The 44,049-nt window shown below is 71.6% G+C and carries 31 protein-coding genes and 2 rRNA genes (1 of these 33 only partly in view); 22 read left to right on the top strand and 11 right to left on the bottom strand.

Annotation, left to right across the window (positions count from 1 at the left end; all coding sequences use genetic code 11):
* Both ABD371_RS35835 and rrf read left to right on the top strand, forming a co-directional pair.
* Positions 1 to 105, top strand: a 23S ribosomal RNA gene (locus ABD371_RS35835); the annotation flags it as partial.
* An 87-nt stretch (positions 106 to 192) separates the two neighbouring features.
* Positions 193 to 309 (top strand): 5S ribosomal RNA (rrf, locus tag ABD371_RS07595).
* Between the two features lie 349 nt (positions 310 to 658).
* On the opposite strand, the gene ABD371_RS07590 is transcribed toward rrf, so the two are convergent.
* Positions 659 to 1,885, bottom strand: coding sequence for a DUF7544 domain-containing protein (locus ABD371_RS07590; RefSeq protein WP_344474067.1), 1,227 nt, complete (start codon positions 1,883 to 1,885; stop codon positions 659 to 661).
* Between the two features lie 182 nt (positions 1,886 to 2,067).
* Here ABD371_RS07590 and mtnA point away from each other — a divergent pair, with 182 nt between their 5' ends.
* The 7 genes from mtnA to ABD371_RS07555 all read left to right on the top strand — a co-directional run bounded on the left by mtnA (position 2,068) and on the right by ABD371_RS07555 (position 10,631).
* On the top strand, positions 2,068 to 3,186 hold the full coding sequence (gene mtnA / locus ABD371_RS07585) for an S-methyl-5-thioribose-1-phosphate isomerase (protein ID WP_344474065.1): 1,119 nt from the start codon (positions 2,068 to 2,070) through the stop codon (positions 3,184 to 3,186).
* Positions 3,187 to 3,190: 4 nt separating this feature from the next.
* Positions 3,191 to 3,880, top strand: coding sequence for a two-component system response regulator MtrA (gene mtrA / locus ABD371_RS07580; RefSeq protein WP_187438793.1), 690 nt, complete (start codon positions 3,191 to 3,193; stop codon positions 3,878 to 3,880).
* A 1-nt stretch (position 3,881) separates the two neighbouring features.
* Positions 3,882 to 5,885 carry an MtrAB system histidine kinase MtrB gene (gene mtrB, locus ABD371_RS07575; protein WP_344474059.1) on the top strand — a complete coding sequence of 668 codons (2,004 nt, stop codon included), beginning with the start codon at positions 3,882 to 3,884 and terminating at the stop codon, positions 5,883 to 5,885.
* Entirely contained in the window at positions 5,875 to 7,725 is a 1,851-nt protein-coding gene (locus tag ABD371_RS07570; RefSeq protein WP_381733357.1) for an LpqB family beta-propeller domain-containing protein, read from the top strand. Before mtrB ends, ABD371_RS07570 begins: the two co-directional genes overlap by 11 nt.
* Positions 7,726 to 7,838: 113 nt before the next feature.
* The gene (locus ABD371_RS07565) at positions 7,839 to 8,624 is read left to right on the top strand and encodes a ComF family protein (RefSeq protein WP_344474057.1); all 786 of its coding nucleotides are present in this window, start codon (positions 7,839 to 7,841) and stop codon (positions 8,622 to 8,624) included.
* Positions 8,625 to 8,974: 350 nt separating this feature from the next.
* On the top strand, positions 8,975 to 9,667 hold the full coding sequence (gene hpf, locus ABD371_RS07560) for a ribosome hibernation-promoting factor, HPF/YfiA family (RefSeq protein ID WP_344474056.1): 693 nt from the start codon (positions 8,975 to 8,977) through the stop codon (positions 9,665 to 9,667).
* Between the two features lie 214 nt (positions 9,668 to 9,881).
* Positions 9,882 to 10,631 (top strand): response regulator, encoded by a 750-nt coding sequence (locus ABD371_RS07555; protein WP_344474055.1) that lies wholly within the window; start codon positions 9,882 to 9,884, stop codon positions 10,629 to 10,631.
* 67 nt (positions 10,632 to 10,698) lie between these two features.
* Here ABD371_RS07555 and ABD371_RS07550 read toward each other — a convergent pair whose 3' ends face one another.
* Both ABD371_RS07550 and ABD371_RS07545 read right to left on the bottom strand, forming a co-directional pair.
* The gene (locus ABD371_RS07550; protein WP_344474054.1) at positions 10,699 to 11,862 is read right to left on the bottom strand and encodes a winged helix-turn-helix domain-containing protein; all 1,164 of its coding nucleotides are present in this window, start codon (positions 11,860 to 11,862) and stop codon (positions 10,699 to 10,701) included.
* A 67-nt stretch (positions 11,863 to 11,929) separates the two neighbouring features.
* Positions 11,930 to 12,538, bottom strand: a complete 609-nt coding sequence (locus tag ABD371_RS07545) for a GNAT family N-acetyltransferase (RefSeq protein ID WP_344474053.1) — start codon at positions 12,536 to 12,538, stop codon at positions 11,930 to 11,932.
* A gap of 237 nt (positions 12,539 to 12,775) precedes the next feature.
* On the opposite strand from ABD371_RS07545, the gene secA reads away from it, so the two are divergent.
* Complete coding sequence (secA, locus tag ABD371_RS07540; protein ID WP_344474052.1) at positions 12,776 to 15,589, top strand: preprotein translocase subunit SecA; 2,814 nt, start codon at positions 12,776 to 12,778, stop codon at positions 15,587 to 15,589.
* A 120-nt stretch (positions 15,590 to 15,709) separates the two neighbouring features.
* On the opposite strand, the gene ABD371_RS07535 is transcribed toward secA, so the two are convergent.
* The gene (locus ABD371_RS07535) at positions 15,710 to 16,129 is read right to left on the bottom strand and encodes an Rv3235 family protein (RefSeq protein WP_344474049.1); all 420 of its coding nucleotides are present in this window, start codon (positions 16,127 to 16,129) and stop codon (positions 15,710 to 15,712) included.
* A 291-nt stretch (positions 16,130 to 16,420) separates the two neighbouring features.
* Between ABD371_RS07535 and ABD371_RS07530 the strand changes: the two genes are divergently transcribed.
* Together ABD371_RS07530 and ABD371_RS07525 are read left to right on the top strand one after the other, a co-directional pair.
* A complete protein-coding gene (locus tag ABD371_RS07530; protein WP_344474047.1) occupies positions 16,421 to 16,933 on the top strand; it encodes a DUF6912 family protein in 513 nt (170 codons plus the stop codon).
* Between the two features lie 114 nt (positions 16,934 to 17,047).
* Complete coding sequence (locus tag ABD371_RS07525) at positions 17,048 to 17,734, top strand: HAD family hydrolase (protein ID WP_344474045.1); 687 nt, start codon at positions 17,048 to 17,050, stop codon at positions 17,732 to 17,734.
* A gap of 134 nt (positions 17,735 to 17,868) precedes the next feature.
* On the opposite strand, the gene ABD371_RS07520 is transcribed toward ABD371_RS07525, so the two are convergent.
* Positions 17,869 to 18,426 carry a DJ-1/PfpI family protein gene (locus tag ABD371_RS07520; protein ID WP_190125677.1) on the bottom strand — a complete coding sequence of 186 codons (558 nt, stop codon included), beginning with the start codon at positions 18,424 to 18,426 and terminating at the stop codon, positions 17,869 to 17,871.
* A 543-nt stretch (positions 18,427 to 18,969) separates the two neighbouring features.
* On the opposite strand from ABD371_RS07520, the gene ABD371_RS07515 reads away from it, so the two are divergent.
* The 3 genes from ABD371_RS07515 (at position 18,970) to ABD371_RS07505 (ending at position 25,959) form a co-directional block, all read left to right on the top strand.
* Positions 18,970 to 23,976, top strand: a complete 5,007-nt coding sequence (locus ABD371_RS07515) for an NAD-glutamate dehydrogenase (RefSeq protein WP_344474042.1) — start codon at positions 18,970 to 18,972, stop codon at positions 23,974 to 23,976.
* Positions 23,977 to 24,148: 172 nt separating this feature from the next.
* Complete coding sequence (locus tag ABD371_RS07510; RefSeq protein WP_344474040.1) at positions 24,149 to 24,724, top strand: RNA polymerase sigma factor; 576 nt, start codon at positions 24,149 to 24,151, stop codon at positions 24,722 to 24,724.
* 2 nt (positions 24,725 to 24,726) lie between these two features.
* Positions 24,727 to 25,959: a CU044_5270 family protein gene (locus tag ABD371_RS07505; RefSeq protein ID WP_344474038.1), complete on the top strand. Its 1,233-nt coding sequence runs from the start codon at positions 24,727 to 24,729 to the stop codon at positions 25,957 to 25,959.
* Positions 25,960 to 25,963: 4 nt separating this feature from the next.
* Here the strand turns inward: ABD371_RS07505 and ABD371_RS07500 are convergent, their stop codons facing one another.
* The 5 genes from ABD371_RS07500 to ABD371_RS07480 all read right to left on the bottom strand — a co-directional run bounded on the left by ABD371_RS07500 (position 25,964) and on the right by ABD371_RS07480 (position 34,446).
* Positions 25,964 to 27,220, bottom strand: a complete 1,257-nt coding sequence (locus tag ABD371_RS07500; protein ID WP_344474036.1) for a glycosyltransferase 87 family protein — start codon at positions 27,218 to 27,220, stop codon at positions 25,964 to 25,966.
* Between the two features lie 62 nt (positions 27,221 to 27,282).
* Complete coding sequence (locus ABD371_RS07495) at positions 27,283 to 28,188, bottom strand: carbohydrate ABC transporter permease (protein WP_381733384.1); 906 nt, start codon at positions 28,186 to 28,188, stop codon at positions 27,283 to 27,285.
* A gap of 5 nt (positions 28,189 to 28,193) precedes the next feature.
* Positions 28,194 to 29,594, bottom strand: a complete 1,401-nt coding sequence (locus ABD371_RS07490; RefSeq protein WP_381733348.1) for a carbohydrate ABC transporter permease — start codon at positions 29,592 to 29,594, stop codon at positions 28,194 to 28,196.
* 3 nt (positions 29,595 to 29,597) lie between these two features.
* Complete coding sequence (locus ABD371_RS07485; protein ID WP_344474030.1) at positions 29,598 to 30,959, bottom strand: ABC transporter substrate-binding protein; 1,362 nt, start codon at positions 30,957 to 30,959, stop codon at positions 29,598 to 29,600.
* A gap of 196 nt (positions 30,960 to 31,155) precedes the next feature.
* Positions 31,156 to 34,446: an FHA domain-containing protein gene (locus tag ABD371_RS07480; protein ID WP_344474130.1), complete on the bottom strand. Its 3,291-nt coding sequence runs from the start codon at positions 34,444 to 34,446 to the stop codon at positions 31,156 to 31,158.
* A gap of 494 nt (positions 34,447 to 34,940) precedes the next feature.
* On the opposite strand from ABD371_RS07480, the gene ABD371_RS07475 reads away from it, so the two are divergent.
* The 4 genes from ABD371_RS07475 (at position 34,941) to ABD371_RS07460 (ending at position 40,894) form a co-directional block, all read left to right on the top strand.
* A complete protein-coding gene (locus tag ABD371_RS07475; protein ID WP_344474028.1) occupies positions 34,941 to 36,773 on the top strand; it encodes a serine/threonine-protein kinase in 1,833 nt (610 codons plus the stop codon).
* A gap of 166 nt (positions 36,774 to 36,939) precedes the next feature.
* Entirely contained in the window at positions 36,940 to 38,226 is a 1,287-nt protein-coding gene (locus tag ABD371_RS07470) for a serine/threonine-protein kinase (RefSeq protein WP_344474026.1), read from the top strand.
* A 121-nt stretch (positions 38,227 to 38,347) separates the two neighbouring features.
* Complete coding sequence (gene prfB / locus ABD371_RS07465) at positions 38,348 to 39,454, top strand: peptide chain release factor 2 (protein ID WP_190125687.1); 1,107 nt, start codon at positions 38,348 to 38,350, stop codon at positions 39,452 to 39,454.
* A gap of 381 nt (positions 39,455 to 39,835) precedes the next feature.
* Positions 39,836 to 40,894 carry a hypothetical protein gene (locus ABD371_RS07460; protein WP_344474024.1) on the top strand — a complete coding sequence of 353 codons (1,059 nt, stop codon included), beginning with the start codon at positions 39,836 to 39,838 and terminating at the stop codon, positions 40,892 to 40,894.
* Positions 40,895 to 41,036: 142 nt separating this feature from the next.
* Here ABD371_RS07460 and ABD371_RS07455 read toward each other — a convergent pair whose 3' ends face one another.
* The gene (locus ABD371_RS07455) at positions 41,037 to 41,231 is read right to left on the bottom strand and encodes a hypothetical protein (protein WP_190125689.1); all 195 of its coding nucleotides are present in this window, start codon (positions 41,229 to 41,231) and stop codon (positions 41,037 to 41,039) included.
* 248 nt (positions 41,232 to 41,479) lie between these two features.
* On the opposite strand from ABD371_RS07455, the gene ftsE reads away from it, so the two are divergent.
* The 3 genes from ftsE to ABD371_RS07440 all read left to right on the top strand — a co-directional run.
* Positions 41,480 to 42,169, top strand: a complete 690-nt coding sequence (gene ftsE / locus ABD371_RS07450) for a cell division ATP-binding protein FtsE (RefSeq protein ID WP_190125690.1) — start codon at positions 41,480 to 41,482, stop codon at positions 42,167 to 42,169.
* Positions 42,170 to 42,204: 35 nt separating this feature from the next.
* Positions 42,205 to 43,125: a permease-like cell division protein FtsX gene (gene ftsX / locus ABD371_RS07445; protein WP_190125691.1), complete on the top strand. Its 921-nt coding sequence runs from the start codon at positions 42,205 to 42,207 to the stop codon at positions 43,123 to 43,125.
* Positions 43,126 to 43,192: 67 nt separating this feature from the next.
* Positions 43,193 to 44,049 carry the 5' portion of a S41 family peptidase gene (locus ABD371_RS07440; protein WP_344474022.1) on the top strand. 301 nt of this gene lie beyond the right edge of the window, so 857 of the gene's 1,158 nt are visible here — the first part of the coding sequence; the start codon lies at positions 43,193 to 43,195; the stop codon falls past the right edge of the window.

Here is a 44,049-nt window from a genome sequence, read left to right as displayed (position 1 = left end):
TTGAGGGGTTAAGGCTCCCAGTAGACGACTGGGTTGATAGGCCGGATCTGGAAGCACCGTGAGGTGTGGAGGTGACCGGTACTAATAGGCCGAGGGCTTGTCCTCAGTTGCTCGCGTCCACTGTGTTGGTTCTGAAACCACGAACAACCCTGTCTTTGGCCGGTTGGGTTGTGTTTGTTTGTTTCATAGTGTTTCGGTGGTCATAGCGTTAGGGAAACGCCCGGTTACATTTCGAACCCGGAAGCTAAGCCTTTCAGCGCCGATGGTACTGCAGGGGGGACCCTGTGGGAGAGTAGGACGCCGCCGAACAATTTTTAGCCTCAGTCCCCGGACACATTGTGTCCGGGGACTGAGGCATTTTTGCGTTCAAGACCTTTTCTCCTTTCTGGGTAACGGACTCTCGATACGGACCCACGGACCCACGGACCCTGGGTACGGACCGCCGGAGCCGGGACACGGCCCCGGCGTGGTTCTCCTCTCCCTCGTACAGGCCTACAGGTGCACGGACAGCGTCTGTTGTACGGCGGGACACCGCACTGCTCTCTCCCGTCTTCTCTCCCGCTGGGAGGGACCTGAGGGGGTAACGCGAAGGCCCGGTCACCGGGCCCGCTGTCGCGGGTTGGTGACCGGGCCTTGGTAACCCTGGTGGTGAGGCCGGTCAGTTGGCCGGGGCACCGGAGGGGGGCTCGGTGCCGTAGCCGGGGAGGCCGGCGGCGCGGGCGAGTTCGAGGTCGAGCGCTTCGCGCCGGATGCGCTGATCGATGTAGAGGAGAACGGTCACGCCCGCGGAGACGGGGGAGGTGATGGCGGCGGCGATGACCCCGCCGATGCCGGTGATGGTCAGGAACTGCCAGCCGAAATCGGGGGTGCGGCCGGCCATGAGGTCGCCGATGCCGCTGCCGTCCGCGATGAAACCGATCACCGTGAACGGTACGGCGATGACCAGCGTGACGAGGAGCGTGATGACCAGGGTCAGCAGGATGATGCCGAAGATCCGCCACCAGGCGCCCTGAACGAGCTTGGCCGAGCGGCGCAGTGAGGCGATGACGCCCTGACGCTCCAGCATCAGAGCGGGCGATGCGAGGACGAACCGGATGTACAGCCAGATGACGACGGCTATGGCCGCGATCGTTCCGAAAGCGAGGAGAGTCCGGCCGGCCGTGCCGCCCACCAGCATGCCGGGGAGCAGACCGACCACGGTCACGGCCAGGGCGATGGCCGGCATCAGCGCGATGAACCCCAGCAGTTGGGGCAGCCTCGGCCGGGCCTCGCGCCAGGCCTCCGCGAGGGTGACCGGACGGCCCAGTACCGAGCGGCTCATGACGATGGTCAGCAGCGCCGTGGTGAACAGCGTCACGATCATGGTGATGATCATCGTCGGCACCAGCTCCAGAAGGCTGGCCTGGAGGTATTCGACGCTCTGGCGCAGTGCTTCGGCGGAACCCGGCTTGGCGTCGACCCGTACCGGATCGGGCGTCAGGTAAAGGCTCGTCAGGGTGTTGGCGATCTGGGCGATCACGGAGATGGTGACCGTGATGGTGAGCACGGTGCGCCAGTGGCGGCGCAGTGTGGAGACCGCGCCGTCGAAGATCTCGCCCATGCCGAGGGGGCGCAGCGGGATGACGCCCGGCTTGGCGGCCGGGGGGTGCTGCCAGCTGTTGTAGGGCCGACCGCCGCCGCCCCAGCCCGGGTTGGGCTGGGGTGGGGGAGGCCCGTACTGGCCCTGGCCGGACGGCGGGGACCACTGGCTCGGCGGCGGTTGGTTGCTGGACCACTTCGTGGAGGGGCCGGTCGCGTCGGAGGGCTCGGCGGGCCGTGGCACGTCCGCGTTCTGGCCTTCGGAGTGAGCGGATCCGGGCGAAGCCCAGCCCGGAGTGTCGTTCACAGTCGTCCACCTCATGGATTGGTTGGGGATTCGGTTCGGCGAACCGACGAGTGCGCGGGGCCGTCCGTGTGTCAGTTCGGCAGGCCGGCAGCCCATCGTGCCACGCGGGGCCTGCCGGTGGGCGGGCCCCCGTATCTCGTTCGTGCCTTCATTGTGGGTGGCTCAGCGGGCAGACTGAGCGGATGGCTGATCAGTACGCGCACGACGAGGCACGTGACGAGCCGTTCAGGACGCCGGTGATCCGCTGGGAGGAGTCTCCCGGCGGGCCGGTGCTGACCTTGCTCGACCAGACGCGACTGCCCGCCGAGGAGGTCCGGCTGGTCTGTGCGGATGTGCCCGCGCTGGTGCGGGCGATTCAGACGCTGGCCGTGCGGGGTGCGCCGTTGCTGGGCATCGCGGGGGCCTATGGGGTCGCTCTCGCGGCGGCGCGGGGGAGGGACGTGGAGGAGGCGGCGGTGCTGTTGGAGCGCTCGCGCCCCACGGCGGTGAATTTGGCGTACGGGGTGCGGCTGGCGGCCGATGCCTGGCGGGCGGCGGCGGGGAAGGGGGCCGAGCGGGCCGCCGGTGCGGCGCTGACGGCCGCGCGGGAGCTGCACCGGAGGGATGCCGAGGCCAGCTCGGCGATGGCCGGGCACGGACTCGCTCTGCTGGATGAGCTGCTTCCGGGCGGCGGCGGTCACCGGATCCTCACGCACTGCAATACCGGGGCCCTGGTGTCGGGCGGCGAGGGGACGGCGTTCGCGGTGGCGCTCGCCGCGCACCGTGCGGGCAGGCTGCGCGGGCTGTGGGTGGACGAGACGAGGCCGCTGTTGCAGGGGGCCCGGCTGACCGCCTACGAGGCGGCTCGCAACGGTCTGCCGTACACCCTGCTCACCGACAACGCGGCGGGGTCGCTCTTCACGGCGGGGGAGGTGGACGCGGTGCTGATCGGGGCCGACCGGATCGCCGCCGACGGTTCCGTGGCGAACAAGGTGGGCAGCTACCCGCTGGCGGTGCTGGCCAAGTATCACCGGGTGCCGTTCGTCGTGGTCGCGCCCACGACGACGATCGACCCGGGCACCGCGGACGGGGCGTCGATCGTGGTGGAGCAGCGGCCCGGACGCGAGGTGACGGAGCCGCCGGGGGTCGGCGGGGGGCTCGTGGTCGCGCCGCCGGGGACTCGGGCGTACAACCCCGCCTTCGATGTCACACCACCGGAACTGGTGACCGCGATCGTGACCGAGGAGGGGGTCTTGTCCCCGGTCACCGGGGGCGGAATAGCGGCTCTGTGTGCCAGGTCACGCCAGGTCACGATTAGCTAATGGGATGATGTCGATTATGAAGGGACGAGTCCTTGTCGTCGACGACGACACCGCACTGGCCGAGATGCTCGGGATTGTGCTGCGTGGTGAAGGTTTCGAGCCGTCGTTCGTAGCGGACGGTGACAAGGCACTTGCTGCTTTCCGTGAGGCCAAGCCGGATCTGGTGCTGCTGGATCTCATGCTGCCCGGACGGGACGGCATCGAGGTGTGCAGGCTGATCCGCGCCGAGTCCGGGGTGCCGATCGTGATGCTCACGGCCAAGAGCGACACCGTCGATGTGGTGGTCGGGCTGGAGTCCGGCGCCGACGACTACATCGTCAAGCCGTTCAAACCGAAGGAACTGGTCGCCCGTATCAGGGCGCGATTGAGGAGGTCCGAGGAGCCGGCGCCGGAGCAGCTGGCGATCGGGGACCTGGTCATTGACGTGGCTGGGCATTCGGTCAAGCGCGAGGGTCAGTCCATCGCGCTGACCCCGCTGGAGTTCGATCTGCTGGTGGCCCTGGCGCGCAAGCCGTGGCAGGTGTTCACCCGCGAGGTGCTTCTGGAGCAGGTCTGGGGGTACCGCCATGCCGCCGACACCCGGCTGGTGAATGTTCATGTGCAGCGGCTGCGGTCCAAGGTGGAGAAGGATCCGGAGCGTCCGGAGATCGTGGTGACCGTCCGTGGTGTCGGTTACAAGGCCGGGCCGAGCTGATATGCGTCAGGGCAGCGTTGCTCCGGAGCCCGGGGACCCGGGAGTCCGTGGGGGGCGGGCTGCCGGTCCGGGTCGTGGGCCGTCGCGTTTCGGTCGTCCGCCGCGTGGCGGACGACCGGGCGGGTCCGGCGAGGCCGGACGTCTGATGGTCAGGTTCGCCATGCGCTGGATTCGGCGTCCGCTGCTGCCGGCGATCCGGCTGTGGCGGCGGAACATCCAGCTCAGGATTGTGGTGACCACGCTGCTGATGTCACTCGGCGTGGTGGTTCTGCTCGGTTTCGTCGTCATCGGGCAGGTGCGCAACGGTCTGCTCGAGGCGAAGGCGAAAGCCGCGCAGAGTCAGGCGGCCGGCGGGTTCTCGGTGGCCCGGGAGCGGGCCAATGAGCCGGTCGACCCCGGTGGGCAGGACGGCCGGGGCACGGACGACGGACGGACCGCGTCCAGTTCCTGGCGCTCCGATCTGGTGGAACAGCTCGCCAGCGGTGGGCAGGGCGCGTTCAACGTGGTGGCGCTGAGCGCCGAGTCCGAGGGCGCGGGCGCCAGCCGGGGTCCGCGGACCTCCGGCGGTGTCGACATCGCGTCCATTCCCGAGGCGCTGCGGACCTCCGTGGGCCAGGGGACCGGGACGTACGAGACGTACATCCAGATCATGTACAAGAACGACGAGCACGAGCCGGAGCCGGGCCTGGTGGTCGGCACCCGGCTCAATGACGCCGACGGTGAGCCGTACGAGCTGTACTACCTCTTCCCGCTGGCGCAGGAGGAGGAGTCGCTCAACCTGGTCAGGACAACGCTCGCCACGGCGGGGCTGTTCGTGGTCGTGCTGCTGGGCGCGATCGCCTGGCTGGTGGTGCGGCAGATCGTGACGCCGGTGCGGATGGCGGCCGGGATCGCGGAGCGGCTCTCGGCGGGGCGTCTCCAGGAGCGGATGAAGGTCACCGGCGAGGACGACATCGCCCGCCTGGGTGAGGCCTTCAACAAGATGGCCCAGAACCTTCAGCTGAAGATTCAGCAGCTGGAGGAGTTGTCGCGGATGCAGCGGCGGTTCGTCTCGGACGTCTCGCACGAGCTGCGCACCCCGCTGACGACGGTCCGGATGGCGGCCGATGTCATCCATGAGGCCCGTAAGGACTTCGATCCGATCACCGCGCGCTCCGCCGAGCTGCTCGGGGATCAGCTCGACCGTTTTGAGTCGCTGCTCTCCGATCTGCTGGAGATCAGCCGCTTCGACGCGGGAGCCGCCGCGCTGGAGGCCGAGCCGATAGATCTGCGCGAGGTCGTACGCCGGGTGATCGGCGGTGCGGAGCCGCTGGCCGAGCGGAAGGGCAGCCGGGTGCGGGTGGTCGGCGACGAGCAGCCCGTGGTCGCGGAGGCCGATGCCCGCCGGGTCGAGCGCGTTCTGCGGAATCTGGTCGTCAACGCCGTCGAGCACGGTGAGGGACGGGACGTGGTGGTCCGGATGGCGGTCGCGGGCGGTGCTGTCGCGGTGGCCGTGCGGGACTACGGCGTGGGTCTGAAGCCGGGCGAGGCGACGCGGGTGTTCAATCGCTTCTGGCGGGCCGACCCGGCTCGGGCGCGTACCACCGGTGGTACCGGGCTCGGGCTCTCGATCGCCGTCGAGGACGCCAGGCTGCACGGCGGCTGGCTCCAGGCGTGGGGTGAGCCCGGTGGCGGCTCGCAGTTCCGGCTGACGCTGCCGCGTACGGCGGACGAGCCGCTGCGGGGCTCGCCGATACCGCTGGAGCCCGAGGACTCGCGGCAGAACCGGGAGCGCGCCGCGGTCGGCGAGCCGAAGAGCAGTGGGCAGCTGCTGACCTCCGTACCCGCTCAGCAGGTGTCGGCCAGGTCGACGCTGCCCGCGCCGCCGGCGGCGTGCCCGTCGGGTGTGGACCCGGCGGCGCTGCCGGGCAGTGGCGCCCGGGTGGTGGCGCGGGGGGCCGAGCGGGCGGACGGGCCTGCCGTACAGACATCGCCGGACCGGGAGGACAGGACTCGTGGGCGCTGATCTCCGTCGTAGTCGTCGGGACCACCGGGGCGGGCTGCGCCTCGGCGCGCTGCTCGGTGGCAGCGGGCTGCTGCTGGCGGGCTGTGCCTCGATGCCCACCAGCGGTGATGTGCGGGCGGTCAAGGCGTCTCCCCGCGCGGACTCGCAGGTGCGGGTGGAGGCGGTGCCTCCGCGCAAGGGGGCGACGCCCGACGAGGTGGTCACCGGTTTCCTTGAGGCGATGACCAGTGACGACGCCAATTTCGCGACGGCGCGTACCTATCTGACGCCCGAGATGTCGAAGAAGTGGCGGCCGGAGGCCGGTACGACGGTGCTGGCCGCCGCCCCGGATCCGGGGGTGCAGACGCCGGGCGGGCGGGACAATCCGGGCGTGGACTATCCGCTGCTCGGCCAGCAGATCGCCACCGTCGACGCCGAGCACGCGTATCAGGCGATCTCGCCCACCGAGTACCGCAAGACCATTCATCTGTCCCAGCTGAGCGGTGCCGAGGGCAGGGAGTGGCGTATCGACAATCTGCCGCCCGGCCTGGTGCTCGGGGCCTCCGACTTCCAGCGCAACTACCGGGCGGTCAATAAGTACTACTTCGCCGACGGGCGTCCCACGGTCGTGGCCGATCCGATCTTCATACGGCAGCGGACGGATCCCGTCACCCGGATGGACCCGGTGACCCAGTCGGTCAAGGCGCTGCTGGACGGGCCGACGAGCTGGCTGGAACCGGTGGTCGAATCGCCCTTCCCGCCGGGCACGGCGCTGAAGAAGGGCGTCACCTCGCTGACGTTCGACGACCGCAACACCCTGAAGGTGCCGCTCAACGAGAAGGCGTCGGGCATGGAGCGGACCCAGTGCAACAGGATGGCGGCGCAGATCCTCTTCACCCTGAAGGATCTGTCGTCGGCCCGGGTCGACGAGGTGGAGCTGGAGCGTTCGAACGGCACCTCGCTGTGCGCGCTGCCCAGCGGCCAGGAGGAGGGGTACGCGCCGGACCACTCCTCGACCAGGGCCGGCAATCAGTACTTCGTGGACGAGAAGGGCCAGCTGGCCGTGTTGCCGGACGAGGCCGAGGACAAGCCGGAGCATGTGCTCGGGCCCTTCGGCGACGGCCGGCACCGGATGAGCCAGGTCGCGGTGGCCCGGGACGAGAGCACCGCCGCCGCGGTCTCCGAGGACCACCGGCAGCTGCACGTCTCCTCGATCAGCTCCGAGGGCGCGGTGCCCGCCATGGTTCTGCGGAGCCGGGGCGTGGCTCCGCAGAACCGTCTCTCCGCGCCCAGCTGGGACGGGCGCGGCGATCTGTGGATCGCCGACCGGGACCCGGCGCGTACGGCGCTCATGCGCTTCGAGGACGGCGCGGGCCCGGCCACGGAGGTCGGGTTCGCCCAGGGGCTCGGCGGCGCGCGGATCGAGTCGCTGAGGGTGTCGGCCGACGGCACCCGGATCGCGCTGCTCCTGACCGAGAAGGGCAGGACCGCGCTGAAGATCGGACGGGTGGAGCGCGAGGGGCCCAAGGACGACCCGGTGGTGACCATCGCGGAGCTGCGCCCGGCCGCTCCCCAGATGGAGACGGTGACCGCGGTGTCGTGGGCGGGTCCCAGCCGTCTCGTGGTGGTCGGCAAGGAGTCGGGCGGGGTGCAGCAGGTGCGCTACATCCAGACCGACGGCTCCAGCTCGCCCGCCGCCGTGCTCCAGGGGCTCAACAGTGTCAAGGCGGTCGCCGCGTCCGACGACGAGAGTCTTCCGCTGGTGGCCCACTCCGGCGGTGACGGAATCGTGCGGCTGCCCGCCGGGGCGAACTGGCAGACGGTGGTCACCAAGGGGTCCTCGCCCGTCTACCCTGGCTGACCGGTCGCTCGCGACGCCACTCCTGTGGAAAACCCCGGGTCCCGCTGACGGCGGGAGCCCGGGGTTTTCCACAGGAGTGGCGGGGGTTGTGGGCCCTTGGCACAGTGGTGGTCATGCGGGCGTGGTGGCGGGAGATCTCGGGCCTGGTGCTGCCGGTCGTGTGCGCGGGCTGCGGTGTTCCCCCGACACCGCTGTGCGCGGAGTGCGCGGCCGAGTTGCACGGCTTCGCCGCGCGCCGGGTGACACCCGATCCCGAGCCCCCGGGGCTGCCGGGGGTTCACGCGGCGGCGCTGTACGAGGACGCGGTGCGGGCGGTCCTCCTGGCTCACAAGGAGCGGGGTGCGCTGGGGCTGGCCCGGCCCCTGGGAGTGGCGCTCGCCGGGGCCGTGCGGGCGGGCTCGGTCGGCCCGCGGCTCTCCCGGCCCTCGCGGTCCTCGTCGTCCTCGCGGCCTGGGTCGCCGGTGCCGCCCCTGCCGCCCCTGCTGCTCGTGCCCGTGCCGTCGGCCCGGCGGGCGGTCCGGGCGCGGGGGCACGACGCGGCGCGCAGGATCGCCTTCGCCGCCGCGCGCGAGCTGCGGCGCGCGGGGACGCCGGCCCGCGTGCTCCCGGTGCTGAGGCAGCGCCGGGAGGTCGTCGACCAGGCGGGCCTGACGGCCCGGGAGCGGGTGGAGAACCTCGCAGGCGCCCTGGAGGCCGTGGCGGGTGCCGGGCGGCTGCTGGCAGGCGGCAGAACGGTCCTGGTGGACGATCTGATGACGACCGGCGCCTCACTGGCCGAGGCCGCCCGGGCGCTGCGGGCGGCCGGCGGAGGGAAGGTTCCCGGGCTCGCGCGGATGACCGCCGCGGTCGTCGCCGCGCCCTCCCCGCCCCGTGAGATAAATCGGATCCGCGTGAAATAAATCGGAACCGACGGGGAAGGTGCAACGTTGCAGCAAGTAAGAGCAGAAAATGCTCTGAACGGAGGTAGATGCTGGTAGCGGGTGCCGATATCCGCCCGATCGAGCTATGTTCGGTTGTGAGGATCCACGAAAAGGATGCTGTACCTCACCGAATGCACTGCCGTGCTCACGGCCAGGGATTTTGAGGCTTTAAACCTCGAAAGTTGGTGGGGTGGGGATCTTGTCGGCTGGGGAGGAGGAGGTGAAAGTCGCCTAGTCCGAGACCTCGGCACATTCACCGGGGTCTGGTGCAAGAGGGAGACGCTCCGCAGCCCGAGGGCGGGCGGAGCAATCCGGGAACGGAGTTCTGCGTGGACATCGTCGTCAAGGGCCGCAAGACCGAGGTGCCCGAGCGGTTCCGCAAGCACGTGGCCGAGAAGCTGAAGCTGGACAAGATCCAGAAGCTCGACGCCAAGGTGATCAGCCTGGACGTTGAAGTGTCCAAGGAACACAACCCGCGGCAGGCCGACCGTTCCGACCGCGTGGAGATCACACTCCACTCCAGGGGCCCGGTGATCCGGGCGGAGGCCGCGGCCGGCGACCCGTACGCAGCGCTTGACCTCGCCACCGGCAAGCTGGAGGCAAGGCTGCGCAAGCAGCACGACAAGCGCTACACCCGCCGTGGCAATGGCCGGCTCTCGGCGGCCGAGGTGCCCGATGTGGTGCCCGGAATCGCGGAGTTGGACGCCAACGGCCGTACCGCGTCGGAAGAACGGGCCGAGACCATTCCCACCACCAGGATCGGACCGCTCGAAGTACAGGGCGAAGGTCCGCTGGTGGTCCGGGAGAAAGTCCATGCCGCCGCCGCGATGACGCTCGACCAGGCGCTCTATGAAATGGAGCTGGTCGGGCACGACTTCTACCTCTTCGTCGATTCCGAGACGAAGCGGCCCAGTGTCGTCTACCGGCGGCACGCCTACGACTACGGCGTCATCCATTTGGAGACCGACCCGCTGGCCGGCTCCGAGGCGGCGTCCGGCGCCGGAGGGGCGCTCGGCGGCTGATCCCGCCGGCTCTCCCCCGCAGGCAGAAGCGGAGTTGAACGGTGCCCCCGACGCGCCCTGTGCGCCCTCGGGGGCACCACCGTGCGACCCTCGGAGGCATCGTCACGCCCTCCGGGCATGAAAGCATGGAAGCTCAAGGCCAACCCGTGCTCCACGCGCAGGCGTTGGCAACCTGATATGCCTTTTCAGGTCACTGCCTTCAGGGGGAGGAACGATGGCGGACAGCTTCGGGCCGGTGCACCACCACACGGCCGACGCCGCACACCCGGTCGCCGGCGCGGCGACCACGGGCGGCTCCCGTGCCGAGCCCATCCGGGTCCTGGTGGTGGACGACCACGCGCTCTTCCGGCGCGGGCTGGAGATCGTACTCGCGCAGGAGGAGGACATCCAGGTCGTCGGCGAGGCGGGCGACGGCGCGGAGGCGGTGGACAAGGCCGCCGACCTGCTCCCGGACATCGTGCTGATGGATGTGCGGATGCCCCGGCGCGGCGGTATCGAGGCCTGCACCTCCATCAAGGAGGTGGCCCCCAGCGCGAAGATCATCATGCTGACGATCAGCGACGAGGAGGCAGATCTCTACGACGCGATCAAGGCGGGCGCCACCGGCTATCTCCTCAAGGAGATCTCCACCGACGAGGTGGCCACGGCGATTCGCGCGGTCGCCGACGGGCAGTCCCAGATCAGCCCCTCCATGGCCTCCAAGCTCCTCACCGAATTCAAGTCGATGATCCAGCGCACCGACGAGCGCAGACTCGTGCCCGCGCCCAGGCTCACCGACCGGGAGCTGGAGGTGCTCAAGCTGGTGGCCACCGGAATGAACAACCGGGACATCGCCAAAGAGCTGTTCATCTCCGAGAACACGGTGAAGAACCACGTCCGCAACATCCTGGAGAAGCTTCAGCTCCACTCCAGGATGGAGGCCGTGGTCTACGCGATGCGGGAGAAGATCCTGGAGATCCGGTAGCGGCTCCGCCGCCCGGCACCTCCCGCCGGGCGGCTGCCGGGCGGGAGGCCGACCGCCCGGCGCGCGCTCAGCCGAGAGCCGCGACCAGGGGCCCGGCCAGCTCGGGCCGGTCGACGCGCTCCACCCGGACCGTGTCGCAGCCCACCCACTCGGCGGCCTCCCGCAGCGCCCTGGCCATCGGCTCCACCGCCTTCGCGGTGTCCAGCGACACCTGCCTGGCCACCAGCGTCCTCCCCTCGCGCGCCGGGTCGACCCGGCCCAGCAGCCGGCCGCCCGACAGCAGCGGCATCGCGAAGTACCCGTGCACCCGCTTGGGCTTGGGGACGTACGCCTCCAGCCGGTGGGTGAAGCCGAAGATCCGCTCGGTGCGCGCCCGCTCCCAGATCAGCGAGTCGAAGGGGGAGAGCAGCGTCGTGCGGTGGCGGCCCTTCGGAGCGGTCGCCAGCGCCGCCGGGTCCGCCCAGGCCGGCTTGGCCCAGCCCTCGACCGTCACCGGCACCAGACCCGAGTCGGCGACCACCGCGTCGAACTGCTCGCCCTTGAGCCGGTGATAGTCGGCGATGTCGGCCCGGGTGCCCACCCCCAGCGACTGGCCGGCCTGCCGGACCAGCCGGCGCAGACACTCCGCGTCGGTCGGCTCCTCCTCGCGCAGCACGGCCGGGATCGCCCGCTCGGCCAGGTCGTAGACGCGCTTCCAGCCGCGCCGCTCGGTGCACACCACCTCGCCGACCATCAGCGCCCGCTCGACGGCGATCTTGGAGGCGGACCAGTCCCACCACTCGCCGCCGTTCTTCGCGCCGCCCAGCTCGGTCGCCGTCAGCGGGCCCTCGTCGCGCAGCTGCTTGAGGACCGTCTCGTACGCGTCGTCCGGGAGGTCGTGGTGCCACTGGGGGCGGTCGCGGTAGGCGCGGCGGCGGAAGGCGAAGTGCGGCCACTCCTCGACGGGCAGGACGCACGCGGCGTGCGACCAGTACTCAAAGGCGTGGCCCTCGGTCCAGTAGGCGTCCTCGACGGCTCCGCGGCCGACCGCGCCGAGGCGGGCGTACGGGATCAGCTCGTGCGAACGGGCCAGCACCGAGATGGTGTCCAGCTGCACGGCTCCCAGATGCCGCAGCACACCGCGGACCCCGCCCCGCCGGTCGGGCGCGCCCAGGAATCCCTGGGCGCGCAGCGCCACCCGGCGGGCCTCGTCGGCGGAGAGTTCGGCGGCGGGAGGAGGCAGCGTCGTCATGTTCCGCACGATAGACGGCGGCACTGACAGCGCGCCGCCCCTTCCGCCGGTCCCCGGCCGTCGGCGCTCACCGGCGGGCCGAGCCGTCCGGGAGGCCGGCCCCGTCGCGGGCCGGGAGATACGCGTACGGGGAGGTCAGCCCCAGGTCGGAGGGGAGCAGCGAGCCGACCCAGGTGTCGCGGAGGGTGTCCTTGTTCAGCAGGCCCGCGCGCAGTGTCCCCTCGACGGTGAATCCCGCCTTCTCGGCCACGGCGCGCGAGCCGGTGTTCCCGACCTCGGCCCGCCATTCCAGCCGGGTCGCGCCGAGCCGGGTGAGGGTCCAGTGCGCGACCGCGCCCACGGCCTCCGTCATGATCCCGCGCCCCCGGTGGCCGGGGGCCGTCCAGTAGCCGATCTCCCAGGTGCCCGGGTGGGTGCGCAGGGTGACCGCGACCGAGGCCAGCGGCTCGCCGCCGGAGCGGTCCACGGCCGCGAAGGTGCACATCGTCGCCGTCTCCCAGCCGTCCGGGACCATCCGCTCGGTGTACTCGGCGGCGTGCTGTCGCTCGTACGGGGAGGGAACGGTGGTCCAGCGCCGGATGGCCGGGTCCTGACACGCCTGGAAGACCGCTTCCGTGTCGGCGGCGGTGAAGGTGCGCAGGCGGAGGCGCTCGGTGGTGAGCGTGACGGGTTCCATGAACGGATTCTGCTGGGGCCCCGTGACCGGCGCGAGCACTTTTCCCGCCGGGGCGGCACCTTCCGCCCGTCCCGGGCGTTCTCAGAACGGGTGACAGAAGGCCCGGCCGACCGCGGACCTCCCGACCCGGCGGGGTCCTCGCTTACGATGGCCGTTGCGGTGGGGCCCGCCTGCCGTGCCCGCGCCAGTGTCCACCACGACTCAGCCAGGCCCGATTCGGCAAGGAGACCAGCCTCAGTGTCCGTCTTCAACAAGCTCATGCGTGCAGGCGAAGGCAAGATCCTGCGCAAACTGCACCGCATCGCGGACCAGGTCAACTCCATCGAAGAGGATTTCATCAGCCTCTCCGACGCCGAGTTGCGGGCGCTCACGGAAGAGTACAAGGAGCGTTTCGCCGCCGGCGAAAGCCTTGACGATCTTCTTCCGGAGGCGTTCGCCACCGTCCGCGAAGGCGCCAAGCGCGCCCTCGGCCAGCGTCACTACGACGTACAGCTGATGGGCGGCGCGGCGCTGCACCTCGGCTATGTCGCCGAGATGAAGACCGGTGAGGGCAAGACCCTCGTCGGCACACTTCCGACGTATCTCAACGCGCTCTCCGGCAAGGGCGTCCATCTGATCACGGTCAATGACTATCTGGCCGAGCGCGACTCCGAGATGATGGGCCGGGTCCACAAGTTCCTGGGCCTGTCCGTCGGCTGCATCCTGGCGAACATGACGCCCGCGCAGCGCCGCGAGCAGTACGCCTGTGACATCACGTACGGCACGAACAACGAGTTCGGCTTCGACTATCTGCGCGACAACATGGCGTGGTCCCAGGACGAGCTCGTCCAGCGCGGCCACAACTTCGCCGTGGTCGACGAGGTCGACTCGATCCTCGTCGACGAGGCCCGTACGCCGCTGATCATCTCCGGTCCGGCCGACCAGGCCACCAAGTGGTACGGCGACTTCGCCAAGCTGGTGAAGCGGCTGAACAAGGGCGAGGCCGGGAATCACCTCAAGGGCATCGAGGAGACCGGCGACTACGAGGTCGACGAGAAGAAGCGGACCGTGGGCATCCATGAGTCCGGCGTCGCGAAGGTCGAGGACTGGCTCGGCATCGACAACCTGTACGAGTCGGTGAACACCCCGCTCGTGGGTTACCTCAACAACGCCATCAAGGCGAAGGAACTCTTCAAGAACGACAAGGACTACGTCGTCATCGACGGCGAGGTCATGATCGTCGACGAGCACACCGGCCGTATCCTCGCCGGCCGCCGCTACAACGAGGGCATGCACCAGGCGATCGAGGCGAAGGAAGGGGTGGACATCAAGGACGAGAACCAGACCCTCGCCACGATCACCCTCCAGAACTTCTTTCTCCTCTACAACAAGCTGTCCGGGATGACCGGTACGGCGATGACCGAGGCCGCCGAGTTCCACCAGATCTACAAGCTCGGCGTCGTCCCCATCCCGACCAACCGGCCGATGGTCCGCAAGGACCAGTCGGACCTGATCTACCGGACCGAGGTCGCGAAGTTCGCGGCCGTCGTGGACGACATCGCGGAGAAGCACGAGAAGGGTCAGCCGATCCTCGTCGGCACCACCTCGGTCGAGAAGTCCGAGTACCTCTCGCAGCAGCTCAACAAGCGCGGCGTCCAGCACGAGGTGCTCAACGCCAAGCAGCACGACCGTGAGGCGATCATCGTCGCCCAGGCCGGCCGCAAGGGCGCTGTCACGGTCGCCACCAACATGGCCGGCCGAGGCACCGACATCAAGCTCGGCGGAAACCCGGACGACCTCGCCGAGGCGGAGCTGCGCCAGCGCGGCCTGGACCCGGTGGAGAACGTCGAGGAGTGGGCGGCCGCCCTGCCGGCCGCGCTGGAGCGGGCCGAGGGCGCCGTCAAGGCGGAGTTCGAAGAGGTCAAGGACCTCGGCGGCCTCTATGTGCTGGGCACCGAGCGGCACGAGTCGCGCCGTATCGACAACCAGCTGCGCGGCCGTTCCGGCCGTCAGGGCGACCCGGGCGAGTCCCGGTTCTATCTCTCGCTCGGCGACGATCTGATGCGCCTCTTCAAGGCCCAGATGGTCGAGCGCGTGATGGCCATGGCGAACGTCCCCGACGACGTCCCGATCGAGAACAAGATGGTGACGCGCGCGATCGCGTCCGCCCAGTCCCAGGTCGAGCAGCAGAACTTCGAGACGCGTAAGAACGTCCTGAAGTACGACGACGTCCTCAACCGGCAGCGCAAGGTCATCTACGGCGAGCGCCGCCGGGTCCTGGAGGGCGAGGACCTCCAGGAGCAGATCAGCCACTTCATGGACGACACCATCGACGCCTACATCCAGGCGGAGACGGTCGAGGGCTTCGCCGAGGAGTGGGACATGGACCGCCTGTGGGGCGCGTTCAAGCAGCTCTACCCGGTGAAGGCCGACATCGAGGACCTCGAGGAGGCGGCGGGGGACCGGGCCGGCATCACGGCCGAGTTCATCGCCCAGTCCATCAAGGACGACATCCACGAGCAGTACGAGGAGCGCGAGAAGCAGCTCGGCTCGGACATCATGCGCGAGCTGGAGCGGCGTGTGGTGCTCTCCGTCCTCGACCGCAAGTGGCGTGAGCACCTCTACGAGATGGACTATCTCCAGGAGGGCATCGGCCTGCGCGCCATGGCGCAGAAGGACCCGCTGGTGGAGTACCAGCGCGAGGGCTTCGACATGTTCACCGCCATGATGGACGGCATCAAGGAGGAGTCCGTCGGCTATCTGTTCAACCTGGAGGTCCAGGTCGAGCAGCAGGTCGAGGAGGTCCCGGTGGCGGACTCCGCGCAGCGGACCTCGCTGGACAAGAAGGACGCGGTGCCCGCGGCGCGTCCGGAGATCCGGGCCAAGGGCCTGGAGGCTCCCCAGCGTCCGGACCGGCTGCACTTCTCCGCTCCCACCGTGGACGGCGAGGGCGGCGTGATCGAGGGCGACTTCGACGCCGACGGCCAGCCCGCCCGCTCGGAGGCCGACGGTCTGACCCGCGCCGAGCGCCGCAAGGCGCAGAAGACCACGGGTCGCCGCCGCAAGAAGTAGGGTCCCCCCGCCCGGCGGGAGGGACGGGGTGCTGAGCACCCGGCAGCGGGCCGGACGCCATTCAGGCGTCCGGCCCGCTGTTTCGTCTTCCCAGGGGCCGCCGAGGGCCGCGGACGGCCCTCAGCGGGCGGCGGTGACGCGTTCGCCGCCCAGCTCCACGGCGGAGCAGCGCCAGCGCTGGTCCCGGCCCTGTTCGAGGCGGAAGGCCATCGCGCTGACGCGGTCTCCCGAGCCGATGCGGGCGAACGCCTCGATGACACCCGGTCCGGGGTGGTACTCGCCGCAGTGCCGGACGACCGGGGTCACCCGGTCCGCCGGGAGCAGGGGCGCTCCCGGGGCGAGGCGCACCAGCTGCTCGTAGGCGTCGCCGATGGTGTGGCCGAGCATCCAGTGCACCGGGCGCTGGCCGCTGAGCACGGCGAGCAGCCGGTCGGCGAACCAGTAGTGCGGGCGCTGCCGCCGGGCCCGGGCCGTCGCCGACGCCGTGACCCCGGCGGGCCGCCGCCGGTCGTGCCGGCCCGCGGGCCTTGTCCTGTTCATGCGTGTCCCCCCTGTGCACCGGACCCGACCCGAATGAATACCGGTCGGTAACTTGTTGGGTGACCTTCTACGGGGTCAACCGCGCCGCCGCAATGGGCGCGCGGCCCCGGGCCGGCCCGCCGGAAATTCACCCGTCCGAGTGCGCAACCATCGCTCCGCCCCTGGTCGGGGCGGGGAGCGAGAGCGCCCGGCGGGGTCCGGGACGGCTGTGCGAGGGGCGACGGCGGCAGCCCGAAAGAGTTACCCCGCACGTATCCTGAGGGCGTCTTCCGACTACGAAAGCGGCCAGCCATGCGCGTGTACGTCCCCCTGACCCTCTCCGGTCTCGCAGAGGCGCACATGAAGGGCGAACTGGGCCCCGGCCCGGTGACCGCGTACGGCGTCACCCCGGGGCTGCGCGAGTGGTACGCCTCCGACGACATCGAGGAGCTGGAGTACGCGGCGCTCGGCCGGGCCGCCGCCGCCTCCCTGCGCCTGATCGCCGCTGCGCCCGGCGGGCCCGCGCGGCGGGTCGTCGTGGCCGTGGACGTACGGGACCAGGACGTGAGCGGCGCCCCCGACCGGGCCCCGGAGCCCGGCGAGCCGGGCGAGGTGCGGATCGCCGCCGCCGTGCCGCTGGCGAAGGCCGCCGCGGTCCACGCGGACGCGGACGGCGCGGTCGGCGATGTGACCGCCGCGGTCCGGGCGCTGGAGGCGGCCGACCGGGGCGACCGGGACGCCCTGTCCACCGTGGACGGCGCGGAGGACCACGAGCTGCTCTGGTACGGGGTCCAGGAGATCCCGAACCTCGTCGGCCGGGCCTGAGCCCGGTCTGACCCGGGTCCGCTCTGACCCGGGTCCGGGCCGAGCCGCTCGCCGGGCGCGGAGGGCGGGCGAAATGGCGGGCCCATTGTCAGACCGGGCGGGTACGGTTTTGGCATGGGGAATCACAGCGGGGCCCCGGGGAGCCCCGGGACGCATCTGGTCTGGGACTGGAACGGCACGCTGCTCGACGACGCGGTGGCCATCGTCTCCGCGACCAACGCGGCGTTCGCGGAGATCGGCCTCGCGCCGATCACGCTGGAGCGCTACCGGGAGCTGTACCGCATCCCGATACCGCGGTTCTACGAGAGCGTGCTCGGCCGGCCGCCGACGGCCGCCGAGTGGGAGATCACCGACCAGGTCTTCCACCGCCACTACAGCGAGCGGCGGGTGGGCTGCGGGCTGACGGACGGCGCCGAGCGGCTGCTCAAGGAATGGCGGCTGGCCGGCCACAGCCAGTCACTGCTGAGCATGTACGGGCACGAGGAACTGGTCCCGGTCGTGCGGGGCTATGGCATCGAGAGCCACTTCATACGGGTCGAGGGCCGGACCGGGCCCTCCGGGGGCTCCAAGGCGCCGCACATGCGACGGCATCTGGAGGCGCTGACGGAGACCGTCTCCCCGGAGCGCACGGTGGTCATCGGCGACGCGCTGGACGACGCGGTGGCGGCGGCCCACGTGGGCGCGCGGGCGGTGCTCTTCACCGGCGGCTCGCACAGCCGCGCCAGCCTGGAGGCGGCCGGGGTGCCCGTGGTGGACACCCTGGAACACGCGGTGGAGGAAGCGATACGCCTGGTGGCCTGAGCCACCGCGAGTCGCCCCGCCCGCCACCGGCCGTGCCGGTCTCACAGGCACCGGCGGAGACCGGCCCCCGAGGGCTGGGACCCGAGGGCCGGGACCCGCCGTGCGCCCCTTCCCGCCGCCTCCCCGCTCCCGGCTCAGCCCTTGGCGCGCAGCACCTTCAGGAATTCCCGCATCCACGCCGGGTGGTCCGGCCAGGCGCGGGAGGAGACCAGGGTGCCGTCCACCACCGCCTCCGAGTCCTGGAAGCTCGCGCCTGCCGCCTGCATGTCCAGCTCCAGCGCCGGATAGGCGGTGACCCTGCGGCCCGCCAGGCCGCCCGTCGCCGCCGTCAGCAGCGGGCCGTGGCAGATCTGGGCCACCGGCTTGTCGGCGTCGAAGAACGCCTTGGTGATCTTGCGCAGCTCCGGGTCGTTGCGCAGATACTCCGGGGCCCGCCCGCCCGGGACGACCAGCGCCGTGTACTGCCCGGGGTCGACCTCGGAGAAGGCCAGATCGGCCTCCCAGGTGTAACCCGGCTTCTCGGTGTAGGTGTCAAAACCCGGCTCGAAATCGTGCACCACGAACTGGAGTTTCTTGCGCGCGGGAGCCGCGATGTGCACCTCGTACCCCTCCTCCAGCAGCCGCTGGTACGGGTAGAGGACTTCCAGGGACTCGGCCGCGTCGCCGGTGACGATCAAGATCTTCGGTGCCATGAGCTGCTCCCGCTTCTCGGACTGGACCGCTTCGGATGGCCGCAGTGTGCCGTGAGTCATCCCGAAGGGCCCATCGCACCCCTTATGAGGCATGTGAAACCGGACACACGAGGCCGCGGGGAAACGAGGTTCGCGGTGGCGCGGAACCACCGCCACCACCCCGTTCCACCCCCGCCAACCTGCACTGCGAGGGACTGCCCGCCGAGAGGGTCTGTGTCGCTGTCCGAAGCGTCAAACTTCCCATCCCGCTTTTGTACACATAAGGCTCATGACGGTTCAGGGGGCTGGGGGGATAGCCTGGAGCAGTGATCAGCGCGATACGCCCTGGGGGCAGCGAAGCCCCCGGCCTGCGCCCGGAACGCCACAGCGCCCGGGCGATCGGTGATCCGTCTCTGCCGGCCCCGTCGTTCCTCTCTCTCGAACGCGGCCCGGACAACTCTCATCGCGGCACGACGCCGACCAGGACCGGACACCCCGTGTCGTGGCGTCGCGCCGCACTTTCCCCCTACGTCACGCAACGGCGCGCGACAGGAGTCAGAGGACATGCAGACCAAGCTGGACGAAGCCAAGGCCGAGCTGCTCGCACGGGCCGCCCGGGTAGCTGAGAACAGTCCTGGTGGGGGACGCCTCCCCGCCGGGTCCGAGCGTGGGCAGCGTCCGGACCGGGACACCCTGCTCGGTTACCTCCAGCGCTACTACCTGCACACAGCCCCCGAAGACCTCGCCGACCGCGACCCGGTCGACGTCTACGGGGCGGCGTTCTCCCACTATCGGCTGGCCGAGAATCGCCCCCAGGGCACGGCCAATGTGCGGGTTCACACCCCGACCGTCGAAGAGAACGGCTGGATGTGCAGCCACTCCGTGGTCGAGGTCGTCACCGACGACATGCCCTTCCTCGTCGACTCGGTCACCAATGAGCTCTCCCGGCAGGGCCGCGGCATCCATGTCGTGATCCACCCGCAGGTCACCGTCCGCCGCGATGTGACCGGCAAGCTCATCGAGGTCCTCCACACCGACCGGCACAGCCGGAGTGCCAAGGGCGCCAAGGCCCTCCCGCACGACGCCCTGGTCGAGTCCTGGATCCATGTCGAGATCGACCGCGAGACCGACCGCGCCGATCTCAAGCAGATCACCTCCGACCTGCTGCGCGTCCTGTCCGACGTGCGCGAGGCCGTCGAGGACTGGGAGAAGATGCGCGAGGCCGCGCTGCGCATCGCCGACGAGCTGCCGAAGGAGCCGGTCGCCGACGATCTCCTCGACCAGGACGTGGAGGAGGCCCGCGAGCTGCTGCGCTGGCTCGCCGCCGACCACTTCACCTTCCTCGGCTACCGGGAGTATCAGCTCACCGAGACCGACGCGCTGGCCGCCGTCCCCGGCACCGGCCTGGGCATCCTCCGCTCCGACCCGCCCCACAGCGAGGACGAGGACCACCCCGTCAGCCCCTCCTTCAGCCGGCTGCCCGCCGACGCCCGCGCCAAGGCCCGTGAGCACAAGCTGCTCGTCCTCACCAAGGCCAACAGCCGGGCCACCGTGCACCGGCCCAGCTATCTCGACTACGTCGGGGTCAAGAAGTTCGACGCCGACGGCAATGTGGTCGGCGAGCGCCGCTTCCTCGGCCTCTTCTCGTCCGCCGCGTACACCGAGTCCGTCCGCCGGGTCCCGGTCGTACGGCGGAAGGTCGCCGAAGTCCTCGACGGCGCGGGCTTCTCGCCCAACAGCCACGACGGCCGCGACCTGCTCCAGATCCTGGAGACCTACCCGCGCGACGAGCTGTTCCAGACCCCCGTCGACCAGCTGCGCGCCATCGTCACCAGCGTCCTCTACCTCCAGGAACGCCGCCGGCTCCGGCTCTATCTGCGCCAGGACGAGTACGGCCGCTACTACTCCGCCCTCGTCTATCTGCCGCGCGACCGCTACACCACCGGGGTGCGGCTGCGGCTGATCGACATCCTCAAGGAGGAGCTGGGCGGCACCAGCGTCGACTTCACCGCGTGGAACACGGAATCGATTCTCTCCCGTATCCACTTCGTCGTCCGGGTCCCCCCGGGCACCGAGCTGCCGCACCTCACCGACGCCGACACCGAGCGGATCGAGGGCCGGCTCGTGGAGGCCGCCCGCTCCTGGGCCGACGGCTTCGCCGACGCGCTCACCGCCGAACTGGGCGAGGAGCACGCCGCCGAACTGCTGCGGCTCTACGGCAGCGCCTTCCCCGAGGGATACAAGGCCGACCACTCGCCCCGCTCGGCCGTCGCCGACCTGGTCCACCTCGAAGCGCTCACCAGCTCCGGCCGCAACTTCGCGCTCTCCCTCTACGAGCCGGTCGGCGCGGGCCCCGGCGAGCGCCGCTTCAAGATCTACCGCACCGGCGAGCAGGTCTCGCTCTCCGCCGTGCTGCCGGTCCTCCAGCGGCTCGGCTGCGAGGTCGTCGACGAGCGCCCCTACGAGCTGCGCTGCTCCGACCGGTCCATCGCCTGGATCTACGACTTCGGTCTGCGGATGCCGCCCACCTCGGGCAACGGCGACTACCTCGGCGACGACGCCCGCGAGCGGTTCCAGGACGCCTTCGCCGCCGTCTGGACCGGCGAGGCCGAGAACGACGGCTTCAACTCCCTGGTGCTGGGCGCGGGCCTCACCTGGCGGCAGTCCATGGTGCTGCGCGCCTACGCCAAGTACCTGCGCCAGGCCGGCTCCACCTTCAGCCAGGACTACATGGAGGACACCCTCCGTACCAATGTCCACACCACCCGGCTGCTGATCTCCCTCTTCGAGGCCCGGATGTCCCCCGAGCGCCAGCGCGCGGGCACCGAGCTGACCGACGGCCTCCTCGAAGAACTCGACGGCGCGCTCGACCAGGTCGCCAGCCTGGACGAGGACCGCATCCTGCGCTCCTTCCTCACCGTCATCAAGGCCACCCTGCGGACGAACTTCTTCCAGAGCGCAGGCGATGGAAGCGACAGGAAGGGCCAAAGTGCCAGCGGCTCCGCGCAGCACCACAGCTATGTGTCGATGAAGTTCGACCCGCAGGCCATCCCCGATCTGCCCGCGCCCCGCCCGGCGTACGAGATCTGGGTCTACTCCCCGCGCGTCGAGGGTGTGCATCTGCGCTTCGGCAAGGTCGCGCGCGGCGGTCTGCGCTGGTCCGACCGGCGGGAGGACTTCCGGACGGAGATCCTCGGCCTGGTCAAGGCGCAGATGGTCAAGAACACCGTGATCGTGCCGGTCGGCGCGAAGGGCGGCTTCGTCGCCAAGCAGCTCCCGGACCCCTCCCTGGACCGGGACGCCTGGCTCGCCGAGGGCGTCGCCAGCTACAAGACCTTCATCTCGGCCCTGCTCGACATCACCGACAACATGGTCGCCGGCGAGGTCGTGCCGCCCTCCGGCGTCGTGCGCCACGACGGCGACGACACCTATCTCGTCGTCGCCGCCGACAAGGGCACCGCGTCCTTCTCCGACATCGCCAACGAGGTCGCGGTCGCCTACGACTTCTGGCTCGGCGACGCCTTCGCCTCCGGCGGCTCCGCCGGATACGACCACAAGGGCATGGGCATCACCGCCCGCGGCGCGTGGGAGTCCGTCAAGCGGCACTTCCGCGAGCTGGGCCACGACACCCAGACCGAGGACTTCACCGTCGTCGGCGTCGGAGACATGTCCGGGGACGTATTCGGCAACGGCATGCTGCTCAGCGAGCACATCAGGCTGGTCGCGGCCTTCGACCACCGCCACATCTTCATCGACCCCAGCCCGGACGCGGCCACCTCCTACGCCGAGCGCCGCCGCCTCTTCGAGCTGCCGCGCTCCAGCTGGGCCGATTACGACAAGTCGCTGCTCTCGGCGGGCGGCGGCATCCATCCCCGTACCGCCAAGTCCATCCCCGTCAACGCGCAGATCCGCAAGGCGCTGGGGATCGAGGCCGGTGTCTCCAAGCTGACGCCCGCCGAGCTGATGAAGGCGATCCTCCAGGCCCCCGTGGACCTGCTGTGGAACGGCGGCATCGGCACCTATGTCAAGGCCACCGCCGAGTCCAACGCCGATGTCGGCGACAAGGCCAACGACCCGATCCGGGTCAACGGCGACGAGCTGCGGGTGAAGGTCGTCGGCGAGGGCGGCAACCTCGGACTGACCCAGCTGGGCCGGATCGAGTTCAGCCGCACCGGCGGGCCCGAGGGCACCGGCGGCCGGATCAACACCGACGCCATCGACAACAGCGCCGGTGTCGACACCTCCGACCACGAGGTGAACATCAAGATCCTGCTCAACGGCCTGGTCACGGACGGCGATCTGACCGTCAAGCAGCGCAACCAGCTGCTCGCCAGGATGACCGACGAGGTCGGCGCGCTGGTCCTGCGCAACAACTACGCGCAGAACGTCGCCCTCACCAACGCCGTCGCCCAGTCGCCCTCCCTCCTCCACGCCCACCAGCGCTTCATGCGCCGGCTCGGCCGGGACGGCAAGCTGGACAGGTCGCTGGAGTTCCTCCCCAACGACCGGCAGATCCGTGAGCTGCTGAACAACAACAAGGGAATGAGCCAGCCCGAGCTGGCCGTCCTCCTCGCTTACACCAAGATCACGGTGGCGGAGGAGCTGATCGGCACAAGCCTGCCGGACGACCCGTATCTGCGCCGGCTGCTTCACGCGTACTTCCCCAAGCCGCTGCGCGAGAAGTACACCGAAGCCGTCGACGGCCATGCGCTGCGCCGCGAGATCATCACCACCGTGCTGGTCAACGACACGGTGAACACCGGTGGCTCCACCTTCCTGCACCGGCTCCGGGAGGAGACGGGCGCGTCGATCGAGGAGGTCGTGCGCGCGCAGACCGCCGCCCGCGAGATCTTCGGTCTCAGCGCGGTGTGGGACGCCGTGGAGGCCCTGGACAACAAGGTCGCGGCCGATGTCCAGACCCGGATCCGGCTGCACTCGCGCCGGCTCGTCGAGCGCGGCACGCGCTGGCTGCTGGGCAACCGGCCGCAGCCCTTGCAGCTCGCCGAGACGGTCGAATTCTTCGCCGCCCGGGTGGAGCAGGTCTGGGGCGAGCTGCCCAAGATGCTGCGCGGCGCGGACCTGGAGTGGTACCAGGGGATCCTGGACGAGCTGACCGGCGCGGGCGTGCCGGAGGGACTGGCGCTGCGGGTGGCCGGCTTCTCCTCCGCCTTCCCGACGCTGGACATCGTCGCCATCGCCGACCGTACGAAGAAGGACCCGCTGGCGGTCGCCGAGGTCTACTACGACCTCGCCGACCGGCTGCGGATCACCCAGCTGATGGACCGCATCATCGAGCTGCCGAGGGCCGACCGCTGGCAGTCGATGGCCCGTGCCTCCATCCGCGAGGATCTGTACGCGGCGCACGCGATGCTCACCGCGGACGTCCTCTCCGTCGGCGACGGAGCCTCCTCGCCCGAGGAGCGCTTCAAGACCTGGGAGGAGAAGAACGTCTCGATCCTGGGCCGCGCGCGGGCGACCCTGGAGGAGATCCAGGGCTCCGACACCTTCGATCTGGCGAATCTGTCCGTGGCGATGCGGACGATGCGCCAGCTGCTGCGGACCCACAGCTAGCCGGTACGAACGCCCGGAGCGCCCGTCACCCTTCCGAGGGGGCGGGCGCTCCCGCGTACCCGGACCGTTTACGGTGACCCGGGCCGATTCCGCGTACCCGGCTGTAACGATCGGCCCCGCCGCACCACTTCTCCATGACAGACGAAACCCGGAGGGGACGGAGGTGCGGGCGGTGACCGAGGAAGCGGACCGCTTCACCGCGATGTACGACGCCTGCCGCGGGCGGGTGTGGGCCTACGCGGTGAGCAGGGCCGGCCGGCAGATCGCGGACGAGGTGGTGAGCGAGACCTTCGCCGTCGCCTGGCGGCGCTGGGCCGATGTGCCGCGGACACCACTGCCGTGGCTGCTGGGCGTGGCCCGCAACATCCTGCGCGACACGGTGCGCGCCGAGGTCAGACGCGAGTCGTTCGCGGCGGAGCTGGGGGAGTGGACCGAACGGTCCGCCCCCGGCGGCGGCGCGGACGATGTCGCCGACGAGGTGGCGGACCGGAACGCCCTGCTCGGCGCCCTGGCCACGCTGCCCGAGGACGACCGCGAGGTGCTGATCCTCGCGGCCTGGCACGGGCTCACCCCCGCCGAGGCGGCGAGCGTCGTCGGCTGTTCGTCGGCCGCGATGCGCGTACGGCTGCACCGGGCCCGCAAGCGGCTGACCAGGGCCGTCGACCTGGCCGAACCGGCTGCCAGGGCCGCCGTCCCCCAGGGGCGCACCCGGGCCCGCCGGGTCCAGCTCGTAGGAGAGGAAGCGTGAAGGTGAACCGGACGGAACGTGATGTGATGCGGCGGCTGGCCGCCGCCCGCCCCGCACGGCTGGACCCGGCGGTCCCGGCCGACCCCGGGGTCAGGGCCGAGGAGCTGGCCCTGGCGATGAGCGGCCCGCCGGGGGCGTCGGGGGTGTCGCCCCGGGCCGTCGCCGTCCGCCGGGTGAGCCCCCGGTGGGGCATCGGCCTGGTGTCGGCAGCGGCAGCGGCGGCTGCGGCCGTGGTCGCCACGCTGATGGGCCCGGCCGGGGACGGCGGCCCCGGCCCGGGGACCTCCCGGGAGGCCGCGCCCGCCTCGGGACGGGACTTCCTGCTCGCCGCCGCCGTACGCCAGGAGGCCGACGGCGGCGGCACTGACGCCACGGGCGCGTTCTGGTACCAGCGGCAGCGCCACGGCTCGCTGCACCGGGTCGAGGGAGGCGACGGCAAAAGCGGCGGGGGCGGCGGCTACACCGTCGACCGGCGGAGCGACTCCGAGTACTGGCTGGCCCGGGACGCCGACCGGCGCTGGTCCCGCTCCACCGCCGCCGGCACCCGCCCCGCCACCGCCGACGACGAGCGCGCCTGGCGTCGGGCCGGCTCGCCCCGCGCCTGGGACGTGGCCGGCTCCTTCGAGAAGCTGACCCGGGACGACACCGCCCTCATCACCCAGGACGCCCCCGGCGGTGCCACGGACACCATGCCGATGGGCGACCTGGAGATCGCGGAGCTGCGCGCCCTGCCGACGGACGACAAGGCCCTGCGCGAGCGTCTGCACGAACTCGTGGACGCCGAGTACAACGCGCCGCCCGACACCCTGCGGCGGCTGGTGGCGGCCAAGGCGCTGGAGATCGCGGTCGGCATGCCCGCCACCCCCGGGCTGCGTGCCGCCGCCTACCGGCTGCTCGCCGCCGAGCCCGGAGTGCGCTCGCTGGGCGGGACCGAGGACCGCTCGGGCCGGCGGGGCGACGGGGTGGCGATCCCCGATCAGGAGGCCGGCACGGAGCAGCGGATCGTCCTCGACAGGAGGACCGGGGCCCCGCTCGGCACTCTCACCGCGGCCACCCGGGACGGGCACGGCCGGGTGAAGGGCGAGATCATCGAGTACACGACCATGGTCGGGCAGAGCTGGACGGACACCCCTCCGCCGTTCGACCGGGACGACCAGCGGGAGATGCACATCCCGTACGACCCCCGGAAGAAGCCGGAGCCCGAGCCGGAGCCTGTTCGCACCGCCCGGGACTGAACGCTCACACGGTCGCCGCCCACAGCCGCCGGCAGGCGAGGACGGCGGCCGTGACCAGCAGCCCGTTGCGGAGCACCATCAGCAGACAGCCGAGCGCGGTGCCCTCCACGACATGGTCGTACAGCAGCGGGAAGGCGAGCGAGCTGAGCGCCGCCGCGGGGATCATCAGCAGCGCCACCTGCCGCTGGCAGGTGTGCCGGGAGGTCAGACAGACCGCCGCCAGGCCGAGCAGCCAGATCAGATACTGCGGGCTGAGCACCCGGCTGGTGACGGTGAAGAGCAGGACGGCGGCGAACGCGGCGTCGTAGGCGGTGGCCGGGGTCCAGCGGCGGGCCCGGATCCGCCACAGCAGCAGCCAGCACATCGCGCCGAGGCTCAGCGCCAGCGAGAGCCGGGCCACCGCCGGGACGTACGGCCCGGTGAACTCGAACGCGCCGTACTGGAACGCCACCTTCCCCGGCCATCCCCACTCTCCGGCCAGCAGCAGCGCGGTCCCGCCCAGCGACTCGATCTGCACCCCGCGCGCGCCCTGTTGCCGCAGAAAGTCCAGGGGGTCGCTGAAGCCGGTCATCAGTACGGTCATCAGCACGGCGGCGGAGGCGGCGGCGCAGGCCCAGACGGTACGGGTGGTGCGCCCCTTGGGCGTGCCGAGGAGGGTCAGCAGCGGCCACACCTTGAGCAGCGCGCCGATCCCGGCGAGGGCCCCGCTGAGATGCGGTCGCCCGTGCAGCGCGAGGAGGGCGAGTACGGCGAAGGCGGTGACGGGCACGTCGTAGCGGGCGAGCGGCAGATTCAGCAGCAGCGGCAGTCCGCAGATCCAGAGCCAGGCTCCCTGGAGACCGGCCCCCTGGAGTCCGGAGCCCCGGAGTCCGGAGCCCCGGAGTCCGGAGCGGGCCAGGGCGAGGGTGACGACCGCGTCGGCGAGCAGGACCACGGCGACGAACGCCTGGAAGTAGGTCAGCCAGGGCAGTGCGGCGGGGGAGAGGAAGACGACCGCCGCGCCGGGCGGGTACTGCCAGGTGACGTCGTTCAGCGGGAACGCGCCGTGGACGAGCTGCTCGTACCAGCTCCGGTAGAGCCGGTGCACCTCGCCCGCGACGCCCGAGTCGCCGAGGTGGTCGACGAGCAGCAGGACGAGCATGCCGACGCGGGTGGCCGCCCAGACGGCGGCCAGCGCGAGGGCATGGCGGGGCCTGTTCCCCGTCCCGTACTCGATGGCGAGGGGGGCAGGTTGCAGGGAGGCGAACCGAAGGGGCGTCATCGGCCGGTACTTTAGTGCGCTTTGGTGTGTTTTCTAGCCATTCCTGGCCGCGCGGCAGCCCGCTACTTCACCGCGCCCGCCATCACCCCCGACACGAACTGCTTCTGGAACGCGAAGAACACCGCCAGCGGAATGACCAGCGACAGAAACGCCCCCGGCGCGAGGACGTCGATGTTGTTGCCGAACTGCCGCACCTGCCGTTGCAGCGCCACCGTGATCGGCGCGCTCTCCGAATCGGCGAAGATCAGCGCCACCAGCATGTCGTTCCACACCCAGAGGAACTGGAAGATCCCCAGCGAGGCGATGGCCGGCGCGCCCAGCGGCATCACCACCCGCGCGAACAGCCGCAGCTCGCCCGCCCCGTCCAGCCGCGCGGCCTCCAGCAGCTCCCGGGGGATCTCCGCGAAGAAGTTCCGCAGCAGGAAGATCGCGAACGGCAGACCGAACGCCACATGGAAGAGGATCACCCCGAGCGTCGTCTCGAAGAGCCCGACCCGGCCGAAGAGCTCGGACACCGGCACCAGCGCCACCTGCACCGGGACCACCAGCAGGGCGACCACCGCCATGAACCACCAGTCGCGGCCCGGGAACTCCATCCAGGCGAAGGCGTACCCCGCCAGCGATCCGATCACCACCACCAGCACCGTCGCCGGAACGGTGATCATGACGCTGGAGACCAGCGAGCCGGTGATCGCGTCGTTCTCCAGCAGCCGCGCGTAATTCTCCGTCGTCAGCTGCGCGGGCGCGGTGAACACCTTCCACCAGCCGCTCTCCGCGATGTCGGCGGGCCCGCGCAGCGAGGAGAGCAGCAGTCCGAAGGTGGGCATCAGCCAGAACAGACCCACCAGCACCAGGAACACTTGGGTGGCGCCGCCGCCCGCCCGGGCCGCGAGCCGGGCCGGAAGGGAGCGTTTCGCCTTCACCGCGCCACCGCCCCCCGTCGTGCTCGTCGGCGTTGTCGGGGCCATCGGGGTCATCGGCGGCTCTCCCTTCGCATACGGCGGATGTTGAAGAACATCACCGGGATGACCAGCAACAGCAGCAGCACCGCGATCGCGCTGCCCACCCCCAGATGCGCGTCCGAGCCGAACGAGGACCGGTACAGCTGGAGCGCCAGCACATTGGCGTCGTCCTGGGCCGAGCCCGGCGCGATGATGTACACCAGGTCGAAGATCTTCAGAACGTTGATCATCAGCGTGACCAGCACCACCGCCAGGACCGGGGCCAGCAGCGGCACCGTCACCCGGCGGAAGACCTGCCACTCGTTCGCGCCGTCGATCCGCGCGGCCTCCAGCAGCTCGCGCGGCACGCTCGCGAGCCCCGCCGCGATCAGCACCATGGCGAACCCCGCCCACATCCAGACATAGCTGCCGATGATCGCCGGGGTCACCAGCGACGGCCCGAGCCAGCTGACGCCGCTGTACTGCTCCCGGAAGTTCTCGGCGGGCAGCCGCAGCAGCGCGCCGTCCGCCGAGGCCGGCAGCGAGAAACCGCCGTCCGCCCCGGCCCGGGCGGTGGCGACCACCTCGCCGTCCCGCACCGCCTCCACCGTGATGCCCTTGAGCCCCAGCTCCCGGGCGTCCACCACATTGGGCCGGCCGCCGCCGCCCCGGGTGAAGTCCAGCCAGGCCGTACCGGTGATCCGGCCCTCCGCCGCCGCGCCCTCCGCCGCCGCGCCCTTCTCCGCCGCGCCCGCCGCCGGGTCCCGGGCCGGGCGCGCGCCGGACGGCATCCGCGCCGGGGCGACGCCCACCAGCGGCAGCAGCGCCGGTTCGGCCGCGCTCACCGGCTTCTCGGTGAGGTACGAACCCCCGCCGCCGGGTTTCAGCGGATGCACCGGCAGCGGACGCGCCCCGGGGAATCCCCCCGACTCGGCGAAGCTGTCGTGCACACCGACCCAGACCGCGTTCGCCACGCCCCGGTCCGGATCCTGCTCGTACACCAGCCGGAAGATGATTCCGGCGGCGAGCATCGAGACGGCCATCGGCATGAAGACGATCAGCTTGAACGCGGTGCCCCAGCGGACCCGTTCGGTCAGCACGGCGAAGATCAGCCCCAGCACCGTCGCCACGGCCGGCGCGACCGCCACCCACACCGCGTTGTTCTTCACCGCGACGAGGATGCTGTCGTCGGTGAAGATCCGCGCGTAGTTGTCGAAGCCCGCGAAACCGCCGCCGGACTCGTCGAAGAAGGACCGGTGGACCGAGTACCCGATCGGGTAGACCACGAGCGCGCCCAGCAGCACCAGCGCCGGCAGCAGAAAACCGGCCGCGAGGGCTTTACGGGTGCCTGTCACGCTCTTGCGCCGTGGAGCGGCGGGGGCGGCGGGATCCGCCGGATCCGCCGGTCCGCGCGCTGTCGTCGCGGTGGACACCCCTCAGTCCTTGTACGCCTTGGCGGCGTCCGACTCCAGCTTCCGCTGGATTCCCGCCACATCCTCCGGGTCCTTCAGAAAGTCCTGGAGCCGCTTCCAGAAACCCTCGCCGGGCGTCCCGCCGAACGACTGCGGCATCTGGTCCGACATGTCGAAGCGGAAATCGTCGCCCGCCGCGATCAGTGCCTTGGCGATGGAACGCTGCACCTCATTCGGGTACACGGCCAGGTCCAGCGATGTGTTCGGGGAGACGAAACCGCCCTCGGCCGCCTGGATCCCCGCCGCGTCCGGCGAGGCGAGGAAGGTCAGCAGCGCCTGCGCGCCCTTGCTGTCCTTGAGCGCCACGGCGGCGTCGCCGCCCGTCACCACCGGCGGTTTCGCGCCGACCGCCGGGAACGGGAACACCTTGGCGTCCTTGCCGATCTCCGCGTCGGTCTGCGCGATGTTGACGCCCACGAAGTCGCCCTCGAAGACCATCGCGGCCTTGGGCTGGTCCCCGCCGGTGAACGTCTGGGTGACCGAAGCCGGGAACTCGGTCTGGAGCGCGCCGTCCGCCCCGCCCGCGATCAGCGCCTCCTCGCCGAAGAGCCGCCCGAGGGTGGTCAGCGCCTCCCGCACCGAGGGATCCGTCCACTTGATTTCGTGCTCGGCGAGCCGGTCGTACTTCTCCGGACCCGACTGGGAGAGATAGATGTTCTCGAACCAGTCGGTGAGCGTCCAGCCGTCCGCGCCCGCGACCGACACGGGGGTGACGCCCGAGGCGGAGATCGTCTCGGCGGTGGTCAGAAACTCCTGCCAGGTCTTCGGCTCCCGCGCGCCCGCGTTCTCGAAGACGGCGCTGTTGTACCAGATGAGCGATTTATTGGCGGCCTTGTAGTAGACGCCGTACTGCTTCCCGTCGACCTGGCCGATCGCCTGCCAGCCCGGAGAGTAGTTTTCGGCCAGCTCCACCTGGGCCGCCGGTCCGACCGGCTTGGCCCACTTCCGTTCCACCGTCTGCCGGACGGCCCCGGGCTGCGGAAGCATCGCCACATCCGGCGGGCTGCCACCCGCGATCTTCGTCCCGAGGAAGTTGACGATCGGGTCCTGCGCGGGCACGAAGGTGACCTCGGCCCCGGTCCGCCGTTCGAACTCATCGAGAACCTTGACGAAGTTCTCCTGCTCAGGCCCGCTCCACACCGCTGTGACCTGGATCTTCTCGCCGTCCAGCCGGGGGAGTTCCACCCCGGGCGGACTCGGCGTCCCGCTCTTGCCCCCACTGCCGCCCTCCTCGCCGCCGCCCCCGTCGCCGCACGCGGCGAGGGTGAGTGCGGCGACGGCGGCGAATACCGCTGCGGCCCTGCCCGTGCGAAGAGTTGTGCGCATTTCTGCCCCGTCTCTCGCGTGCGCTGTCCCGTTGCCCGACAGGTGTATGCCCCGGCTCCGGGGGCCCGCAATACCGCCCGGGCGACCCGAGAGCCTTTCGTGATCCCTCCGTGAGGTGATCTCGCCCACGCGCCCGCCGAGCCTGGCCGGTTCACCCCTTGCCAACCGGAGCGCCCGAGGACCGCCCCGGGGAGGGTCAGGGGTGTACGGGGGAGAGCGGCGGCACCGGGGCCGCGTCCACCAGATGCGCCGCCCGCTCCAGCGCGCTCGCCAGCAGCGCCAGGTCCGTCGGCCCGTTGCCCAGCTCGCGCACCGGACGGCTGGTGGGCGGATCGCCCATCCGCTCCCACTCCAGCGGCACCACGGTCGGCCGCAGCGTCGCCGTGCGCGGAATGCGGCCCGTCACCCGGCCGCCCTGGAAGGGCGTCACCCGGCCGTCCGGGAGAATCAGCCTGCCACGCCCCGGAACGGGATCCTCCGGCCGGGCCGAAGCGGGCGGCGCGTCCAGCACCACCCGCAGCCGCGCGCCGCGCGCGGGCTCCGTGTCCGCGGTGCGCTCCGGACGGGCCGAGGTCGCCACCAGATGCACCCCGAGGCGCGCGCCGTCCCGCGCCACGGCCTCCAGCGCCCGCACCACCGAACCGGCGGCCGGCCGCCCCGTACTCCCGAGGGCCGGTGCCACCAGCGCGTCGAAGTCGTCCACCAGCACCACCAGCCGGGGCAGCGGCCGATCGGCGAGGGCCGGGACGCGGTTGCGCGCGCCGGGACGCAGCCGGAGCGTGCGGCTCGGCGGGGATTCGAGATCGCCCCGCGCCGTGCCCTCGTGCTGCCCTGCGGAGGCGGAGGCGGTCGCGGAGGCCTGGGTCGGGGCCGGGGCGGAGACCGAGGGGGCGGGGGAGCGCGCGGGAGGGCCGGGGGAGTGGGCGGGCGGGCGCTGGCCCACCAGCCGCTCCGCGACCTGCCGCCGGGTCTGGCTCTCGGCGAACTCCACCCCGCCCAGCAGCTCGGCGCGCCGCTTCAGCTCCGCGCCCAGCGCCTGCGCGAAGGCCCGCATCCGCAGCGGGTCGCTCGCCACCAGATGCTCGGCGACATGCGGCAGCTCCGTACAGACCGCGAGCCCCTCGCCGCGCCCGCCGCCCGCTCCGTCGACGAGCAGCAGCCCGACCCGGTCGGGCCGGCCGGCGGCGGCCAGCGAGGCGGCGACCGAGCGCAGCAGCTCGGTGCGGCCACTGCCGGGCGGGCCCTCGATCAGCAGATGGGGGCCGTCCTCGGTGAGATCGAGGGCGACCGGGCCGTCCGGGCCCGCGCCCAGCACCACGGCCCCGTCGGAGGTGCCCGAGGCCCAGCGCGCCATCAGCGAGGCGGGGGTGGCCCGGGCCAGGCCCAGCTCGTCCAGCAGCCGGGCCGACCGGGGCAGCGCCGTCGCGGCGCTCGGTCCGGGGCCCGTGCCCTCGGTGCGCAGCGGGGCGAGCGCCCGTGCGAACCGCTCGGCCCAGGCCGCCGAGACCGCGTCCACGGCGGCCGGGACGCCCTGGCCGGCGGGCAGCCCCCCGGCCGTGCGCAGCAGCCGCAGCGCGGTGGCGACATCGCCGCTGAGTATGGCGACCGCGCCGCACTCGCGGAAGGCGAGCGAGGCCTCGCAGGCCGTCTCGTAGGTGGCGGCTATCGGGGAGAGCGGCGAGGCGGCGGGGGTCTCCGCCAGCACGATCAGATGGATTCCGGCGGCCGGCCCCACGCCCGCCAGCCGGGCCGTGGTCTCGCGCAGCGCGGCCGAGCCGGGGTCTCCGTCGACGACGACGACCGTACGGGGGCCCTCGTGGCCGGCCGCCGCCCGTGCCACCGTGTCGCGGTCGGCGCTGGGCCAGCCGGGGCCGAGCGGGCCCTCGTCCAGCCGCCGGACCAGCTCGGCGGTCCGCGCGGCGGCCTGCTCCTTGTCGTACGCCAGCAGCAGCCGGCAGTCCTGGCCGTGCGCGGGGCGCAGATGCGGCAGCCAGCCGAGCCAGGACCACTCGGCCCTGCGCTCCTCCAGGCTCCGCGCCCGGTCCGCGCTGATCAGCACGATCTCCAGATCGGCGGGCGCGTGCAGCGCGGCGAGCTGGGCCACGGCGGAGCGGGCGGTCCCGGCCAGCCGCTCCCGGGGCCCGGCGAGCCCGAGCGATCCGGCCTCCCGCAGACCGGCGGTGACCGGTACGGACGAGAGCCCGTCGCGGTCGGCGGTGCCCAGCCGCAGCACCAGCGACTCGGGGTGCGCGGGCCCGCGCTCCCACAGCCGGGGCCCGGGGCCGAGCGCGGTGAGGAGTACGGCGGCGGGGTCGGGCCAGATGTCGGAGACGGGCGCGGCGGGGACCGGGGGCTCCGGCTCCGGACGCACCGGCTCCACGGGCTCCTCCCGGCCCCCGGCGAGCCTTCGGGCCCAGGCCCCTATGCCCCGCTTGCGCGGCGGCTCGGGGAGCGGGACGGGCGGGACGGCCAGGGCCGCGTGGGTGCCGCCCGCGCCGCCCGTCCCGCTCCCCGAGCCGTCCGGCTCCTCGTCCGCCGACCCCGCCGACCCCGCCGAGCCCGCCGAGCGGACCGGGGCGTACTGCGCGGGCACCCGGGAGGTCAGCCCCCGGGCGGGCCGCGGACCGGCCGCCCCGCCCGTGGACAGGGGCGCGCGGACGTCGGGGGACTCCCCGGTGCTCGCCACACCCTCGGGGCCTTCGGCCGGCCCGCCCGATGCGTCCTCGGATTCCGCGCCCGCGTCCGCGCCCGTGTCCGTTTCCGTGCCGACGGCGGCGGGCACCGGCACGCGCAGATGTCCCTCGCCGTCGGGGACCGTCACCAGCGGCGGGACCCGCCCGCCGGGCGTCAGCCGCAGCGTCGACTCCCCCAGCCGCAGCAGCGCGCCCGGGGGCAGCCGCACCGGGCCGGGGCCCACCGGTCTGCCGTCCAGCGAGGTGCCGTTGGTGGAGCCCAGGTCCGCGACGGTGACCCGGCCGTCGTCCCCTATCGTCACCTCGCAGTGCAGCCGAGAGACATCGGGATCGGCCAGCGGGACATCGGCCTCGGCCGAGCGGCCGACGGTGATCCGGCCGCCGTGCAGCAGATGCACCCCGCCCGCGTCCGGCCCGGCGACGACATGGAGCTGCGCGGAGGTGTCCGTGCCGGGCGGCTCGGCCTCGCCGGGGAAGTGGAGCGAGAGCACCGCCCCGTCGACCAGCGGCGGCTCGCCCAGCACCCGGCGCTGGGCGTCGAGGCGCTCGTCGCCCGCGTAGACCACGACGGGGCCGTGGGCGTCCGGCCCGGCGACGGCCGTCGCCAGGGCCGATGCCACGGCGGCCAGCGCCGTGCCGGCGGGCGCGGTGACCAGGACGTCGCACGCGCGCGCGCCCGAGCGCCCGCGCGAGCCGGAGCCCGCTCGGATCCCGGAAGCCGCGCCGGACCCGGACGCGCTTCCCGCCGCGGACTGCCCGCCGCGCGGCGCGGATACGGTCAGCCGGATCTGCATCGCCGTCAGCAATCCCTTCTGCACGGGGCGCCCGGCGGGGGACCGCCTCGAACCGCCCCCACCCGGCAGGTCGTCACGGGCCACAGGGCTCCCGCCCCCACGGCTCCGTGCTGAGGGCATCCTCGCACCTGCCACTGACAACACGCCCGGGTACCGCCAATAAGTGATCTTGATTGGTCCGCTCCGGACGGAAAAGTGCCTGGTTGGGTTCTCCCCGCCGCCGGTGTGATGTGTACGGCACCCCCGCTCCGGCAACCTTCTCCCCCGTGCGGGCGTCTTCCTCCCGTGGCGTCCGGGCCGCCGCGCACCGCCGCGAGGGCCCGGAGCGTGCCGGACGAAGATCGTCCGGACGGCTCACCGGGTGCGGCCTGTGGACAAACCGCCGGTGTCGCACCCGGCGGCACTAAAGTGGTCCGGAAACCCGGGCGGAGTCACCGCGGGCCCGGAGCACGCAAGGACCACGCAAGGACCACGATCAGCAGGGAGCGCATGACGTGCGGCCTGTAGGCAGCAAGTACCTCCTGGAGCAGCCGCTCGGACGCGGTGCCACGGGCACCGTCTGGCGTGCCCGTCAGCGCGAGACGGCGGGCGCCGAGGCGGCCGTGCCGGGCCAGCCGGGCGAGACCGTCGCGATCAAGGTCCTCAAGGAGGAGCTGGCGAACGACCCGGACATCGTGATGCGCTTTCTGCGCGAGCGCTCCGTCCTGCTCCGGCTCACCCACCCCAATATCGTCAGGACCCGTGACCTGGTCGTCGAGGGAGACCTCCTCGCCCTGGTGATGGATCTGATCGACGGCCCCGACCTGCACCGCCACCTCCGGGAGAACGGGCCGTTCACCCCGGTCGCCGCCGCCCTGCTGACCGCCCAGGTCGCGGACGCGCTCGCCTCCAGCCACGCCGACGGCGTGGTCCACCGCGACCTCAAGCCGGCGAACGTCCTGCTGAAGACCGACCCCGACGGCCAGATGCACCCGATGCTGACCGACTTCGGCATCGCGCGCCTCGCGGACTCCCCGGGCCTCACCCGCGCCCATGAGTTCGTCGGCACCCCGTCCTATGTCGCCCCCGAGTCCGCCGAGGGCCGCCCGCAGACCTCCGCCGTCGACATCTACGGCGCGGGCATCCTGCTGTACGAGCTGGTCACCGGCCGTCCCCCGTTCGCCGGGGGCACCGCCCTCGAGGTGCTCCACCGGCATCTCACCGAGGAGCCCCGCCGCCCCACCACCGTCCCCGAGCCGCTGTGGACGGTCATCGAGCGGTGTCTGAGCAAGGAGCCGGGCGAGCGGCCCGGGGCCGAGAGCCTCGCCCGCGCGCTGCGCACGGTCGCGGCCGGGGTCGGCGTCCACTCCACGCCCGCCCAGGCCGACGCGGCCTTCGGGGTCGCCGCCCTGCTCACGCCGGACCCGTCCCCCGCGCCCGTCCCGCCCACCCCGGGCGCCGCCGACCCCACCCAGGTGCTGCCGGGCAACGCGGGCTCGTTCGACCCGAACGCGGCGACCAGCATGATGCGGCAGACCGGCGGCCCGGCCGGCGCGGCCGACCCGACCAGCGTCCTGCCGCACACGGGAGCCGCCGGGGCCGCGGGAGCCGCGGACCCCACGAGCGTGCTGCCGCACACCGGAGCGGGAGCGGGCGCCGCCGACCCGACCGCCGTGATGCCGCCCGTGCCGCCGCGCCCGGACGGCTCGCCGCAGCCCGGGCCGGGGGACCCGCACCCCTGGCAGTCCCAGCTCCAGGCCGCCCGCGACCGCAATGAGCAGACCCAGGTCCAGTACCTCGACCCGAGCCAGGACCCGCTGCGACGACGCCCCCAGCGCCAGCCCCAGCAGCCGCCCCAGCAGCAGTACGCGCCTCCGCAGCATCAGCAGCAGTCCTACCAGCAGCCTCACCAGCCGCAGCCCTACCAGCAGCAACCGCCGCCCCAGCAGCCTCAGCAGCCGCCCCAGCAGCGCCCCCAGCCCCGTCGGCAGCGCCCGCAGCTCCAGCCCCAGCAGCCGCAACAGCAGCAGTACGCGCCCCAGCCGTACGCGCCGCCGCAGCAGCCGCAGGCACCTCAGCAGCCCCAGCAGCCCCAGCGGCGGGAGCCCAGGCCGCCGCGTCAGCGGAGCGCCAACCCGACCCGCATCCCGGGTCTGGGCTGCCTCAAGGGCTGTCTGGTCTCCCTGCTCATGCTCGTCGTCGCCGGCTGGCTGGTCTGGGAGCTGACCCCGCTCCAGGACTGGGTCGCCCAGGGCAAGGGGTACTGGCACGCGATCGGCGACGGCATCTCGGCGGTCTCCGACTGGATCTCCGAAATCGGCGCGTCGAGCGGTGGCGGCGGGCAGTAGCCGCCGGGCCGGGCCGGTCGAGGGACCGGACCCGGCCACCGAAGAGACATGTCGACTTCTGCGGGTTGATTTCGCCCGGAGAAGTGAAGGTTGGTGCCATCCGGGGCACACACGCTCCGGATCCCCGCGTACGTTAGGGACGACGCCAGCCGCTGAGGGAGCAGTCTTGGCACGGAATATCGGCAGCCGGTACACAGCCCACCAGATCCTCGGGCGCGGCAGCGCGGGCACGGTCTGGGCGGGTGAGGGCCCCGACGGGCCCGTCGCCGTCAAGCTGTTGCGCGAGGACCTCGCCTCCGACCAGGAGCTGGTCGGACGCTTCGTCCAGGAGCGCACCGCCCTGCTCGGGCTCGACCACCCCCATATCGTCGGCGTCCGCGACCTCGTCGTCGACGGCAACGACCTCGCCCTCGTCATGGACCTGATCCGGGGCACCGATCTGCGCACCCGTCTCGACCGGGAGCGCCGCCTCGCCCCCGAGGCCGCCGTCGCGATCGTCGCGGACGTCGCCGACGGCCTCGCCGTCGCCCACAAGGCCGGAGTCGTCCACCGGGACGTCAAGCCGGAGAACATCCTGCTCGACATGGAGGGCCCCCTCGGCCCGGCCGGCTCCCACCCCGCGCTGCTGACCGACTTCGGCGTCGCCAAGCTCATCGACACCCCGCGCCGCACCAAGTCCAGCCGCATCATCGGCACCCCGGACTATCTCGCCCCCGAGATAGTGGAAGGCCTGCCGCCGCGCGCCGCCGTCGACATCTACGCCCTCGCGACCGTCCTCTACGAGCTGCTCGCCGGCTTCACCCCCTTCGGCGGCGGCCACCCCGGCGCGGTCCTGCGCCGCCATGTCACCGAGACCGTCGTCCCGCTCCCGGGCATCCCCGACGAGCTGTGGCAGCTGATCGTCCAGTGCCTCGCCAAGGCCCCCGCCTCCCGGCTCCGCGCCTCCGAGCTGGGCGTACGCCTCCGCGATCTGCTGCCGATGCTGGCCGGCATGCCCCCGCTGGACGTCGACGAGCCCGGCACCGAACCCCAGCCGGAGCCCTACCGGGAGCCCGCCCCCGAACCGGCGGCCGAGGCGCGCCGCCGGGGCGCGGTCCCGCTCGTCCCCGGCGCGGCCCCCGCCGACTCCAACCGCGACACCCACACCTCCATGCGGGTCCCCGCCCCCGACGAGCTGGCGGGCGGCGCCCACGGCACCGCACGCGCGCCCCGCGCCCCCGGCCAGCCCCGCCCCGGCTCGGCCCGCAACAAGACCGGCGGCAGAACGTCCGGCGCCTCCGGCCCGCGCCCCGGCGGGGTCTCCCGGGCCGTGCGCAAGCGCCGGATCACCCTCGGCGTCGCGGGCCTGGCCCTCGCCGCGGCCCTCGGCGTGGGCGGCTGGCTGGCCGTCGGCGACGGCGAGAACACCCCTCCGGCCAGGGATTCCCGCCACTCCACCCCCACCGGCCCCTAGCCCGCAGAAGGCCCCCGAAGGCCCCGGCAAAGCCCCCGAGGGGCCCCGGGGAGCGCTCCTCCCGGGGCCCGTATGACAGGGACCCGCCGGGAACGTTCCCCGGAGCCGTTACGCTGGACCCGTGGCAGTCGTCGATGTATCCGAAGAGCTGAAGTCCCTCTCCTCGACCATGGGGTCGATCGAGGCCGTCCTGGACCTCGACAGGATGAGGGCAGACATCGCCGTGCTCGAGGAGCAGGCCGCGGCCCCGTCCCTCTGGGACGACCCCGAGGCGGCGCAGAAGATCACCAGCAAGCTCTCCCACCTCCAGGCCGAGCTGCGCAAGACCGAGGCGCTCCGCGGTCGCATCGACGATCTCTCCGTCCTCTTCGAGCTGGCCGAGGCCGAGGACGACGCGGACACGCTCGCCGAGGCCGAGTCCGAGCTGACCGACGTCCGCAAGGCCCTGGACGAGATGGAGGTCCGCACCCTCCTCTCCGGCGAGTACGACGAGCGCGAGGCCCTCGTCAACATCCGCGCCGAGGCCGGCGGCGTGGACGCCTCCGACTTCGCCGAGCGCCTCCAGCGCATGTACATCCGCTGGGCCGAGCGCCACGGCCACACCACCGAGATCTACGAGACCTCCTACGCGGAGGAGGCCGGCATCAAGTCGACCACCTTCGTCGTCAAGGCCCCGTACGCCTACGGCACGCTCTCCGTCGAGCAGGGCACCCACCGCCTCGTGCGCATCTCGCCCTTCGACAACCAGGGCCGCCGCCAGACCTCCTTCGCGGGCGTCGAGGTGCTCCCCGTGGTCGAGCAGAGCGACCATGTCGAGATCGACGAGGCCGAGCTGCGCGTGGACGTCTACCGTGCCTCCGGCCCCGGCGGCCAGGGCGTCAACACCACCGACTCCGCGGTCCGGATCACCCACGTCCCCACCGGCATCGTCGTCTCCTGCCAGAACGAGCGCTCCCAGATCCAGAACAAGGCGAGCGCGATGAACGTCCTCCAGGCGAAGCTGCTGGAGCGCCGCCGCCAGGAGGAGCGCGCCAAGATGGACGCCCTCAAGGGCGACGGCGGCAACTCCTGGGGCAACCAGATGCGTTCCTACGTTCTGCACCCGTACCAGATGGTCAAGGACCTGCGCACGGAGTTCGAAGTGGGCAACCCGCAGGCGGTGCTGGACGGCGAGATCGACGGCTTCCTGGAGGCCGGGATCCGCTGGCGCAAGCGCCAGGAGAAGTAACACCGATTCTTCGCACGAAAGGCGCCGGACTCCTCAGGGGTCCGGCGCCTTTCGCGTAAGAGTCTCTCGCCGCTCCCCGATGAATTCATTCGGACGAGTGAAATCCCCGAATCAACTCTCTTTGTCGACAAGGTAACTCGGCTCTCTCCGCCCTCTCCTCCTTCTTATGTCACAGTTGCATCCCCGCACGCCGGGCAAGCGTCTCTATTGCGGACATCGCACGCACAACTGCCTTGACGTGTCTGGGGAAACTGGGAAGGGTTGCGCGCGGCATGCGTGTTTCCGGGGCCGATGTGAACCGAGGGGAAAGCGAACTCCCCGGCGGATCACCGCCCCGGACCCTGCTCGATTGAACGATTAGCTACTGGGGGTAGCAGCTAGATGACGAAGAAGATGCGGCTCCGTGTGGCGCGAATCGCCGCCGGTGCGGTGATCGTCGCCGGAGCGTCCCTGACCGCCGCGGGCGCGGCCTCGGCCGTCAGCTCCGACTTCAATGTGGGTGCCGACGCCGGTCTCGGCGTCGGCTCGGACGACGATCCCGGCGACACCACCGGCGGCAACACCACCGGCGACCCGGGCACCGTCGGCGGCATCGGCGGCACCGACCCGGGCACCACCGGTAACACCACCGGTGACCCGGGCACGACCGGTAACACCACCGGCGATCCGGGCACGACCGGTAACACGACCGGTGACCCGGGCACGACCACTACGGGTGACCCGGGTACCACGACGACGGGCACCACCGGTACGACGGGCACGACCGGCACCACGGGCACGACCGGTACGACGGGCACGACCGGCACCACGGGTACGACGGGCACCACCGGGACCACGGGTACGACGGGCACGACCGGCACCACGGGTACGACCGGTACGACGGGTACCACGGGCACGACCGGCACCACGGGTACGACCGGTACGACGGGTACCACGGGCACGACCGGCACCACGGGTACGACGGGCACCACGGGTAGTACCGGCGGCGACACCGGCAGCACGAGCGGTACCGGCGGCAGCACGAGCGGTACCGGCGGCGACACGGGCGGCACTGGTGGCAGCACGGGCGGCAACGGCGGCGACACCGGCGGTACGGGCGGTACGGGCGGTACGGGCGGAAACGGTGGCGACACCGGCAGCACGGGCGGCGAGACCGTCGACGGTGAAGCGGGCGACACCGGCGGTACGGGCGGCAACGGCGGTGGCGACACCGGCTCCGACTGCACCGTCAACGCCGACGGCGTCGAGTGCGCCGACAACACCGACACCAACAACGCCGGCTCGCAGCCGGTCGAGCAGGGTGCGGCCAAGGAGGAGCTCGCCGAGACCGGCGCGCTGGAGACCACCTACCTGCTCATCGGCGCCGCGACCATGATCGCCGGTGGCATCGGCTTCCGTATGCTGCCGCGCCTCATCGGCGGCAACCGCGCCGCCGCCTGATCCAGGCACGGCACGGGTCGACGCGTACCCCCGCGCTCCCGTCACCCACGGTGTCAAAGCCGTGACGTACGGGAGTCGGTGAAGAGCACGGAAAAGGGCCCGGGGTGTGGCACAGCACCCCGGGCCCTTCCGTGTCGATGTCCTACGCGGTGCGCGCGGCCAGCACCGCCAGCACGCCCACCAGCAGGGCCAGCAGCATCAGCAGCGCCGGGTTCAGACCGCCGAACGGGCCGCCCTGCTCCTGTTCGAGCCGTGCGCGGTTCGCCCGGCAGACCGGACAGCGGCCCTCGGTGACCGGGGCCGCGCAGTTGGCGCATACCAATCTGTCATAGGTCATGCGCTCTCCTCCTCCCGCGCGCCGGAGCCGCAGACGCGGACCGTAAGCACAGTTCTCTCCCCACAACGTCCAGGGAAACGCGACTGTTCCCCTACCACTGTGCCAGCTCCCGCGCTTTTCGGCGCGCCCCGCCCTGCGGCCCTCTTGACTGGAGGGACAAAGCGCACAACCCCGGCCGCGGACTGCGCCCGCGAGTCCGCTTCGCGTAGTGTCACGCACACCTACTCCCGGCCGACCATGGTGCACCCGTGATCCGATTCGACAACGTGTCCAAGAGCTATCCGAAGCAGAACCGCCCAGCCCTGCGCGATGTCTCTCTCGATATCGAAAAGGGAGAGTTCGTCTTCCTCGTCGGCTCCTCCGGTTCCGGCAAGTCGACCTTCCTCCGGCTGATCCTCCGCGAGGAGCGCGCCAGCACCGGTCTGGTGCATGTCCTCGGCAAGGACCTGGCCAGGCTCTCCAACTGGAAGGTGCCCCACATGCGCCGCCAGCTGGGCACCGTCTTCCAGGACTTCAGACTGCTGCCGAACAAGACGGTCGCCGAGAACGTCGCGTTCGCGCAGGAGGTCATCGGCAAGCCCCGCGGCGAGATCCGCAAGGCCGTGCCGCAGGTCCTCGACCTCGTCGGACTCGGCGGCAAGGAGGACCGGATGCCGGGCGAGCTGTCCGGCGGTGAGCAGCAGCGTGTCGCCATCGCGCGCGCGTTCGTCAACCGGCCCATGCTGCTGATCGCCGACGAGCCCACCGGCAACCTCGACCCGCAGACCTCCGTCGGCATCATGAAACTCCTGGACCGGATCAACCGGACCGGTACGACCGTGGTGATGGCGACCCACGACCAGAACATCGTCGACCAGATGCGCAAGCGCGTGATCGAGCTGGAGAAGGGCCGTCTCGTGCGCGACCAGGCGCGCGGTGTCTACGGCTACCAGCACTGAGCCAGAAAAGCGCAAGGAAAGGCTGAACGCACGCGATGCGCGCCCAGTTCGTACTGTCGGAGATCGGCGTAGGTCTCCGCCGCAATCTCACCATGACCTTCGCCGTCATCGTCTCCGTGGCTCTCTCGCTCGCGCTCTTCGGCGGTGCGCTGCTGATGAGCCAGCAGGTCAATACGATGAAGGATTTCTGGTACGACAAGGTCAACGTCTCGATCTTCCTCTGCAACAAGAACGACGCGACGACCAATCGCTCGTCCTGCGGCAAGGGCGCGGTCACCGATCAGCAGAAGCAGCAGATCCAGGCCGACCTCAAGAAGATGTCCATTGTCGAGACCGTCCATTACGAGACCGCCGAGCAGGCGTACAAGCTCTACAAGGAGCAGTACGGCGACACGGCGATCGCGGCGACGATCACACCGGACCAGATGCAGGAGTCGTACCGGGTCAAGCTCAAGGACCCGGAGAAGTACCAGGTCGTCGCGAGCGCCTTCGCGGACCGGGAGGGCGTCCACCAGGTGCGCGATCAGCGCGACATCCTGGAGAACCTCTTCTCCCTGATGAACGCGATGAGAGTGGCCGCGCTCGTCGTCATGGCGCTGATGCTGGTGATCGCGATGATGCTGATCGTCAACACCGTGCGCGTTTCGGCGTTCAGCCGCAGGCGTGAGACCGGGATCATGCGTCTGGTCGGCTCCTCCAGCTTCTACATCCAGATGCCGTTCATCATGGAAGCGGCCTTCGCCGGACTTCTCGGCGGCGCGGTCGCCTGCGGATTCCTGCTGCTGGGCCGGTACTTCCTGATCGACAACGGCCTGGCCCTCGCGGACAAGGTGCAACTGATCGAATTCATCGGCTGGGACGCGGTCTTCACCAAGCTCCCGCTGGTGCTCGCGATCGGTCTGCTGATGCCCGCGATCGCCGCCTCCCTCGCGCTGCGCAAGTACCTCAAGGTGTGACACGCGCACTCCGGCGCCGTGCGGCAACAGCCGTACGGCGCCTTTCGCTTCGCCTAGACTCATCGCCATGCCGGGCCCGGATCATCACCGCCGGCCCCGCCGCACCAGCCGCGGGGCGGTCCTGACGTTGGTTTTCGCGACCGTTCTCGCCTCCGCCGCGGCCACCGGATCACTGCCGCGCGAGCAGGGTCCCGAGCCCGCGCCGCGCGCCGGGGACCAGGCCCCCGACACCGTCGACCAGGACCTTCTCGCCCGCGCCGCCGCCGAGGCCCTCGCGGACGGGAAGTCCGGCACCGAGGCGGCCGAGGAGGTCGTCAGCCGCAGCGGCGACCGCTGGGGCGCGGTGTACGACAAGGGCGAGTACGAGACATTCCGCCAGGCCCTCGACGGCGAGTACACGGGCGTCGGCCTGGTGGCCCGCCGCGACGGGGACGGCCTGGTCGAGATCGCCGGGGTGCGGGCCGGCGGCCCGGCGGGCCGGGCCGGCATCCGGGCTGGCGACCGGCTGCGCACCATCGACGGCGAGCGGGTCGACCGGCGGCCCGTCACCGAGGTCGTGGGCCTGCTGCGCGGCCGGGACCGTACGCATGTGGCCCTGGGCCTGGAGCGCGCCGGCCGGTCCTGGACCCAGTCCCTGACCCGTACGAAGCTGAGCACCGAGTCCGTCACCGTCCGGCGGCTCGACGGCGGCGCGGTGCTGATCAGGGTCGCGGCCTTCACCCGGGGCACCGGCGGCCTGGTCCGGGAGGCCGTCCGGCGGGCCCCCGAGGGCGCGGGAGTCCTGCTGGACCTGCGCGGCAACAGCGGCGGTCTGCTCCATGAGGCCGTCGACGCCGCCTCCGTCTTCCTCGACGGCGGCCTGATCGCCACCTATGACGTACGGGGGAAGCAGCGCGCGCTGTACGCGGAGCCCGGCGGCGACAC

Source organism: Streptomyces amakusaensis, from assembly GCF_039532665.1.
GTDB classification, from domain to species: Bacteria; Actinomycetota; Actinomycetes; order Streptomycetales; family Streptomycetaceae; genus Streptomyces; species Streptomyces amakusaensis.
The sequence above is the reverse complement of the archived record's forward strand: the minus strand, read 5'-3'. Positions and strand labels throughout refer to the sequence as shown.

Excerpts from the sequence above, each read along its gene's own strand:
- mtnA (WP_344474065.1), top strand. The coding sequence starts at position 2,068 with ATGGCTGATCAGTACGCGCACGACGAGGCACGTGACGAGCCGTTCAGG.
- mtrA (WP_187438793.1), top strand. The coding sequence starts at position 3,191 with ATGATGTCGATTATGAAGGGACGAGTCCTTGTCGTCGACGACGACACC.
- mtrB (WP_344474059.1), top strand. The coding sequence starts at position 3,882 with ATGCGTCAGGGCAGCGTTGCTCCGGAGCCCGGGGACCCGGGAGTCCGT.
- ABD371_RS07565 (WP_344474057.1), top strand. The coding sequence starts at position 7,839 with ATGCGGGCGTGGTGGCGGGAGATCTCGGGCCTGGTGCTGCCGGTCGTG.
- ABD371_RS07555 (WP_344474055.1), top strand. The coding sequence starts at position 9,882 with ATGGCGGACAGCTTCGGGCCGGTGCACCACCACACGGCCGACGCCGCA.
- ABD371_RS07550 (WP_344474054.1), bottom strand. The coding sequence starts at position 11,862 with ATGACGACGCTGCCTCCTCCCGCCGCCGAACTCTCCGCCGACGAGGCC.
- ABD371_RS07545 (WP_344474053.1), bottom strand. The coding sequence starts at position 12,538 with ATGGAACCCGTCACGCTCACCACCGAGCGCCTCCGCCTGCGCACCTTC.
- ABD371_RS07535 (WP_344474049.1), bottom strand. The coding sequence starts at position 16,129 with ATGAACAGGACAAGGCCCGCGGGCCGGCACGACCGGCGGCGGCCCGCC.
- ABD371_RS07530 (WP_344474047.1), top strand. The coding sequence starts at position 16,421 with ATGCGCGTGTACGTCCCCCTGACCCTCTCCGGTCTCGCAGAGGCGCAC.
- ABD371_RS07525 (WP_344474045.1), top strand. The coding sequence starts at position 17,048 with ATGGGGAATCACAGCGGGGCCCCGGGGAGCCCCGGGACGCATCTGGTC.
- ABD371_RS07520 (WP_190125677.1), bottom strand. The coding sequence starts at position 18,426 with ATGGCACCGAAGATCTTGATCGTCACCGGCGACGCGGCCGAGTCCCTG.
- ABD371_RS07515 (WP_344474042.1), top strand. The coding sequence starts at position 18,970 with ATGCAGACCAAGCTGGACGAAGCCAAGGCCGAGCTGCTCGCACGGGCC.
- ABD371_RS07500 (WP_344474036.1), bottom strand. The coding sequence starts at position 27,220 with ATGACGCCCCTTCGGTTCGCCTCCCTGCAACCTGCCCCCCTCGCCATC.
- ABD371_RS07495 (WP_381733384.1), bottom strand. The coding sequence starts at position 28,188 with ATGGCCCCGACAACGCCGACGAGCACGACGGGGGGCGGTGGCGCGGTG.
- ABD371_RS07485 (WP_344474030.1), bottom strand. The coding sequence starts at position 30,959 with ATGCGCACAACTCTTCGCACGGGCAGGGCCGCAGCGGTATTCGCCGCC.
- ABD371_RS07480 (WP_344474130.1), bottom strand. The coding sequence starts at position 34,446 with ATGCAGATCCGGCTGACCGTATCCGCGCCGCGCGGCGGGCAGTCCGCG.
- ABD371_RS07460 (WP_344474024.1), top strand. The coding sequence starts at position 39,836 with ATGACGAAGAAGATGCGGCTCCGTGTGGCGCGAATCGCCGCCGGTGCG.
- ABD371_RS07455 (WP_190125689.1), bottom strand. The coding sequence starts at position 41,231 with ATGACCTATGACAGATTGGTATGCGCCAACTGCGCGGCCCCGGTCACC.
- ftsX (WP_190125691.1), top strand. The coding sequence starts at position 42,205 with ATGCGCGCCCAGTTCGTACTGTCGGAGATCGGCGTAGGTCTCCGCCGC.